Here is a 42,857-nt window from a genome sequence, read left to right on the forward strand (position 1 = left end):
ATGAATCCTTTACTGCTAATCGCCGTGATATGCGGGGGAGCAAGTGGCGTGTTTACTTTCAATGTATTAGGAGCAGGACTCGTGGCAACGCCTTCTCCGGGAAGTATTATTGCCGTATTAGCGATGACCCCCAAGGGTGGATATGCAGCCGTTCTGTCTGGAATACTCGTATCAACAGCGGTTTCATTTCTCATTGCTGCCGTGTTTGTAAAACAAGCTAGTACCAAACAGGATGATTCCAAGCTGGAAGAATCTAGGATAAAAGTTAAGAATCTTAAGGGAACTCAGGTTAAAAGGGCAGTTACGAAAGTCATTTTTGCCTGTGATGCAGGGATGGGATCGAGTGCAATGGGAGCCACTATGTTGCGCAATAAATTTCAGAAGGCCGGACTCAATATCGAAGTAGTAAATTGTGCAATCGACGCGATTCCCGCCGATGCACAGATTGTTATTACCCATGAAAAACTGGCTGCTCGTGCTAAAGCTAAATCACCTCATGCCGAGCATATATTGGTCCCGGATTTTATTGAAAATCATGTTTTTGAACTGTTAAGCGAACGACTGACTGCGATCAAGACATCCGTTATTGAGGAAGTAAGTGCTGATGTGGCAGATAATGTCGTTCTCAGAAAAAGCAATATCCTCTTGGGTCTGGAAAGTATGGAACGGGATGAAGCCATTAGAATGGCGGGGCGTTTACTGTATCAAGGTGGATATGTAAATGAAGAGTATATTGAAGCCATGATTGAGAGAGAAAACGATCTTACGACCTATATTGGCAAAGGAATTGCTATTCCGCATGGAGTTGGGAAAGCGAAAGATAATATTAGAAATTCAGGAATGGTGGTTTTGCAATTTCCAGAGGGGGTTTCCTTTGGTGAGGGAAAGGCCTATCTGGTAATTGGGATAGCAGGCGTAGGAAATGAGCATCTAAGCATTCTTTCAAATATTGCCACAGCAGTCAATGCGGAAGACGATAGTATGGTAGAAGTGTTAAGAACTACGACAGATAGCGAATATTTATATCAGCTTTTTTATAGTCAAAATTAGCATGAAAATTTCAAATCTCTGGGGGATAAATAATGATCATTACCGTTACGTTAAATCCGGCAGTTGATAAAACGGTGGAAATCAATGATGTTCATATCAATAGGGTCAATAGAGTATCATCTGTAAGATTAGATGCGGGTGGTAAAGGTATCAATGTTTCTAAAATCATACTGAGCTTAGGGGGTAAGAGCAGAGCTATAGGATTTCTTGGTGGAAAAGCCGGGGCGTTTATCAAAGAATATTTAGACGAAATGGGTATTGCAAATGAGTTTGTTTTCATTGAGGGAGAATCAAGAACGAATCTCAAGATTGTGGATCCTTTACAGCAGACAAATACCGATATAAATGAAAGTGGACCCGAAATTACGGAGGCAGATATCAAGCAGATTGATAACTATCTTTCACAATCCGTCAGTGAAAAATCAGTTATGATATTCTCGGGCAGTGTTCCTCCTAATATGGAAAATGACATCTATCAAAAATGGATTTATGGCGCTAAAAAAAAGGGCGCAAGAACTTTATTGGATGCAGACGGAGAACTTTTACGGTTAGGAATTGAGGCTGGGCCATATTTGATAAAACCCAACATTCATGAACTGGAAAGATTACTTGATAGAAAGATCGTAAGCGTTGAAGAAGCGGTCGAGCATTCTCGAACGCTTATGGAGAAGTATGGGATAGAAATAGTGGTTGTTTCCCTGGGAGAGAAAGGGGCCTTGTTTTTAAATAAGGAGGTCGCCCTATTGGCAGAGGGGATTACAGTAGCTGTAAAGAGCACTGTAGGAGCAGGGGATTCTATGGTGGCCGCGCTTGCTTATGCCATAGATGAGGGATACGCTTTTGAAAAAGCTGCTACATTAGCGGTTGCTGCTGGTACAGCCAATGTGATGACTTGCGGTACAGAGCCTAGCTCTCTTAAGGTAATTGAAAAATTAGAAAAAGAAGTAAAATGGAAATATTTATAATATGAGTAGAGGGGATTATAATATGAAAACAAGAGCCGTTCGATTATATGGAAAAAAGGATTTGCGTTTAGACGAGTTTGAATTACCTCAAATCGAAGAAGATGAGATACTCGTTCAAGTAATTTCAGACAGTATATGTATGTCAAGTTATAAAGCAGCCCTATTAGCAACCGATCACAAAAGGGTTCCTGCGGACATAGCTGAGAACCCGATTATTATCGGACATGAAATGGCAGGAAATATCATTGAGGTTGGTTCTAAGTGGAAAGATCAGTTTAAAGCGGGAGAAAAATTTTCCATGCAACCAGCACTGAATTATAAAGGCAGTATGGATTCGCCTGGTTATTCCTATCGGTATTGTGGTGGGGCAGCAACCTATGTTATTATGCCCCAGGAAGTAATGGAATTAGGATGCTTGTTAAAATATGAAGGGGAATCTTATTACGAGGCTTCTTTAGCGGAACCCTTGTCTTGTATTATTGGAGCTTTTCATGCTAATTATCATACCATGATGGGAAGCTACGAGCATAGGATGGGAATTGCGGAAGGGGGGAAACTCGCTATCCTTGCCGGTGTAGGTCCGATGGGACTGGGTGCCATTGATTATGCAATGCATTGTGATCGAAGACCAAAAATGATTGTAGTGACGGATGTAGATGAAAAAAGATTAGCGAGAGCCGAGAGTATATTTTCTATTACAGAAGCGAAGGAAAACGGAATAGAGCTTATCTTTGCAAATACGAAAGGGTTGGAAGATCCATCTGAATATTTGAGAAATTTAACAGGCGGCACAGGTTTTGATGATGTATATGTATTTACTCCGGTAAAGCCTTTAGTTAAGCAGGGGGACAAAATATTGGGAAGAGATGGATGTCTGAACTTTTTCGCAGGACCAACAGATGTTAATTTTTCCGGTGAGTGCAATTTTTATAATGTTCATTATAATTCAACTCATATTATTGGGACCACTGGCGGTAATACGGATGACATGATTGAATCTTTGCGGATGACAGAAAAGAAGTTGATTAATCCATCTGTTATGGTAACTCATATTGGAGGACTAGATAGTGCTGCAGAAGCTACTTTAAGGTTACCGGAGGAACCGGCAGGGAAAAAGCTAATTTATACGGGCATAGATATGGAATTAACGGCAATTGCCGACTTTGAGGAAAAAGGTAAAGAAAATCCGCATTTCGCAAGACTTGCAGAAATAACCAGCGAAAATAACGGTTTATGGTGTACGGAGGCTGAGAAATATTTATTGGAAAATTGGAGATAATGTGTAAATGATCAAGCAATGTCTTATCAAATTTAGTCATTGTCATTGGAATTATTCCCACTTAGCCAGATGCGTCGTTATACTGAAATGGAGGAACGCAGGATGGAAGTGGATGTAAAGAGCTACAACTAAAAAACATTAGGGAAATATTAGAAAAATACTAGAAAAGCACTTAAGTATTATGATAAGTTCTACGATATAGTAAATAGTAGGGAAAAAAGACCTATTAATAAATCAAAATGTGACACAAGCTGTCAGTACAATGAATATGTAAAAATACCTAAACAAGGACGATCCACAGGGCCAAATCTTTTGCAGGATGCAAAGGGGGTTTGGAACGCTGGGTTATCTTTTTTTTTGCACAAGGAGGAATGGTCATACTCTATTAGAAAATCAAAATGTGACACAAGCTGTAAGCGAATGAATATATAAAGATATCTAAACAGGGACGATTCATGGGCCAAACTAAATTTTGCAGGATGCAAAAGGGTTTGGAGCATTGAGTTGTCCCTTTTTTTGTTCAAGGAGGAATGATTATGTTAGTATTAGGCAGAAAACCAGGCGAATTTGTGATGATTGGTGAGGACATTATGGTCAAGGTCGTTAGAAGTGCGGATGGGGATTTGAGATTGGCTATCAATGCCCCGAAAAGCATAAATATTACTCGTGGCGAAATCTATGAAACGCAAAACAAATACAGCAACTTAACCTGAATATATGAAAACTACATAAATCGTAAGGAAGATTACAATTGCAGTGAAAGTGGATTTACTATTCTTCCTGTCTATGAGTAACGAAAACTTTGAAGAATAAATGATGAAAAATAAAAAAAACACTTAAGTAAAATGATAAGTTCTACGATATAATAAATAATAGAGAAAAACTTTCTATTAGAAAATTAACATGTGACACAAGCTGTAAGCATAATGAATGTGTAAATTATCTAAACAAGGACGATCCGATGGACCAAACAGTCTTTTGCAGGATGCAAAGGAGTTTGGAACACTGGGTTGTCTTTTTTTTGTTCAAGGAGGAGTAACGCAAAACAAATATAGCGACTTAATCTGAATATATGAAAACCATACAAATCTCAAGGACGATTACATTTGTTGATACCAGTAGGACACTGATACAAAACAACAAGTGTAATCGTCCTTTTAATTTAGGAAACAATTCTTTCTAGGCAAGTATTTCTAATCTGGTAATAAGCCGAGTGGCCATGAGGCTTGTTATAAAAAGGTGAAAATGGAAGTTCACTAAAAAAAACACGGAGGTTTTATTATGATTATTAACCACAATCTTGCTTCATTAAACACTTTGAATTCCTTAAGTAAAAATGAGAAAGCCACCCAATCATCTTTGGCGAAATTATCTTCAGGTCTACGTATTAATAGTGCAGCCGATGATTCGGCAGGTTTGGCGATTTCAGAAAAAATGCGTGGACAGATTCGCGGCTTAGACCAGGCGAAAAGCAATTCCCAGAATGGTATTTCTTTGGTACAAACTGCAGAAGGGGCTCTCAATGAAACAACCAGTATTCTGCAGCGTATGCGGGAACTGGCGGTTCAGTCATCCAGTGATACTTCTACCAACAGTGACCGCGCGGCGTGCGAAAAGGAAGTTAAACAGTTAAAAAGTGAAATTGACCGGATTTCCACTACTACCCAGTTTAATACCAAAAATCTGCTTGACGGCAGTCTGTCAGCAGGCAGTAGCGTTGCTCTCGGTACAAAATTAGACTCCGTTGAGATGAAAACCGCGGCTACGCAGGGGACTTCAGTGGGCGGAAGTTCGGTAACTCTTCCTGTTACTCTTGCCGGTTCCAATAACCAGCTAAAACTAAATGTTGACGGTGGCGGCAGCCAGGAAATTACCATTGCGGCGGGTACCTATACCTCTGCGTCTGATTTGGCGTCTGCGGTAAACACTGCCATCGGCAATAACACTGCGTTAGCCGGTAAAGTGACTGCAGAAGTAGCTTCTAATGGAGAATTGTCCTTTGTTTCCGCCAGCACTGGCAAAAACAGTACAGTAGCTGTTATGGCAGGTACAAACGATGCAACAGCAACTTTAGGCATGACAACTAAAACTGAAGCTGTCGGCATTGACGCCAAGACAACGGTGTCAGGTGGTGATCACGGCACTGCAACCGGTACTGTGGATATTTCAGGCGGAGCGAATATTGCTACTGGCGTTAATGATCAACTTACCATCACATTGGATGGAGCTAGCAGCGGTACTCAAGTTACAATTGCGCAGAAGAACTATACTAGTGCAAATGATCTTGTCGGTGCCGTGAACGACGCTATTAATGCTTCTACTTTAAAAGGCAAAGTTACTGCTGAGGTAGATAGTACTGGTAAAAATCTTGTATTTAAATCGGCTGCAACTGGTACAGCTAGCAAGGTGAGTGTTACGGATGGTACAAACAGTGCCTTTACAACTCTAATAAGTGCTACTGCTACTCATGGCGCCACTGAAACAGGCACCACTGCTCTTGGCGCTTCGACAGCTATAACTAGTGCTAACAATACACTTAATATCGCAGTAGATGGCGGCGCGGGTGTTAATGTTACGATTGCAAATAGCACAGGATATTCACAAACGGATCTTGTGAAAGCTATAAACACCGCTATTGATGGTTCTACTTTAAAAGGAAAAGTCACTGCTTCCTTAGATAGAACTAATCATGTTGTGTTTACATCAGCTGCAACCGGTAAAAACAGCAATCTCGATATTACAGGTACTGCTGCGACTGCTGTGTTCGGTGGTACTCCACCAACGAAGGCTGACGGGGCAGCAATGGTTCACGGCACTTCCACCGGTGGCACTAATCTCGTAGCTTCGGCGCCAAACATAGCTACTGGTACTAATGATACAATTACTGTCTCGGTGGATGGCGGTGCCGGCGTTGATATTACACTTGCGAATGGCACAAATACAGGAGCTTCAGTTTTATCACAGGTACAAAGTGCTATTAGTGGTGGTAGTTTAAACGGTAAAGTCACTGCTGCCTTAGATAGTAATAATCAGCTGGTGTTTACAACAGTTGGTAGTGCTCGTAATGTGGCTGTTACAGGTAATGCTGTGACTGGTGCGAACGGGATCGGTGCTCAAACGGCAGTTACCGGGTCATTGGCAACGAGTGGTACTTTCACCGGTAGCGCTACTCCTACCAGTGCGACAGCTGGTGATAAACTGACTATCGGAGTAGATGGCGGCACTGCTAAAACTATTACGCTTGGGGCTGACGCAAATATTGCAGCAGTTATATCAGATATAACTGCTAAAATTGCTGCTGATTCAGATTTAGCCGGAAAAGTCACTGTTGCCAATGATGGTAGTGGTCATCTTAAGTTTACATCAACCTCAAACGGCGCTTCCAGTAGTGTATCTGTTAAGGGTACTGGTGCGTCTGCTCTGGTCGGTGGTCCCACACAGGGTGACGCGGTAGCAGCGAGCGGTACTTCTACCGGCAGCGTTGTTCTTGGCGGTTCGACAACTATAACTGCGGGTACTGACGATAAGGTTAATATTGCAGTAGACGGCGCTGCAGGTGTTGATGTTACTGTTGCGGCTGGCACATATACACAAGATCAACTTAAGGAGGCTGTGAATACTGCAATTAATGCTAATTCTGCTTTGAAAGGAAAAGTTACTGCTTCCTTAGATGGTGATAATCGACTTGTATTTACATCAGCTACGACCGGTTCTAAAAGCAGTGTGGTTGTAACGGCTACTACTGGTAATGCAGGGTTTACTAAGATGATTGCTGCTACAGGCACTAACAATACTGCAAATGAAGTTGCAGGGCAAGGGGCCAAAACAAATGGTGGTACCGGATCGACAGATACTTTGGTATCTTTGGCAGATGCCGATGGTAATAGTTACGGTGTAAAAGCTGGCAACCAGATTAATGTCAGCGTCTTAGTAGGCGGACAACAAAAAACCGCAACCCTTGCTGTTACCTCTACAACTACTCTGCAGGATCTTGCTGATAAGATTCAATCCGCTATTGGCGGTTCCTCTAGCGTAGCTATTAAAGATAATAAGATTCAGATTACCGGACAGGCTGGTATCGCGAATGCCGTTTCCGATCTTACTATGACGGTGCAGAATTCGGCTACCGATGCTACTAAGATAGCTGCTAATTTCGGCAGCGATTTAAGCGCTTACTCGGAAACCCAGGCAGCTACCGATATTCAGAGCGATGGTTCCTTGACCTTCCAAATCGGAGCTAATCAAAATCAGACTATGAATGTTGCCATTAACAAAATGAACGTTCAGTCCCTGGCTTTGTCTTCCGTGGATGTAAGTACTCAGGCAGGTGCTGAGTCAGCCATCACGATAATTGACAATGCAACTCAAGCGGTATCGGCTGAACGTGCCAAACTGGGTGCTTATGAAAACCGTTTGGATCACACTATCAATAATTTGACTACGACTTCAGAAAACATGACCTCCGCCGAATCTCGTATTCGTGACGTGGATATGGCTGCTGAAATGGCCAATTACCAGAAAAACACTGTTCTGCAACAGGCAGCTCAGGCTATGTTGGCTCAGGCTAACCAACAACCATCACAGGTTCTTTCACTGCTTAAATAATAGCAGTATAGCTGGATAATCAATACAGGTAAATAGAGTCAGGGTCTTTGTATTTTGACTCTATTTGCAGTATTGACAGATGAAAGTTAATCTGTCTAGATAAATTTTCAGGGACGATAACATTTGTTGAAATCCGGCAGGACGCTGGGATAAAGGAGGAATTGCAATGTCTACAGCTCCAGTGAGTGGCAGCTCAGATTGGTGGAAAACACCAACAGATACCGACCCAAAAAAAGATACGAAAGGAACGAATAATCTCAGTGACTTCAACACTTTCATGAAAATCTTGGCTTCCGAACTTCAAAATCAAGATCCTACTAACCCGGTAAGCAATACGGAATATGTAGCGCAGCTGGCTCAGGTGGAATCTTTGTCCCAACTGCAAGGCATGAAAAATATGCTAACGACGAACAGTGCTTATAATTTGATTGGTACATCAGTAACCTACCAGACGACAGATTCCGCTACCGGAGCTGCAACTACTGATACCGGTACTGCAAAAGCGGTGGTAGTGAAAAATGATGAACCTTATCTTGTGGTGAATGGCGGACTGGTTAAGGTCAGTGACGTAATCATAGTGGCTCCTGCTGCCAGCAAATGATTTGAAAATTTTTTATCAGCTGGACTCCGATGGGAGAGGCTGAATGCTATTTCAGATCGATCGATGAAATAGAATCTGGGAGGAAATCAATATGTCATCAGCTATGGATTCCGGTGTATCCGGTTTGAAAGCGCAGCAAACCAAATTGAATATCATTGGCAATAATATTGCCAATATCAGTACGCCCGGCTATAAAAGCCAGCGGGCGACTTTTAGCGATATTTTCAGCCAGACGATACGTGCAGCCACCGGCCCAAGTGCATCATCTGGCCGGGGCGGTACCAATCCCATGCAGATTGGTCTTGGCGTTAATGTGAGTTCAATCAATACCGATATGTCAACGGGTTCGACTCAGTCAACAGGCAATAACAGAGACGCGTCGATTGGCGGGGATGGTTTTTTCATTGTCAAGGACGGAAACGGTAGTGAATATAAATTTACCCGCGCGGGTAATTTCGGTGTGGACAAAGAAGGCAATTTGACAGTCAATGGGATGAAAGTATGCGGCTGGCAGCAATATACCACGGATGCCAATGGGAAAATCACCTATAATACTCAGACAGCCGTTCAACCGATTAATGTGTTTGCCGACGGCGTGAACGGCAATAAGAAGATTATTCCGCCCAAGGCCAGCACTATCGGGGTTCTTTCCGGCAATCTGGATCCGACCAAGACTGCCCGTGGAACTTCGATGCACAATATCGGTGTTGTTCCAAGCACGCCGGATTCATTGACTACCATGACGGTTTATGATGCACAGGGCAATAGTTATGATGTACAGGTGAAAATGAGTAAATGCTGTACCGATGCCAGCACCGGCGGGGCAGCAACAGGAAGCGTGGTACTGGCGAACGGTGGATATACGGTTACTAAGGACACCGGTGATCAGTTTAAACTTGCGGTGGATGGAGGAGCGGCAACCGAGATTACCATTCCTCCCGGTACTTATGCTTCGCCCAGTGCGTTTGTAGCTGCCGTGAATACGGCAATTAGCAGTGTACCGGATTTAGCCGGCAAAGTGACGGCTAAGTTGACCTCAGACGGCAAACTTTCTTTTGTATCTGCTTCGACAGGTGGTTCCAGCGCGATCGTTGTAACGGACGGGACGAATACCGGTGCTATGGCAGCCTATGTAGGAACAGCTACGGCCACTGTCGGTGTTACTCATACCGGAAATACCTCCTGGTTTTGGCAGGCGGCGTCCTCTTCTAAGGATATGACGGTGGGTGCCCCTTCTTTCGGGTATCTTGAGTTTGACAGCAATGGCAAACTGCTTACGACTGATGCAGCAAACTTTAACGCAATGCCTAACATTACGCTCAGGCCAACGGGTTCGGGTCCGATTACTGTAAAAATGGATATGTCGGGAATTTCCACCTACATGAACAGCGGTGAAACTAAGGTGACTGGCGGAACCGACGGATACGCGGCCGGTGATCTGGACGATTTTAGTATTGGCAGTGACGGAACGATTATTGGTTCTTATAATAATGGTCAAAAGCAGTCGCTAGGCATGATTGCTCTGGCCCAATTTACTAATTCGGCCGGGTTGGAAAAAGTGGGCGATAATTTATATACGACGACCACCAATTCCGGAAACTTTACTGGTGGTGTGGCAGCCGGTTCAGGGGGGACAGGAAGTCTAAGTGCCGGTACACTGGAAGGTTCCAATGTTGATTTGGCCGAGCAGTTTAGTGACATGATGATCACTTCGCGGGCTTATCAGGCCAACAGCAAAATTATTACCACCCAGGATACAATGCAGGAAACGCTTATTAATATGGTACGTTAATCATTAAAATAAGGAGTTTGGCTATGGGATCAACCTTTAACATATATAACATTGCGACGACGGGTATGTATGTCAATCAGGCCAGTTTATCGGTAGTGAGCAACAATCTTTCCAATATTACGACGCCTGGCTATTCCCGTCAGCAGATCGCGAGCGCGGAAAAAATTATTGGCGGGACGCCCTATGGCTGTGGTGCCGGTGTGAATGAGATTTGTCGGGCAAGAGACAGTTTTCTTGATCAGACTTACCGGCAGGTGAACGGAAAAACATCGTATTACAATAGGAAGTATGCACTGCTGGAAGACGGACAAAAATTACTGAACGAATATGGCAATTACGACAACTCCACTAGTTCGAGCAAAGGGTTGCAGCAAACGATAAAAAATTTCTTTGATAGCTGGGATCAATTGAGTAATGATGCCGGCAGTCAAAGTACGCGCAGTACAATCGTGGGATATGCCACCGCGCTGGTGAATACGTTTAATCAAATCAACACCCAGTTGACGGAAATGCAGCAGGATGCCGGCAACCGGGTAAACGATAGTGTGGACAGCCTGAATAATGGGGCCCAAGACCTGGTTGCGCTTAACAAAGAGATTATGCTGGCGGAAAATAATGGCGGTGAAAATGGTAATTTGCGTGATCAGCGCGATGCTCTGTTAGACAAGATGTCTTCCCTGGCCAATATTAGTGTTGCTGAACAGCCGAATGGCGCTTTAAATGTCAGTATTGGCGGTGTAACATTGGTACAGGGGGACATGACGCATACCCTGACAGTGGTGGAAACAGGCACGACACTACAGGTAAAGTGGGCGGAATTGGATATGGATGCCGGTATTTCCAGTGGCACAATCAGGGCTGATTTGGAAGAAGCCGATCAGAGCGCAGCCAAATTCCTTACAGGCGAAGCGACTTATAACTTTGTGCCACAAAGCAGCAGTACGCTCACCGATTTGCGGCAGGGACTGAACAATTTGATGACCACCATAGCCAATAAGGTTAATTCCCTGTTGCAGTCAGGCAAGGATCTTTACGGCAATTCCGGTGAGGCGCTGTTTGTTAAAATAAACAGCAACGCATCCTTGGGACTGGGCAATATCCAGCTAAATCCAGCGGTTGCGAGCGATATGAACAAAATAGCTGCTGGCACAAGCGGTGCAAAAAGTGATTATACGGTAGCTGCTAAAATCACCGGATTGCAGAATGAAAAGATGTTTAGTTCTGATGGCTTGTCCATGACGGGAACCGATTTTTATCAGTCCCTGCTTTCCTGGATTAGTACGATGGGCAATACGGCGGGCAGCAATTACGATACACAGGGTACTCTGCGGGTGCAGGTCGGAACCCAACGGGATTCCATATCCTCCGTTTCCCAGGATGAAGAAATGTCTAAAATGATTATCTATCAAACTGCCTATAACGCCAGTGCCCGGGTATTGAGCACTGCGGATACTTTGATTAGTGATTTGATTAAACAACTGGGGAGATAGAGAGTTTATAACAGGCGTTTGGGGGAATTAACATGAATGCAACTTTTACCGGCATTAACATAGCCAGCCGGGGTATTTATACAAGTCAGGCGGCTATGTCAGTGGTTACAAATAATACCGGCAATGCCAACACCAAAGGTTATTGTCGGCAGATAGTGAATCAAGAAGCGATTGGAGCAGCGGCTGTTTATGGCGGACGCTCCATACTTGGCAACGGCACGGAGGTGACCTCTGTAAGTCAACTCAGGGATTGCCGCCTGGACGGGCGATACTGGCAGGAAAATACCCGCTTAGGTGATTGGAATACGAAGGCCAATGCCCTGACAGAGCTGGAAGCAGTGCTGAATACTGCGACTTCCAGCAGTGGTTTCAATAAAATTTTCGAAAACTTTTACTCTGCCTTGGAAGATTTAGACAAAAACCCTGGCGACAATCCAAACAGGAATTCGCTCAAGGAGAAGGGACAGGGGATCTGCCAGTATTTAAATGAAAGTTCACAGAAGCTAAGTGAAATCAGGCAAGATAAGAATTGCGCCGTCAAGATGGCAGTGGATCAAATTAATTCTTTTGCTCAGCAGATTGCCGATTTGAACGGCAGAATCAGCCAGGCCTTGGCAAGCGGTGCGAATGCCAATGAACTCAAAGACCAGCGGGGCGTTTTGGTTGACAAATTATCCAAACTGACAGATATAAGCGTAACGGAAACAACCGTCAATCAGTCGTCGGATGAAACGGAAAATAAAAAACTTGCCATTCGGATCAATGGTATTACGCTTGTTGACGGCAGTGACGCCAAAAGGCTGGAAATTACGCAAGACGGCACAACCGATGGAATGTACAGTGTTAGCTGGGAGGAAACAGGCGAAGCATTTACGGCTACCGGTGGACAGCTAAAAGCGGAACTTGATTTGCGGGATGGCGACGGAACGAATTCGGCTTATAAAGGGGTGCCTTATTATATTAATCAATTGAACAAGTTTGCCCAAACTTTTGCCAAGGCTTTCAATGAGGGCATTCTGGCCGGGGAGACTCCTGCTGCGAAATCATACGCCGGTCATGCCGGCGGCTATTTGGCTGACGGCGTTACAAGCGGCATTCGCTTTTTCTCCTATAATAATGCCTCGTCGGCTGATCTGAAGACACAGATTGCTGCTGACGGTGTGAATGCGGTATATCAAAAAATTACGGCGGCCAACATATCCTTGTCAAAGGATATTGAGGATGATGTCAAAAATATTGCGACAGCGTCCAGCTCCGGCGGCAAGGATAATGCTGAAAATATGGATAAGTTGATTAAACTGGTGAAAGACAGCAATATGTTTAACAAAGGAACACCGGAGGATTTTTATAGTTCGATTATTTCCACATTGGGGACGGACAGCTCAACGGCACAGTGCTCATCTACCAATGCCACCAGTCTGGTAAAAACGATCAATGACCGCAGGCTTTCGGTGTCCGGGGTGGAGCCCAATGAAGAAACAGCCAGTATGACCCTATATCAGGCGGCATATCGAGCCAATTCCAAGATGGTGAGTATCTGGAGCGAGATTTATGCCAAAACGATTGATATGGTGAATATCTAATCGCAAAAAGTAAGTAAGGAGGGATTGTTGTGAGAGTAACAAGCAATATGATGATGTCAAACAGTCTCTATAATATTAGCAATAATATGCAACGCCTGGATAAGGCGCAGCAGCAGGAGTCTACCCAGTCCAAAATCCAATTGCCTTCCGATGATCCTGAAGTAGCTACCCAGGCGGTTAAGTACCGAAACTATGTGTCTACCGTAGGGCAGTATCAGAAAAATGTCGACGATGCCACTTCCTGGATGAAGGTCACCGAAGGCGCTTTAAGCGATTTGCACGATGTGGTACAGAAGATTCGTGACTTAACGGTGACTGCTTCTACTGGCAGTATGAATGATTCGAACCTAAATGATATTAAGCAGGAAGTAGCACAGCTGAAGAAGACGGGTATTCAGATTCTGAATACCTCTTATGCTGGACGGTATGTTTTCGCTGGTTACGAGACAGATACAGAGCCGTACACGGAAAAATCGCTTACGGTTGGCTCGGATACGGTGGCTAGAGTGACCTTTAAGGGGAAAATAGTGGATTTAAACGGGCCGGTATCCACCGATGTAAATTCTACGATTTATGCTGATGCTTATGCGGCTAATTCCGGTAATGTATACCAGAACAATGGAGTCAAACAGGCTATGAATTATAATATTGGTTTTGGTAATCAGATTACAGTTAATGTGGAAGGCCAGGATGTAGTCGGTACAGATTCGGGCAACAATTTATTTGCTACTTTGGATAAATTGTTCATTGGTTTGGATGGTAAAAAAAGCTATCAATCCATTTCCAGCGGTACGGCAACAGGTTCTGTCACTCTTTCCTCCGGCGGATGTACCGTTACGGCAGGTATCAATGACAAGCTTGCACTTGCTGTGGATGGAGGTGCGTCAAAGGAGCTTACCATTCCGCCCGGAGCTTATGCATCGTCGGCGGCTTTTGTTGCTGCAGTTAATAAAGGAATTAGCTCGACCTCATTAAGCGGAAAGGTTAGTGCTTCCCTTAACAGCAGCAATCAGCTTGTATTTACGTCAGCTTCGACCAGTACTTCCAGTGCAGTTGTCGTATCTGACGGAACGCCAGGCGGCGCTTTGACTGCCTATGTCGGGACAGCCACGACAGCTGCCGGAGGGACTGCCAAACCGACTGCCTTTACCCTTACCAGCATTCTCGGCGATTTGGATACCGATCTTGACCGGATTTCGTCTGTGACTTCAAGCTTAGGAGCAAGGGAGAATACGGCCTCTATTGCCACCAACCGGCTGGGGGATGACAATACCGTTTATACAAAATTAATGGCGACCAACGAATCGGTTGATGCAGCCGAAGTAATTACCAAAGTAGCTGCAGCTAAGGTGGTTTACGAAAGTTCTCTGGCTGCTGCCGCTAAAGCCACCAGCAAAAGCTTGTTGGATTATATCAGTTAGCAGAGAATATAGCAGAATAGACAAAGGAGGGAGAAAACATGTCGTCTAGTTCTTCAACCAGTCCAACTACGGTTAATGGTGTCACGCGATTCAGTGGTTTATCTTCTGGTGTGGATGTGGATTCTTTGGTTCAGAAACTTATAAGTGCGGATTCCGGAACACTGAATAAGTTGAAACAAACGAATCAAATTGATAAATGGAAACAGGAACAGTACCGGACAATAATTAGCGACATTACAGCTTTTTCCGATAAATACTTGAATTTGGCGTCGTCGGACAGTATATTGAGGCAAAGTAGTTTTCAGCAATTTAAGGTTACCAGTGATAACAGCGCCGTTTCGGCTATAGCGAACGGCGATGCAGTCAAAGGGACTCACACTCTGTCCGTTAGCCAGTTGGCTACTGCTGCTACGCAGGCAAGCAACAGCGGCGTTACTAAAGATGTGTCAGGTTCTGGCATGCCGGATTATGATTCTCTCAAGGGAAAAAGCTTTACTATTAAGGTGGATGGAACTGTCCGGACGGTAACCTTTGATTCTGCCTATGATTCTTCTGCACAAACTGGCGTGCAGTATGTGCAGGCCGCCATGAATAAGGCTATCGGCACAGCCAACGACAGCAGCGGCACGACCATTAATAAAATTACGGTTAGTGAAGACAGCGGTTGTTTGAAATTTGTCCCTACCGCTAATAGCGGTGTCGGTAGTATTACCGTCAATAACGCTTCTGCCAAAGGAGCTTTCAGCGCGCTCGGTTTTAATGCCGGTTCAAATCTGTCAAATCGGCTGAGTATGTCGGATACCCTGGCGACGGTTGCCGGGAAGCTGAAGTCGCCCTTTGCTTTTGATTCCTCATCAGGGGAAATAGAATTTACAATCAATGGTAAGAAGTTCTCTTTCGATAAAAGCGAAGCTCTCGGCGACATGATCGATACAATTAATAGAGATACAGATGCTAATGTGACGATGAAATATGATCAAAACTTCGATCAATTGGTGATAACCGCCAATAGTACCGGCGCCGGTAAGACACTTAGCATAGCGGATACTAGCGGTACCTTTGTGTCAAGAGTGCTGACTATCCCGACTGAAGGTAAGGACGCGCAGGTGGTATTGGATAGGCAAAGACTGACCCGCAGTTCCAATTCATTTACCCAGGACGGGGTCACCTATACTGCAAACAAGGTAACATCGGATGCTGCTTCGGTTAATATCGCACAGGATGTGGATGGTATCTATACTAAAATTAGTAATTTTATTACTGGTTATAACACGCTTATTAAGGAAGTAAATGATAAAATATCGGAAAGTTATGACAAGAATTATCTACCACTTACCGATGACCAACAAAAAGCTATGTCAGAAACGGAAAGAACCAATTGGGATAAAAAAGCCCAGACTGGCTTACTGGAACGGGACTCAGTATTAGATAGTATGGTTTATAATATGAGAAGTGCGCTGATGTCTTCCGTTTCCGGACAGTCGGAGAGCTTGATTAAACTTGGAATTACTACCGGTAAATATACGGAAAAGGGAAAACTCTATATTGATGAAGATAAGTTAAGAAAGGCGATAAGTAATGATCCTCAAGGTGTAATGAACTTTTTTATTCAGCAATCAACAACTTATCCGGGAACCATTACCGTACGGACGCTTAACAGCAGCGAAAGAAATACCAGGACACGTGAAGAGGGCTTGGCCTATAAGCTATATGATATTTTACAGGATAATATCGGAACGGTGCGTGATTCAAATGGCACCAAGGGGCTGCTGATTGAAAAGGCGGGGACGACGGGCGATGCTTCAGAAACAACGAATGGTCTGACAAAAGAAATGAATACCTTAGCCGATAAAATTACGGCAGAGCAAAAACGTATCAATAATGAAGAAAACCGTTATTACACCCAGTTTACCAATATGGAAACTGCTTTGGAAAAATTATCATCTCAGTCGTCTTTTCTTTCTTCATTTGCCAGCTCTTGAGTAAGGTAGGTGTATGATGATACAAGCAGGAACAAAGTCGTATGAACGGTTGAAAAAGAAACTGGATATTCTTCAAAAAATCAGTACGAATACTAAAATTCAAATCCGGTTCATTCATCAGCGAAAAATGAAGGGATTATTACGGCTTTTGCAGGAACGGGCTCAATATTTGCAAGCATTAGAGGTGTTCAATAAAGAGGTTGATAATACTGTAAGCAACGGAACAACTAATGAAGTGGAGAAGCTAGTCTTGCTGATTAACACAAAGCAACAAGAGATTATAAAGGATAATAATGAAGCGGTAGAAGCTGCCAAGGCTGAGCGGGATAATATTGTTGCTGATCTGCATCGGGTCAATTCTGAAAAAAATTTGCGTAAATCATATGATGACCAGTGGATAAGTTTTACTGGAAACCGGTTGAATCAAAAGAGTTAAGTCTGCTAAAGCAGGATGATATGAAAAAATACTAAGCCGTTTATAACGTTAAGTTTTAAACGGCTTAGTGTTTTTTTGTGTGTTCTTATTTTTATATTTTTTTTACCCAGTGCTGAATAAAAGGATATTCATAAAGCTGACCGTCCGCTGCTTTAATTGCGGCGATGATGGAAGTAATGAGCAGTAGCAGCCAAAGGATGCCGATAACGGGGAGTAGTAACAGACCAATTACTACAACACATAATATTCCGCTCACTATCGTAGCAGCTAAAATAGCTAAATGGGCAATTAAGGCTTGTTTTGCATGTTCATGTACAAAAGAGTCCTCATTTTTGATCAGAAAAATGACTAGCGGCGCAATAATGAATCCTAATCCTCCTAAGAGATAAGCAAGATGAGCTAAAATTGCCAGCATTTTTTGTTCTCCCGTAACATTCATATGCAACGCCTCCTTTATTTTAATCTGCTGCAACGCGATGAAACTGTTTTGTTCATTGTAAAGCGGTTTATCACTTATTTGCAATAGTAAATTTTAGGAATATAGAGTGCTAACACAAGTTTGAGCATGAATATTTAAGTAACATTTATATTAGATTGTACGTGGCTTTTTTTGTAGATAAAACCGAAAGGCAAGTGCTGTACAGTCGGTCATGCACCATAATAAGAAGGCCACATAACCACCGTACACGCCGTAGCCTAATTTTACAGCAAACAGATAGGCTAGCGGCAGGAATATTAGATAACTGGATACTAAGCCTTCATAAACGATAAAACGAGTATCTTTACAGCTTCGGAAAAAAGTTATCCTTTTGCCTCAACATCTTGCGGATTATCCGCCAATTCTTGATTTTTATTGATTACGAATCCTATATAGCTGATTAGGAAAATGCCCATAATGATAGCAGAGCACCAATAAATCGAAGCATAGCCGAGTTTTTCCGCGAGCATTCCTAAGGCAATGGAACCTATGCCGTTGCCAACGTCCACCATATTATAAAAGGTTGCGCTGGCCGCACTTCGTCTAGATGCTGGTACAAGATTAAACATCCAGGTTTGTATTGCAGGAAAAATTGTTCCATAACCAAATCCGTACAATGCAGACGCTGTTAGGAAAGAGGTCATGCTACTACTTTGTGCTAGAACGATAAAACCCAGTAAAAATAATATTGTTCCAGGTAAGATAACCCAGGCCGGGCCTTTTCTATCAAATATTTTTCCCGTTACTAGCCGTGATAAAAAGATACATAGGGTGCATACCAGGAAAAAATAGCCTGCGTTCGCAATATGAACTTCCTTGGCTAATAAAGCGATGAAATTTAAAACTCCACCGATACAAACACCGAAGAGTATCGTAAGAAATGCTTGAAATGGAAGCTGTTTATCAATTAGCTTCTCCATAAGAGAAGATTTTTCCAGAGTCTGTGAATGGACTGTTCGATCATCAGGAATAGAACAAAGGCTCATGCTCAAAAGTCCAATAATCTGACTAACCGTTGCTACAATAAACAGATTGTTAAAAGAGAGGTTATCCACAATCCATACTCCAAGGCCGGGGGCGACGGCCATTGCAAGAGTGGTACCCAGGCCAAAGTAACCGATTCCTTCACCGCGACGCGATTTTGGGAGTATGTCGGATACAATCGTAGCATACAGAGTAGTGGCGATACCGAAACCGATACCGTGGACTACCCGCAAGGAGAGCAAACGAGGTACAGTAGTCGCTAAGGTATAACTTATGGCAGCAACAAAGCATAATATACATCCAATATATAAATAATACTTTTTACCCCATTTACTTATTCCATAATCCGTAAAGAAACGAATGAGTATTGCACAAAAAACAAAAATTGCCGATAATAGTCCAACATCTGTACTTGTTCCGCCTTGTTTTAGAACATAAATAGGAAGGGTTGGCAGCAAAATATGAAAACCGCTAAATAAGAAAGTATTAGAAATGGTAAATAAAATAAAATCCTTTGTCCATAATTTTTCGTTATTAATTGTCATTTTTCCATCCTTTTTGAGTAAAATTGAGATGCATTTAGTCATATATTTAACTTACTTATTTGTATTCGTCGGTCACCTCTTATTTCTAAAAATAATATACTGGTGAAATATTAACTAGTATATTATTTCTTTTACGTTGCTGTCAAGTAATTACAAAATGTCAGAAAAAACGCTATATTTAAGAATCTTGTTGTATTTTCGATCATTACATGGCGTGTTAGAATAAGATTAATGAAAATTAAGCGATACGGGTGATCAAAGATGATTATAAGTGCTAGTCGGCGAACAGATATTCCGGCCTTTTATTCGGAGTGGTTTGTAAATCGTTTAAAAGCAGGGTTTGTTTATGTGAAAAATCCCCTAAACTCCAAGCAAATTAGTAATATTCTCTTAACTCCAGATAAGGTAGATTGTATTGTTTTTTGGACTAAAAATGCCCAGCCCATGCTGCCAAGTTTAGACACAATCGATGGGATGGGCTATTCTTATTATTTTCAGTTCACCTTGACCCCTTATGATCGCAGCCTTGAAAGGAACTTAGGTGATAAACAGGAAATCTTACAAGGCTTTAAAAGATTGAGCAAGAGAATCGGAAAGCAGCGAGTTATCTGGCGTTATGATCCTATTATTATTAATGAACGCTTCTCTGTTAAATATCATTTACAGTCTTTTGACAAGTTGTGTTATGAGCTTTGTGGTTATACAACGAAATGTGTCTTTAGTTATGTCGATATCTATGCCAAAATAGGGAAACTAGCGAAAAAAATTATTGGTAATGAAGTCGGCATTGACAATATGAATAAAATTGCCCAAGGCTTTGCTGATATTGCTAAAGAAAACCAGATTATTTTAGAAACGTGTTCTGAAGAAATCGACCTTAGTCAATATGGCATTCATCATACAGCTTGCATTGATCAAAAGACCATTGAATCTATTACCGGATATGCCATTAATTCAAAAAAAGATAAAAATCAACGGCAAGCATGTGGATGTATCGAGAGCGTTGATATAGGGGCGTACAACAGCTGTTTTCATGGTTGTATATATTGCTATGCTACATTGAATGACACGATGGTTCAAAACAATCGTTGCTGCCATGATGTTCATTCCCCTTTGTTGATTGGTCAGCCTGGGATAAATGATAAAATAACGGACAGACTAGTCAAATCTCTTAAAAGTACACAGATTCCTTTGTTTTAAAGAAGAATATTCTAGTTTATTACCGCATTGCCGCTTATTTTTTTATGTCCTGTGCATTGGAAAAAATGGTTTCGAAGGTTAGAAATAGGTCACTTAGTTTTTCATCGGAAATTCCTTGTAAAATTTGTTTTCGATGCTGTCTAACAATTTTTTCCCACTTAGGATAGAGGGCAAGGGCCTTTGAAGTTAAAGAAACCATTTTTGCACGTTTGTCGGAACCTTCTTCGCGTTTAATGAGTCCTTTTTTTTCTAATGCAACTAAACTTTTAGATATGGCGGAAGGCTCGATATTTAAATGTTCAGCGAGTATAATTTGCGATACAACGCCTTTTTCCCTTATGCTTGCAATGACTGTCCATTCAGAACTATGAAGTTCATATTGTCCTAATAGGCGATTTAATTCTTTGGTAATAATACGGGTGGTTTGGTAGAGTTGACGAACCAAGGCATCTGTTTTTTCCATGTAAGCTCCTAATTATTCAGGAAAGTCCATTGTTAACTGAGATTTCTAGTGTCTTTCCTAATATTTTTTGCACAAATACATCATAACGATATAGGCTTAAAAAAGCAAACAATCACCGCCCGTAGCAGGAGAAATGCCATCAATAATTAGTCGTTGTCGCGGATGATTAATGTTGGACATAGTGCATAGTGAAGTACATAATTGCTGACACTGCCGATTAAGAGTTTGGCAACATCACTCATACCGCGACGTCCCATAATGATTAATGAATAATTGTTTTCCTTACTGATTTCCGTAATTTTTATGCCGGGGTGGCCATATTCGATGCGACTTGTTACTCGACCATCAAAATCCTGAAAAATTTCTAATGCTTCTGCTAAAACTTGATTTCCTCTGTCATCCAAACTTTTGATTACGGAATTTGGTAATTGATGATTATCTGACACAAGGTAAGCAGAATGCTGAATGATATGGATCAAGGTTACGGCACTGCTAAATTTTTCGGCTATTTTTCGAGCATATCTTGTTGCTGCTAATGCTTCCACTGAGCCATCGATAGGAACTAAAATTTTTCCAAACATGCTATCACTCCTCAATGTTTTTATAAAAATCTGCTTACTATGGAAGTTATGAACAGACTAATAATACACTAGTAAATAGTTTACTAGTGTATTATTAGTCTATTCCTTTTATGCTTTTTTGTCAAATATGTAAGGGACATTTCGAAAAAAATTACAGGATAAAGCCATGCAAATTTCTGCCTGGCTTTTGAAGAAGCAATATACATAAAACTGTAACGTTTATTTGCTATTATATAAAACACAGTGATTTTATTTGGAGGTTGAGTTATGAACAGATATCAGCAATATTTTGCAGTGTTTATCCTTATGGTCGCATCCATGACGTTGCATCAAGTTGTACTAGCAGCACCGCTGGAATTATCTTTGGAAGACAGTATTTCTTTGGCGTTAAAAAACAATCATGACATTCAATATGCAAAGTCTGCCAGAGAAAAATCATATTGGGCTTTGCAACAGGCGAAAAACAATAAGGGCGTTTCTGTAACTTATACTCACAATGATGAGCGGTATAATACGCCTCCATCCAGCTACTCCCCAAACTATTCTTATACTACTGAATTTGATAATCAGGTGGCGCTGACACTTCCCGTTTATTCCGGCAAAAAACTTGAGAATCAGATTGCGCAGGCAAAAATAGATTTGGATGTAGCCGACCTTGATGTTGACGTAGCGAAACAGCAATTGAAGATGAATGTGATTTCGGATTATCTTACGGTGATGGAATATGATAAGGAGGTTCAGGTGGATCAAGAGACGGTTGCGAATTACGAGGATCATCTGAATTTGGTCCAGAAAAAGTTCGACTTGGGGCTGGTTGCTAAGACAGATATTTTGTCTAGTCAGGTTAATTTGGCGTCGGCTCAGGATACTTTAATCAAAGCACAAAATAATTATAATAACGCGGTAGCGACGCTTAATAATGCCATTGGCATGCCTCATGGTACGGAATTGAAATTAAACGAAAAGTTTGGTTATAAAAAATATGATTTAACGCTGGAACAATGTATCCAATACGCTGCGATTCACCGACCGGAAATTGCGCAGTATGACGCCAAAATAAAAAGTGCTCAATATGATGTGAAAATTGCTAAGAGCGGTTATTCACCTACAGTGAATTTGACTGCTGAAGAAGACTGGTATAATGACCACTTGCCGGGAATGAAGAATAATAACTGGTTAGTAAAATTAACAACATCTCTGAATGTTTTTGATTCGGGGTTAACGGACACAAAAGTTCGTCAAGCCGAACATAATGTGAACATGGTTACGGATAAAGCGGCGACAGAGCGTGATTCTATTTTATTGGCTGTACGGCAGTATTATCTTAGCATGAAGGAAGCAGAGAAACGGATTGAAACCAATAAGGTATCTGTGAATCAGGCCCAGGAGAATTTAACAATTGAGCAAGCAAAATATGACGTTGGAATGGGCACCAATCTGGATTTGCTTGATGATGTTTTATCGCTTAACACGGCGAAAAAGAATTATGTTCAGGCATTTTATGACTACAATACGAATCAGGCAGAATTAGAGCAGGCCATGGGGATGCCGGTAAAATAGCCCGGTATACATATATATTAGGTGATAATCAGGAGGTATTGCAAGTGCGAATAGAACGTTCAAAAAGACTATATCATTGGATTTTGGCTGTTGTTGTGGTAGTAGCCATTGCAGGATTGTTCGGTCATCGTCTCTTGGCGAAAAAACAAGTCGTAGCACTGCCTCAAACGGTAGAAGTAAAGGCGATGCAAGTCATTCAGAAGGATACGGCTCTACAATATGAATTTACCGGAAAGGTGCAATCGGAAAATGAGGTAAAAATCATGTCGAAAGTGTCGGGAAATATCGTGGCGAAAATGGTCAAGGGCGGGGATATTGTTTACAAGGGGCAACCCTTGTTTCGAGTGGACAATAAGCAGTATCGGTCCGCTATTCGTTCCGCTCAAGGTACGCTGAATCAATCGCGTGCTCAGCTAAATAATGCGCAAACTGATTTGGACAGATATCAGCACTTGGCTGCTATGAAAGGTGTTGCACAGCAAACGGTAGATACGCAGGCATCGCAAGTAGAGCAGTATCAGGCGGACATGGAAGCCAATGAGGCCAAACTGCAAGAAGCAGAGGAGAATGAACAAGATACGTTAATTGTTTCACCTGTAGATGGACGAATCGATGTAAATGATTTAAGTATTGGTGACTATGTAACGGCTGGATCGACAACAATGGCGACTGTGTCCTCCATGGACCCGGTATGGGTTCAATTTAGTATGAGTGAAAATGAGTATTTGAAGTTTGCATTGGCAGGCAATGGTACTTTGCCTGATAGTTTTAAAAATAACATCAAATTGACGTTAAGTAATGGAGCAGAATATCCCTTAGTTGGTTCTATTGAGCAGATTGACAAAGGAATTAGCGATACGACAGGGACGATTACGTTGAAGGCTTCGTTTAGTAATCCTCAGCGTCTATTGATTCCGGGAATGTTCGCTAAAGTTAGCGCGCAAGGGGAAATGCTGCAAGGAGCCTTATTGATTCCCCAGCGGGCAGTAAAAGAATTGCTGGGTAAGACATTTGTCACTGTTGTCACAGACGATAACAAAGCGGCGAGCCGGGCTGTAGAGTTGGGTGCGAAAATTGGCAATTTGTGGTTGATTGAAAAAGGGCTTACAGCAGGAGACCGTGTGGTTGTAGAAGGCATGGATAAGGCAAAAACAGGTATGATGCTAGAGGTAACGATGATGGGACCGGATGAACTAACTAATCCGGTCGAGCAGTAGGGGGGATTTATATGGCGCAGTTTTTTATTAATCGCCCTATTTTTGCGATTGTTTTATCGATTATTATTACTATAATTGGTGTTACGGCGGCTGTGAATCTACCTGTTGCGCAGTATCCGCAAATTTCACCGCCCACAGTATCTGTGAGTACGAGTTATCAAGGAGCCAATGCGGATGTTGTGGATCAGTCGGTGGCCCAGGTTGTGGAACAACAAGTTAACGGAGTTGAGGGAATGTCTTCCATGTCGTCGACAAGTACTGACGCGGGTTCCTATTCGTTAAGTGTTCAATTTGAGTCAGGCGAGAATCCTGATACAGCAGCTGTCCAAACACAGAATCGTGTGTCAGAATCGAATGCTTCGCTGCCAAGTACGGTTCAATCGACGGGGGTTACAACAAGAAAAGCATCTCAGGAAATGTCGTTAATGTTTACACTTTGGTCACCGAATAATACTTATGATGCCAATTTCCTCAAAAATTACGGCAGTATTTATCTTATGGATGACATTAAGCGAGTCAAAGGGGTTGGCGACGTATCGCAATTTGGTTCAGATTATAGTATGAGAATTTGGTTGCAGCCGGACAAGATGTCACGGTTAGGTGTTTCGACAAGTGAAGTCGTTACAGCGATTGAATCGCAAAATACTCAGGCTGCTGCCGGTGCCATCGGAAACATGCCTGTCACTTCCCAACAGGAATTTCAATATACTGTTAAGGTCAAGGGACGTTTGTCGACTCCAGAGGAGTTTGAAAATATTATTGTTCTTGCCAAGTCAGATGGTTCATTTATTCGCCTGAAAGATATTGCTCGCGTGGAATTCGGCAGTAAAGAATATACTTATAGCAGTTTAATGAATGGACATCAAAGTGCTGGCTTCGCCATTGAATTAACGAGCGATGCCAATGCTTTAGAGACTATTGGTAATGTAAAAAAGGTTTTGGCAAAAGCGGCACAGAATTTTCCAGATGATTTACAATATAAAATTGTTGTGGATAATACGGATTTTGTGCGTGAATCGATGATTGAAGTAGCCAAAAGTTTTGCGGAAGCCTTACTTTTGGTTGTAATTGTGGTGTTTCTATTTTTACAGAGTTGGCGTGCAACCTTGATTCCGTTGCTGGCCATACCCGTATCTCTATTAGGGACCTTTGGGATGTTTACGATATTAGGTTTTACCATCAATACATTGACTTTGTTTGCTATGGTTTTGGCCATCGGTTTGGTTGTTGATGATGCGATTGTTGTGATTGAGGCAGTCGAGCATAATATGCGTTATGATGATTTAACGCCGCTATTGGCGACTCGCAAGGCCATGAAGGAAGTATCTGGTCCGGTTATTGCTATTGCGTTTGTATTGGCAGCGGTATTTATTCCTGTGGCATTCTTTGGTGGGATGATGGGAATTCTATATAAACAGTTTGCGCTTACAATTTGCGTGTCGATGGTCTTATCCGCTATTGTGGCCTTATCGCTTACTCCAGCTCTTTGTGTATTGTTACTTAAGCCTTATCATGCTCATAAACCACAAGGGGCTTTGGAAAACTTTTTTGCAAGGTTTAACGGTTGGTTTGAAGAAAGTATCGAACGGTATGGAATAGGTTTAGCTAAATTGATAGCCAAATCTCGGCTCTGTATGATTTTATTAGTCGTGCTCTTGATCTTGACTGGTGGGCTCTATAAGTTAGTTCCATCGTCTTTTGTGCCTGATGAAGACCAAGGGTTTTATATTACTTCGCTTACCCTGCCTGAAGCTTCTAGTTTGAATCGTACAATGGAAGCGATGCAAGAATTGACGCAGAAGGTTACCGCCCAGACGGGCGTGTTGAATGTAATGTCCATTTCTGGCATGGACTTGCTCGGCGGCGGAACGAAATCAAGTGGCGGTGCGATGTTTGTTTGTCTTACACCCTGGACGGAACGCGAAAAACCGGAGCTAAAGGTAAACCAGGAAATGATGCAGACCATGTTAGGAGGAAGCCATTTGCCGGCAGGTAATGTTATTTCCTTTAATCCGCCGGCATTACCCGGACTTGGCATGGTGGGTGGTTTTACGCTCATGTTGGAAGACCGCAGTGGCGGTTCTTTGGATGACTTAGATAGTATGGCGCAAAAATTTATTGCTGCTGCAAAACAACGCCCTGAAATTGGTTCCATTGCCAGTAATTTTAAAGCTGATACACCAGGATACCAATTTGAGGTAGAACGGGAAAAGGCTGAAAAAATGGGTGTTGCGACGGATGATGTATTTACTGCTTTACAAATCTACCTTGGCGGTAGCCAAGTGAATGATTTTAATAAATTTGGTCGTACTTACAAGGTTATCGTACAGGCTGATACGTCCTTTCGCGGTGATGTTGATGCGCTAAGAGCGTTATGCGTGAAAAGTTCCAGTGGGACGATGGTTCCGCTAAATACACTGATTAAATCGACTACGATTAATTCGCCGTCAGTGATTACCCGCTATAATGGGCTGAAAGCCGTAAAAATTAGTGGTAGTCAAGCTTCGGGATATAGTTCAGGGCAGGCCATCAGCGCATTGGAGGAGGTAGCATCTCAGACATTATCCAGCGGTTATACTTATGAATGGTCTGGCCAGAGTCGGGAAGAAAAGCTTTCAAGCAATCGAGCACCCGTTGTATTTGGAATGGCACTTGTTTTCGTATTTTTGTGCTTGGCAGCCCTTTATGAAAGTTGGAGTATTCCTTTTGCAGTATTGTTAGCCGTTCCGCTAGGCATATTTGGTGCCTTCCTGTTTCAATATCTAAGAAATTTGGAGAATAGTATTTATATGCAAATTGGGTTGGTCATGCTCATTGGATTGGCTGCGAAAAATGCCATTCTTATTATTGAATTCGCAACAGTGCGAGTTCGTCAGGGAATGAGTATTCATCAAGCTGCTATTGAAGCGGCTAAAATAAGACTTCGACCCATTTTGATGACTTCATTGGCGTTTATTATTGGCTGTATTCCGCTGGCGATTGCCACAGGTGCAGGTGCCAGTGCTAGAAACTCGATGGGAAATGCAGTCGTAGGGGGCATGTTAACGGCTACATCGCTGGGAATCTTTCTCATTCCCGTATTATTTGTCGTTGTAGAAAGATTAACAGAAAAGTTCAATGTATTGCGTAAAAAAATGATAAAAACTGATCCTGTGTAGATTTTTTGAGGAACGTATTATTAAATCCTGTTAGCAATTAAAACTGCTCATATATTAGCGGCAAGTAGGTTTTCCTGAAATGTCCGATTTTCACCAAGCAGGAGTTTTAGCTGAAGAATATTATTCGGAAGCAACTCCTGCTTGTTTGCTATTTAAAAAATAAGTTGTTTTGCTAAACTGTTACCCAATAGCCCTAGTGACATAAGATAGTATAGAAAACCTGATTGGGATTCGATTGGAAAGGAGAAAAGGATCATGATTGTTTTTTATAATCCTGTCTGGAGCGATTATGTTCATTATTTTAAAAAGAATCCTTATATTTACTATTTGCCGAATACGCCTGTTCTCTTTTATGATTCTCACATTATTCCTGGCGTAAAAACAACGGGTGTTGCAAAAGAACTGCCTTCGGATTATACGGATCTTTTGTCCGTATTTCTTGCTAATAATTTGGGTAATTTAGCGGCACCTTCAACACTGCGTTATCCGCCTTATTCCGGTCGAAGATTTCAGCATTATTACGGCTAGGGCGAATAATGATTGATTTTTATTCGCAAATTTTAGATGGAGATTGTTTGTAGGACTATTGACAGGGGGAAGGGTGACTGTTAAAATCTAATTCATACGTAAATACGTAAGAGGCAAGCACACTCATTTGGCTAGAAGTGAAACTATACGGAGCATTCCACATAGTCACGATGAACATGTGGTAGAAGGGTATAACTTATTGCGCTACGCCAATAGAATAGCAGCCTTAGTGGGGGATTTCGCTTTCATGACTACAGCGGAATTTCTTGCTTGGGCTATTTTATTTTTTTGTGCAGGACAATCATGGGAGGCTATGATGAAATTATTACAGGAAAAAATCCGTTCTGAAGGATTAGTATTAAGTGATTCGGTACTGAAAGTGGATTCTTTTTTAAATCACCAAATTGATCCGGCCTTAATGATGAAAATCGGCGAAGAATTTGTGGAACGTTTTAAAGGCGAGAAGATTACGAAAATCCTGACGATCGAATCTTCCGGCATTGCTATTGCGATGGCTACAGCCGTGATTCTAAATGTCCCGATTGTATTTGCGCGTAAGCGAAAATCAGTTACATTTGATGAAGAATTGTATTGGGCGAAGGTTTATTCCTATACCAAGCAGGAATCAAATGATATTATCGTGTCCAAACGGTTTTTATCTGCGGAGGACCAGGTGCTTATTCTTGATGATTTTTTAGCAAATGGTGAAGCAGCTCTTGGATTGGCTAATATCATTCAGCAGGCACAAGCGAAGGTTGTGGGTATTGGCATTGTGATTGAAAAGTCCTTTCAGCCTGGCGCGCAAAAATTAATTGCAGCGGGCTATCGTGTGGAGTCGCTGGCTCGTATTCAGTCTTTAGAAAATGGTCAAGTTCATTTTTTATGACAAAAAAACGCTCTCTTTTTAGAGAACGTTTTTTTGATTTTTAAATTATTATTGTACATTACTGCCTAAATCAATTTTTGGTTCCGAAGAATCAGGGGGGGCAACAGTAATGTCTTGTGTTTGTCCATTGTTACGAACTTGAAAACTCATCGAGCCATATTTTGTATTGTGAGCATCGCACACAACAATTTGAAGATTGACGAGGGCGCCTCTGTTTGCTGTAATAGATAGCTGCCCAGATTTTTTTCCCTGACTTACAATGACCTCGGCTTTTTCTTGCCGATGAGATTCCCCTGTACCCCAGACCAGTTTTACTGTCTCTGGTTTGCTAAGATCGGCATCTTTTGTCAGAAAAGAATAATTCCAGAACAGGTCGGGCTGGTCAATAATGACATGGACCTTTAATGTTTCTTGTGGTACATTTGATGGAATGGCTTCTGCATGAACGGTTGGTAGAGAAAAGGCGGCAAAAACGAGGGGTAATAACAAGGTCAAGAAATATTTTGTAAGTTGTTTCATTTTCATACCTCCGAATTTTTTTTATTATCCTTATTGTACCATGAATAACAGGAATATAGAAAAAAGTTCCGTCTTGTAATTTGGATTGTTTTTTTTGAGCAGGATATTGAAGATAAAGAGCGAAAAACAACAAAAACGTGATACGCTTGAATCAAGCAGAGCAGGCTATGAAAAATGAGTGGACATTCAGTATTGATTGCACGAATGATCATGGAGGATGTTGTATGAGAAAGATAACAATTGCTGTAGTCGGGCCAGCTGATTCGGTTCAGCTAATTAGTGAAGTGGCGAAGGAATATAGCGAGAAGATCGATATTATGGCACTTACCTATAAGGTGGCTGAAGAAGTGCCGACAATTTTGGCTGCACATAATGGGTTGCCTGACGGTTGGCTCTTTTCAGGCAAAGTTCCTTATAGTCATGCTATTGCTGCGAATATTATTAAGCAGCCCATGCTTTCCATTCCTCATGCAGGTTCTAGTTTATATCGTGTTCTATTGGAGATTGCCAATCAGGAAAAACTGGATGTGAATCGAATTAGCTTCGATATGGTCAGTGAAAAAGATATTGCTGAGACGCTGTCTGATCTGGAAGTACCTCTTGATCCTATTCGTACGTTTGATTGTGAAGGCATTGTTTCTGCAGCAGATATGACGGAATATCACTATCAATTATGGAAAAGCGGCAAAACAAAACTGGCTGTTACTTCATTTTATTCAACCTATTATGCCCTCAAAGACAGGGGGATACCTGTTTTTCGTATTCGACCGCTGCGTTCCAATGTGCGTACCGCTTTGGACATGGCTTATCAAATGGTGGAAGCAGTTAAATTTAAAAGCAGTCAAATTTCTATCCAACAGATTGTCATTGATGATTATGCTGGTGTGATTCGTGATGCTTCTTCAACTTATGAAGTAAAACGGCTGGAGGCAAAACTCTATCCATTGCTTATTCAATATACGGAAATGGTGCAGGGTTCCATTGATATTCATGGTCCCGGTCATTATACGATTTATTCTACACGTGGGGCTGTTGAAGAGGTGACCCAGGGGTTTACAGTGGTTCCCATTCAAGAACAACTGACTCAGTTATTGTCGGTGCCAGTCAGTGGTGGCATTGGTTTTGGGCCAACGGCTCATGCTGCTGAAAAAAATGCTTATAAGGCATTGGGATTTGCCAGACATACCGGAAAAGGTCACTGGATGGTCGTCTTAGACGAGGGGACAGTGCTTGGTCCGTTGAGTTCAGATACTTACTTAAAATATTCTTTGCGTCCTGACGCTTCCTTATCGCAATGCTTAGCTAAGCAACTGCAGATTAGTGTAACAACTATGAATAGGCTTCTTGCCAGTCTGGATAAATTGGATACAGAAACAATCGGTGCCGATGAATTGGCGACCCCTTTGTCCATTACACCACGCAGTGCCAGGCGGTTGCTAGGTATTCTAGTTGAGCACGGTCTCGCTGAGGTTTCGCATGAAGAAGCCCTTTATAAAGGGCGGCCTCGTAAAATTTACAGACTGTTAGTTGATAAAATTGTGCAGAAACATGGCAGTTTATAAATAAAATCAAATCAAACTTTTGTTAGATAAGCGTATTTTTAAGAAAGACCTTTTAATTGTTTGTAAATTAACTTATAATAGTAACATATTATTTTTACTATTAAAGGACATATCCATTAATAGACCGGAATTGATTTATAATGTGTGTCTTATCTTTATGGGAGGTTTTGGTAATGAATGAAGAATTTGATCGTAAATTACTAGAAAGCATGATTCAATTGCGACGTGAGGTCCATCAATATCCGGAATTAAGCCGGCAGGAGAAAGAGACTTCAAAGCGAATTATTCGTGTTTTACAGTCTCTAGGTATTGATGTTCAAGTATTTAAAGACCATTATGGTGTATGTGGTACTGTTCAAGGACAAGGGCCCGGACCCGTGATTGCTCTTAGGGCGGACATGGATGCTTTGCCTATAACAGAACCTAAGAATAAATCCTATAGTTCCAAGGTTCCAGGTGTGATGCATGCTTGTGGTCATGACGGACATGTGGCGATTTTGTTAGGGGTCGCGGAACTTTTGGTGAAAAATAGACAGCATTTTCAGGGGAGTGTAAAACTGATATTTCAGCCGGCTGAAGAAGCTGCTCCAATTGGTGGTTCTAAGCTGATGATTGCTGACGGCGTCTTGGAACATCCGAAGGTAGATGCTATTTTTGGCCTTCATTTATGGCCTTCGCTGCCTTGTGGTTCTATTGGCATTAAGCCGGGTCCGCTTATGGCTGGATCTGATCGCTTTTCCATTAAACTATTAGGGAAAAGTGCCCATGTAGGCATGCCTCATAAAGGCTTGGACGCCATTATGATGGCGATGGAAGTGATACAGTCATTCAATAATATGATGACTCGGCAAATGAATCCTTTAGATATTGCGACTTTGTCTATTGGTAAAATTACGGGTGGTGAACGTTATAATATTATTGCCAAAGAAGCCTTTCTAGAAGGGACGATTCGCACGTTTTCCAGTAAGGTCCGCCAAATTATTCCTGAACATATGAAACGTATTATGGCAGGCGTTACTGAGGCTCATGGGGGAGAGTATGTTTTTGATTATCAGCCAGGCTATCCTATTTTGAATAACTGGGCTGGGCCCACATCACTTGTTGCTGAGTCTGCTTGTCAGGTGATCGATGAAAAATGTGTGCTAAAGGAGATTGAACCGAATTTGGGTGGTGAAGATTTCGCTCGCTATTTGGAAAAAGTTCCTGGTGCATTGTTCTGGCTGGGAGCAAGCAAACCGGGTGAAGAAGGAGCTCCGCTGCATAATCAGGATTTTGAGATTGATGAAAGTGCGTTGCTTATTGGTGCCAAAATTATGTTTCGAACGGTTTGTAATGCGTTGGATTTTTATAAGAGCAAATGATTTTTTGTCCAGAGCTATGAATGCCATCCGCCTTGTTCGGATGGCATTTTCGTTTATCAGGGAATTGCAAATTAGCCCTAATAAGAGGAAACCGCGACATTCTGTAGAATTAAAATAAGTGATTTTGGCCATTTGGAAGCACAGGCAGATCTTAAAAGCCGTGCACCATGAAAAAAGAAAATCATTTGTAGGAGAATGAGCATGATAAATAGCAACTTCACGGGTTCTGTGGCTTTGTCTACGTTACTTGTAGCTGAAAAAGTTCAACGCATAGCAGATGAATGTGGTGTTACAATAACCTTAGTTGATACGCATTTCCGTCCAAATTGCCAATGGGTCAATGATTTTGAAGTAGAAGGTTCACCAGGCAAGATCGATGCTTTTCTAGTGCGAATCAAGGATGTTGAGACAAGATGAAGGGGGTTTTATGATGGATAGTGAGTTATTAGAAAAATATGCTCGTCTTATTATTAAAACAGGCATTAATATTCAGCCTGGTCAGACACTAGTTATTTCTTCGCCCATTGAATGCGCCGAGTTTGCGCGGCTGACTGCGAAAATTGCTTATTTAGAAGGGGCACGTGATGTGGTGCTCAACTGGAAAGATGAGCTGTTTGCTAAGCTTCGCTTTTTACATGCTCCAGAAGAGGTTTTTTCGGAATATCCGGCCTGGCAGCAGGAATTTTTTGTGTCTTATGTCAGACAGGGGGCGGCGTTTTTAACGATTGCGGCCTCTGATCCGGAACTTTTAAAAGAAGTGAATCCTGATAGAGTTGCTAAGGTGCAGAAGGCAGGCAATACGGCGCTCAAAGAATATCGGGAAAGACTTATGAGTAATCGCAATACCTGGTGTATTGCTTCGATTCCTACGGCTTCATGGGCTAAAAAAGTTTTTCCAAACGTTTCGGAAGCTGAGGCTGTAGAAAAATTGTGGCAGGCGATTTTTCAGACCGTCCGTGTAGGAACGAACGATCCTGTTCAGGCTTGGGAAGAACATAAACAGGCTTTGCGCCATAGAATGAATCTATTAAATGAGCACCATTTTAAATTTCTCCATTACAAAAATTCGCTTGGCACTGATTTGACGATTGAACTTCCTGAAGATCATATTTGGCTGGGTGGTTCGGAATATACGCCGGAAGGAGTCGAATTTATTGCGAATATGCCGACAGAAGAGGTCTTTACCTTGCCTAAGCGGACAGGTGTCAATGGGAAGGTAGTCAGTTCGAAGCCTTTAAATTACAATGGTAATTTAATTGACCATTTTTCACTTACCTTTCAAGCTGGAAAGATTATTGATTTTCAGGCTGAACAGGGCTATGATATATTAAAACGGTTGATTGAGGTCGATGAAGGCTCGCGTTATTTAGGGGAAGTGGCGCTTGTTCCTTATGATTCGCCTATTTCCAACGCTAATTTGTTGTTCTTTAACACTCTTTTTGACGAGAATGCTTCTTGTCATCTAGCCATTGGCAAAGCCTATCCTGTATGTATCAAAGAGGGTGAAACGTTGGATAAGGAAACGCTATTAAAGCTGGGAGTCAATGATTCGCTGATTCACGAGGATTTTATGATTGGCACCAAGGATTTGACAATTACTGGTGTTACTGCTAATGGCGAGAAAGTGGCTATTTTTGAAGACGGCAATTTCGCTTTTTAATGCGGATAGAAAAGATCGGTTTCAGGGCTGCCACTAAGGTGGCCTTTTTTCTATAGCAAAGAGGGCTAATCTATCTTGCAATGGACTATTACCTAAAAATGAACAATGCCGCAAAATTTGCGGCATTGTTGGTAGATATTTGTGAATTTGTAAAGCACTTTCTTTAAAGAGGGTCATTTTCGTTATTTTTTCGATAGTCTTTTATAACTTCAAATCTTTTCGAAAGTTCTTGTTCTTGTATCCATGTTTCCTGGACTAAATAGGAATTTTTAAAGCTTGTGCTCCATAAAAAGGATCCTGCTTGAGTGTAGCAGGCAAAGATAACAGGTTCGCGCAGCGTTTCTGGGATGTTCCCGTTATCATTTGTAATGAGGCCATAGTTTTCTTCTGGGCTAATTTCGAAGCACAGTGCTGTTAGGCCCTCTTCGATTTGTGTTTCTTCAAATCCAAGTTCGGCATAAAAGTCTATAACGGTCTGATTTATTTCTTTTTCCATAGGATCATCTCCGTGTTCATTACTTACTGCTGTTATTGTAGCCTAAATTCAGGAGATTCACAAGCCGTGCTGATACATGATAAAAAATCAGGTATCTGTAAATTTACAGATACCTGATTGCAAGAAGTTTTCTTATTGCTGTTAAATATTAGCGGTTTTTGCTGAAGCAGTCGCGACAGAAAACTGGACGGTCGCCAGTAGGACGGAAAGGAACCTGCGTTTCAACGCCACAAGCTGCACAAACAGCAGTATGCATTTCGCGTTGCGGACGATCGCCGCCACGACGGAATCCGCCACCATTGTTTTGTTTGCGAGCCGCACGGCAAGCAGGGCAACGGCCAGGTTCATTGGTGAACCCTTTTTCCGCATAGAAATCTTGTTCAGCAGCAGTGAAAACGAATTCTGCGCCGCAATCACGGCAAGTTAATGTTTTGTCTTCGTTCATTTATAAAACCTCCTCAAATCTGTTGCCCAATAGCTAAGGGAAAATCATGTACTTCCCACTCGAAACTTAAGTTTGAGAAGGGTAGCGAATAACTTCACTATGTCTTTCAACTAAGGACCTCTACACTATACCTTGTATGATAGAAAAAGTAAAGGATTTTATTTGTAAAATTGTAATTTATTTTATTTATTTGTAAAATAAATCGGTTGGAGGTGAATTTTTATGAAATTGATCATTGATGCTGATGCTTGTCCACGAGAAGTGTTGGCTTATTGTGTGGCTCTTTGCGAAACAGAAGGGATCGATTTGATTACGATAGCCAGTTTTAATCATCATGTCCAATCGCCGCATCATATTGTTGTTGGCAATGCTTCACAGGAAGCAGATATTAAGATTGTTAATCTGACTGAGAGCGGCAATATTGTTGTTACTCAGGACTGGGGGCTTGCTGCCATGGTCCTTGGCAAGGGAGCATTCGCTTTAAGTCCGTCTGGCCGGGAATATCGTCAGGAGACAATGGATTTTTTACTGGAAGAACGAGAGATGAAAGCAAAATTTCGTCGCGCAGGTCACCATACTAAGGGACCGAAAAAGCGCCAGAAGCAGGATAATGTTCAGTTTAAAGAATCGTTAGAACAGATGATTCTGCATATCAAACAGCAGGAATGAAGCAGATATTTCGTGTAAAAAAATAACTGGACAGAACGATAAAGTCGCTTTATAATCAGAATTAAACAAGTGTTTAAAACACGTGTTTAAAACGATCGTTTAAAGGGGCGAGTTCATGAAGAAAAATAAAATTAATGAAGACGAACAGGAAAATATTGCAACAGATGTTATAGAAGAGAGGCAGGAAGACCTGGATAAGGAACCATCAGATAAGCTAATTGAGGCCGCATTGCCGCTCTTTGCTATGAAAGGGTATGCTGCTGTGACAGTCCGGGAACTGGCTGATGCCGCTCACGTGAACAGCGCGTTAGTTTCCTATTATTTTGGCGGAAAAGAAAAATTGTATGCAGCCGTACTGGAATCACAGGTGTCGCTTGTTGGACGCATTGTTGAGAAGATAGGAAAAGAAAATCTTTCTACTGTAGATAGTTTGATGCGCTACGTACAAGAAATCATTGTTGTATTTCATCAATGTCCCTATTTATTTCGGCTGATGTCAGGAGAGTTGATAAGTCCTACGGCCTGTTTTGAAACTGTTGTAAAAAAAGAAATTACGAAGCTCTTTACATTTTTACGCCAGATTCTCCGTAAGGGTGTGGAATGTGGCGAACTTCGTCCTGAACTGGATATTGAATATGCCGTCATTTCTTTTGTAGGTATTATTAATTTTTACTTGATTATACGTCCATTGGCTAGTAAAATTCTGCATCCTGATGAGCAACAGGATGCGCACTATATTTTGCAGGCTGTAAACATCTATCTAAATGGAGTGATGGAGAATGGTCAATAAGCGTTTGATTGTAGGTATTCTTATTTTTGCCGGACTGGCTGGCGCGGCTGGGTTTAAATTATTTCGTCCCATGCCGCAGGGCATTACAGCAACAGGCACTATTGAAGTGACAAAGGCTGACGTTACCCCAAAGGTGGGTGGTTATCTTCGCGATCTCAAGATACAAGTGGGTGACAGCTTGACGACAGGTCAAGTTGTTGTGCAAGTTGTTCGACCGGATCTTGCTGCCCAGGTTCTGCGTGATGAGGCGGGGGTGGCAAAAGCCCAGGCGCAGCTTGCTGATACAATAAAAGGCCCGCGCAGTCAGGAACGGCAGGAAGCCGCAGCCAATTTAGCTGGAGCGCAAGCTGTTTATACTAAGGCAAAATCAGATTATGAGCGTTTGTCTTCACTTCATGATTCAGGGGCTATTGCGACACAGCAGCTTGATGCGGCTAAATCTGCTTATGATGTAGCGTACAATTCCCTTGTTGCGGCCCAGTCCCGTCAAAGTTTGATTGAAGAAGGCAATCGTCCCGATGTGATTGCTGCCCAGACACTAGAGGTTCAGCAGGCAGAGGCTATTTTAGCCAGTAGTCAGTCTCTGGCAGCTGATATGATTGTAGTGAGTCCTTTAAATGGGCTAGTACTCGCGAAAAACTATGAAGAAGGCGAATATGTTAATCCAGGTGCAGCTATTGCCACCATCGGGGATATGAATGACTGCTGGGTAAAAATCTATGTCGATTCTGCTCAGCTTGGACTTATTAAAGTGGGTCAGCAAACGTCTGTTAAAGTCGATGCTTTTCCTGACCGGACTTTTTCCGCTGTTATCAAAGAAATTAGTCAAAATGCTGAGTTTACGCCGCGACAAAGTATTACGCAACGGGAGCGAGCCAATTTGGTTTTTGCTGTCAAGGTAAAAATTGATAATGCCGAAGGTATTTTAAAACCAGGCATGCCGGCGGATGTGGTTCTGCAATGATTGAACTACATCATGTATCAAAACAGTTTGGTATGAATGAGGCTGTCAAGGATGTCTCACTTACCGTGAGACAAGGTGAAATCTTTGGCCTCGTAGGCCCCGATGGCGCAGGCAAGACTACGATAATTCGTATGATTGCCGGTATTCTTGATCCTTCGCAAGGCGATGTGATCTTGCTTGGCTCTACAAATCCTGAACAGGTAAAAGTCCATTTGGGTTACGTTCCTCAAAAGTTTAGTCTTTATGGCGATTTGACTGTCATGGAAAACATTCAGCTCATGGGGGCTCTCTACGGAGTGCAGCGGAGTCAAGTTGATTCTTTGGCGAAGCAAACCTTAGCTTTTACTAATTTGTTACCTTTTAAAGATCGATTAGCCGATCATTTATCAGGTGGCATGAAACAAAAACTGGCACTTGCCGCCGGATTAATGCACCGGCCCAAGGTCTTTTTCCTTGATGAGCCTACAACAGGCGTTGATCCCGTATCGCGGCGCGAGTTCTGGCAAATGCTGTACGGTCTTAATAAAGAAGGCATGACCGTTTTCGTTTCTACGCCTTACATGGATGAAGCCGAACTATGTACAAGGATTGCTTTTATGCATAAGGGGAAAATTGTCACCTGCAACACGCCGCAAGAATTAAAGTCAGCCTATCCTTATCAGGTCCTGGAGCTTGTTGTCAACCAAAAAGGCATTCAATCGGTTTTAGCGTCTTGCCCGATTGTTGACATTAACGCTTTTGGTGAAAAATATCATCTGATTGTTCATGAGGCGACGGCTGCTGAACAAGCCGTGCGTCAGGCTTTGGTTCAAGCCGGTGTGACTATTTTATCGCTGTCGGAAATTTCGCCAACTCTTGAAGATGTCTTTGTCGCATTGGCTGGGGAGGTGTAGTTCATGGTTGTCGTCGAAACAAAAAATCTAACTTGCACTTTTGGTAGCTTTACTGCTGTAAATCGCTTGTCGATTCGTATTGAACAAGGCAGTATTTATGGGTTTTTGGGTCCGAATGGTTCAGGAAAATCCACAACCATTCGAATGCTGTGCGGTCTGATTACACCTACTTCAGGCAGTGGCATAATTCTTGGTTATGATGTGACGAAAGAGGCGGAACAGATTAAAGCTAAAATCGGTTATATGTCACAAAAATTCAGCTTGTATGATGATCTTACGGTGCGTGAAAATCTGAATTTTTATGCCGGAATGTATGATCTTACAGGTAATGATCGAAAAGAGCGAATTAACGAAATGATGGCTATGGCGGGTTTGACAGAGCGCGCTCATGAACTTGCGGCCAATTTGTCAGGTGGTTGGAAGCAGCGGCTGGCCCTTGGTTGTGCTGTGATTCATCATCCGGCGATCTTGTTTCTTGACGAGCCCACAGGTGGCGTTGATCCAAAGTCGCGCCGCATGTTTTGGGATATTATTTATCAACTGGCAACAGACGGAACGACTGTTATGGTTACAACACATTTTATGGATGAAGCGGAGCATTGTGATCATATTGGTTTTATTTACGAAGGGAATTTGATTGCCAATGATGGCCCGGAAGCGTTAAAAAGGCAACTGCCTGGTGTATTGCTTGAAATCGATGCTGCCGATCCGATTGGTCTGATGGAGAAAATTAAGCATCAAGATCAGACTTATTTAGATGTCTATCCTTATGGCAACCATGTTCATGTTTTAGTGGGAAAAGAGCAGACTCACGCGTTTGATAGCCTTCAGCCCCGCTGTATTTCACCTTCTCTTGAGGATGTATTTGTTTATTATGTCAAAGACCAACGAAGGAAGGTCTGTTTATGAGAAGACTATTCGCATTGCTCACGAAAGAATTTATTCAAATGCGGCGCGATAGAGTCACGTTTGTCATGATGGCTATTATTCCTGTTGTTCAGCTATTGTTATTTGGTTATGCTATTAATACAGATGTAAAACATCTGCCAACCATTGTTTTTGACCAGTCCGGTCAGCAGGAGGGGCGGGATTTGTTGGCGGCTTTTGAATCAAGTGGCTATTTTGATGTGACAACCATTGCTCATAACTATCAGGAGGTTGCCCAGGCCATTGATGAGGGGAAAACGAAAGTCGGTATCGTGATTCCACCCGACTTAACGGACAACTTGAAACACGGACGCAGTGCAACTGTACAGGTTATTGTTGATGCCTCTGATTCGCTTGCAGCCAATTCGGCCATGAGTACGGCCCAGATTATTGGTCAGCTCAAATCACAAGAAATGTTGATTGAAAAATTTCAAAATACGCTAGGCAAGACCGTTGTTCAGCCTTATGATATTCGAATTCGGCCATGGTATAATCCGGATTTTGTATCTGCTTTTTATATGGTGCCAGGTATTTTGGGCGTTGTGTTGACCATGACGATGGTGATGATTACATCTATGGCCATTGTACGGGAACGGGAGCGGGGTACTATGGAGCAGCTGATTGTGACGCCCATGAAAACGTATGAGTTAATGCTTGGCAAAATTATTCCGTATATTTTCGTCGGCTATGTCCAAGTCACATTGGCCTTAATTGTGGGCATTTTGCTGTTTGATTTGCCTATGCGGGGGAGTTTGGGACTATTATATCTACTGACTTCGTTATTTATTGTGGCCTCCCTTGCTGTGGGCGTCTTAATTTCTACTTTGGCTAAAACACAGATGCAGGCCATGCAGATGTCTTTTTTCTTTTTGTTGCCTTGCATTTTGCTATCTGGTTTTATGTTTCCCCGGGAAGCCATGCCGATCTTTTTTTATGAACTGGGCAAGATCATTCCGCTCACTTTTTACCTGGAAATCATGCGCGGCATTGTGTTAAAAGGTATTGGCATTCAGTATTTATGGACACAAGTCTGCGCCTTGTTGACTATTATTGTCGTCGCGTTGGCGCTGAGTATCTATAAATTTCAGAAAAAACTGGTGTGAGACGGGCGGACAAGCCGCGGTTTTTCTTATCGCAGGGATTTGTGATATGATATAGCTAGAACGTTATTTGCAAGGTGAGAGGAATGGAAGATGAGTAAAACAGTTGTATTAGCGGAAAAACCCTCTGTTGGTCGCGATTTAGCACGTGTGCTGCATTGCGCCAAGAAGGGCAATGGCTTTTTAGAAGGTGATAAGTATATTGTAACGTGGGCCTTGGGACATCTCGTCACATTGGCGGACCCTGAGGCTTATGATGATAAATACAAGGCATGGCGGCTGGAAGATCTCCCCATGATGCCGCGTGAAATGAAGCTTGTTGTGATTAAACAGAGCGGCAAACAATTTCAGACTGTGAAACAGCAACTGACGCGCAGTGATGTGGGCGACGTTGTTATTGCCACCGACGCGGGGCGCGAGGGGGAGCTTGTGGCGCGCTGGATTATTGAAAAATCTCACGTACATAAGCCTTTGCGGAGACTATGGATCTCTTCTGTGACAGATAAGGCTATTCAGGAAGGATTTCATAAGCTTAAAGCAGGCAAGGATTATGAAAATCTTTACGCCTCAGCGGTTGCTCGTGCCGAGGCCGATTGGATTGTCGGGATGAATGCTACACGGGCTCTGACCTGTAAGTATAATGCTCAACTTTCCTGCGGACGTGTGCAAACGCCTACACTGGCGATGATTGCTCAGCGTGAGGAAGAAATACAGCATTTTCAGCCGAAACCTTTTTACGGCATCACAGCCCTAGCTGATCATTTAAAACTGGTGTGGCAGGACAGCAAGACGAAAGAGATTCGCAGCTTTGATAAAGAACGCTGTGATAAGCTGCTTCAAGTACTAGATCATAAATCCGGTGAAATTGTTGAAGTCAACAAGGTTCATAAAAAAAGTTTTGCACCCCAGCTATATGACTTGACGGAACTTCAGCGCGACGGCAATAAAATTTTCGGCTTTTCAGCCAAAGAAACGCTGGGAATTATGCAAAAACTTTATGAGACACATAAACTTTTGACTTATCCGCGTACAGATTCCCGGTATATTACAGCGGATATTGTCGGAACGATTAAAGACAGGCTCAGTGCCTGTGGCGTTGGCACTTTTTCGAAAGCGGCTTTTAAAATTTCGCGCAGTCCCATTAAGGCCAGCAAGCATTTTGTTGATGACAGCAAGGTCTCTGATCATCACGCCATTATTCCCACCGAGCAGTATGTTAATTTAAGTGCTTTAACAGATAAGGAACGGAAAATCTATGAACTCGTTGTTAAACGATTTTTGGCTGTCCTTTATCCGCCTTTTGAATATGAACAGACGACAATTAAGGCGAAAATTGGCAGTGAGTTTTTTATTGCCAAGGGCAAGGTTGTCCTTGCGGCTGGCTGGAAAGAAATTTATGACAATCATACCGAAGAGGAAGAAGGAAATGATGAACTCTCTGATCAACTCTTGCCGCGCGTCAATAAGGGGGATACACTGCCAATTCAACGCTTAACGTTGACGATGGGAAAAACTAAGCCACCTGCTCCGTTTAATGAGGCCACCTTACTGTCGGCCATGGAAAATCCCGTGAAGTATATGGGGCATGAGAGTGAAACACTCAAGAAAACCATTGGTGAAACAGGCGGACTAGGCACCGTGGCTACACGTGCCGACATTATTGAAAAGTTATTTAACAGCTTTTTAACGGAGAAGAAGGGTAAAGATGTTCTCATTACAGCTAAAGGACGGCAACTATTGGAATTGGTGCCAGCTGACCTAAAATCGCCGACACTGACAGCGAAATGGGAACAAAAACTCAGCTTAATTGCCAAGGGAGCGCTGCCCAAGCAATCCTTTGTTGATGAGATGCGGGGATTCGCCAAGTCTGTTGTGCAGGACATTAAGAATAGCCAGGAACAATTTAAACATGATAATCTTACGCGTACAAAGTGTCCGGAATGCGGCAAATATTTACTTGCAGTCAATGGCAAGAAAGGAAAAATGCTTGTTTGCCAAGATCGCGAATGCGGCTACCGCAAAGGTATCGCCCGAGTCACGAATGCCAGATGTCCCAATTGCCATAAAAAAATGGAACTGCGTGGCGAGGGTGACGGACAGCTCTTTGTTTGTGCTTGCTGCGGCTATCATGAAAAGCTGTCCGTTTTCCAGCAAAGGCGCAAACAAACGGGTGATATGGCTTCCAAGACCGATGTATCACGATACTTAAAGGATCAGAAAAAAGAACAGCGAGAGCCAATCAATACGGCATTGGCTGACGCTTTAGCCAAGCTAAAACTAAAGTAAATTCTGATGTTTTATAATAATAGGAAACTGCTATTTGCCTTCTTAAGGAGCAAATAGCAGTTTTTGTTGTAAAAAATATTAATTGTAACTAAGTAGCTAAGTAACTAAGTTACTACCAATGGTGCAAAAAAACTTGCTCAAGTGTAATGAAACATATGAACTATTTGTTCATGCGGATCGTATAAAAAATGAGAGCGACTGGGAGCGTGAAAGTACTCAGGGATTCTACTGATTTCTTAAAGCATCAGTAGTTTCAAGGGTTGTCGATTCGTTCAGTACTCATTAGTTAGAAATGGATATGTTTTCAATAACTTTTGAAAATGTCACCTAAAAAGGGTTCTAATTATCGGATGAAAATGTCACTTTAGAATTTAAGCATAA

36 protein-coding genes are annotated in these 42,857 nt (G+C 42.3%); 29 read left to right on the forward strand and 7 right to left on the reverse strand.

Annotated features, from left to right (window positions below):
- The 12 genes from Ga0466249_RS22770 to Ga0466249_RS22825 all read left to right on the forward strand — a co-directional run.
- The coding region (locus Ga0466249_RS22770; RefSeq protein ID WP_215831797.1) for a PTS sugar transporter subunit IIA at positions 1-1,050 on the forward strand (1,050 nt) is incomplete at its 5' end.
- A gap of 32 nt (positions 1,051-1,082) precedes the next feature.
- Positions 1,083-2,015 carry a 1-phosphofructokinase gene (gene pfkB / locus Ga0466249_RS22775; protein WP_215831798.1) on the forward strand — a complete coding sequence of 311 codons (933 nt, stop codon included), beginning with the start codon at positions 1,083-1,085 and terminating at the stop codon, positions 2,013-2,015.
- A 22-nt stretch (positions 2,016-2,037) separates the two neighbouring features.
- A complete protein-coding gene (locus Ga0466249_RS22780) occupies positions 2,038-3,294 on the forward strand; it encodes a zinc-binding dehydrogenase (RefSeq protein WP_215831799.1) in 1,257 nt (418 codons plus the stop codon).
- A gap of 536 nt (positions 3,295-3,830) precedes the next feature.
- A complete protein-coding gene (locus Ga0466249_RS22785) occupies positions 3,831-4,007 on the forward strand; it encodes a carbon storage regulator (protein WP_215831800.1) in 177 nt (58 codons plus the stop codon).
- 568 nt (positions 4,008-4,575) lie between these two features.
- Complete coding sequence (locus Ga0466249_RS27335) at positions 4,576-7,899, forward strand: flagellin N-terminal helical domain-containing protein (protein WP_215831801.1); 3,324 nt, start codon at positions 4,576-4,578, stop codon at positions 7,897-7,899.
- A 166-nt stretch (positions 7,900-8,065) separates the two neighbouring features.
- Entirely contained in the window at positions 8,066-8,500 is a 435-nt protein-coding gene (locus Ga0466249_RS22795; protein ID WP_215831802.1) for a flagellar hook assembly protein FlgD, read from the forward strand.
- 91 nt (positions 8,501-8,591) lie between these two features.
- Positions 8,592-10,292: a flagellar hook protein FlgE gene (locus Ga0466249_RS22800; RefSeq protein ID WP_215831803.1), complete on the forward strand. Its 1,701-nt coding sequence runs from the start codon at positions 8,592-8,594 to the stop codon at positions 10,290-10,292.
- A gap of 23 nt (positions 10,293-10,315) precedes the next feature.
- The gene (gene flgK, locus Ga0466249_RS22805) at positions 10,316-11,782 is read left to right on the forward strand and encodes a flagellar hook-associated protein FlgK (protein ID WP_215831804.1); all 1,467 of its coding nucleotides are present in this window, start codon (positions 10,316-10,318) and stop codon (positions 11,780-11,782) included.
- A 32-nt stretch (positions 11,783-11,814) separates the two neighbouring features.
- Positions 11,815-13,365 (forward strand): flagellar hook-associated protein FlgK, encoded by a 1,551-nt coding sequence (flgK, locus tag Ga0466249_RS22810; protein ID WP_215831805.1) that lies wholly within the window; start codon positions 11,815-11,817, stop codon positions 13,363-13,365.
- A 29-nt stretch (positions 13,366-13,394) separates the two neighbouring features.
- Positions 13,395-14,786, forward strand: coding sequence for a flagellar hook-associated protein FlgL (gene flgL, locus Ga0466249_RS22815; protein ID WP_215831806.1), 1,392 nt, complete (start codon positions 13,395-13,397; stop codon positions 14,784-14,786).
- 38 nt (positions 14,787-14,824) lie between these two features.
- Positions 14,825-16,768, forward strand: a complete 1,944-nt coding sequence (gene fliD, locus Ga0466249_RS22820) for a flagellar filament capping protein FliD (protein ID WP_215831807.1) — start codon at positions 14,825-14,827, stop codon at positions 16,766-16,768.
- A 13-nt stretch (positions 16,769-16,781) separates the two neighbouring features.
- On the forward strand, positions 16,782-17,204 hold the full coding sequence (locus Ga0466249_RS22825) for a hypothetical protein (RefSeq protein WP_215831808.1): 423 nt from the start codon (positions 16,782-16,784) through the stop codon (positions 17,202-17,204).
- Positions 17,205-17,295: 91 nt separating this feature from the next.
- Here Ga0466249_RS22825 and Ga0466249_RS22830 read toward each other — a convergent pair whose 3' ends face one another.
- Both Ga0466249_RS22830 and Ga0466249_RS22835 read right to left on the reverse strand, forming a co-directional pair.
- Positions 17,296-17,643, reverse strand: coding sequence for a DUF4870 domain-containing protein (locus Ga0466249_RS22830; RefSeq protein ID WP_215831809.1), 348 nt, complete (start codon positions 17,641-17,643; stop codon positions 17,296-17,298).
- Positions 17,644-18,005: 362 nt separating this feature from the next.
- Entirely contained in the window at positions 18,006-19,211 is a 1,206-nt protein-coding gene (locus Ga0466249_RS22835; protein ID WP_215831810.1) for an MFS transporter, read from the reverse strand.
- Between the two features lie 261 nt (positions 19,212-19,472).
- Here Ga0466249_RS22835 and Ga0466249_RS22840 point away from each other — a divergent pair, with 261 nt between their 5' ends.
- Positions 19,473-20,411: a DUF1848 domain-containing protein gene (locus Ga0466249_RS22840; RefSeq protein WP_215831811.1), complete on the forward strand. Its 939-nt coding sequence runs from the start codon at positions 19,473-19,475 to the stop codon at positions 20,409-20,411.
- A 34-nt stretch (positions 20,412-20,445) separates the two neighbouring features.
- On the opposite strand, the gene Ga0466249_RS22845 is transcribed toward Ga0466249_RS22840, so the two are convergent.
- Positions 20,446-20,874 carry a MarR family winged helix-turn-helix transcriptional regulator gene (locus tag Ga0466249_RS22845; RefSeq protein ID WP_215831812.1) on the reverse strand — a complete coding sequence of 143 codons (429 nt, stop codon included), beginning with the start codon at positions 20,872-20,874 and terminating at the stop codon, positions 20,446-20,448.
- A gap of 146 nt (positions 20,875-21,020) precedes the next feature.
- Positions 21,021-21,455, reverse strand: a complete 435-nt coding sequence (locus Ga0466249_RS22850; RefSeq protein WP_215831813.1) for a universal stress protein — start codon at positions 21,453-21,455, stop codon at positions 21,021-21,023.
- Between the two features lie 267 nt (positions 21,456-21,722).
- Between Ga0466249_RS22850 and Ga0466249_RS22855 the strand changes: the two genes are divergently transcribed.
- The 5 genes from Ga0466249_RS22855 (at position 21,723) to Ga0466249_RS22875 (ending at position 28,804) form a co-directional block, all read left to right on the forward strand.
- Positions 21,723-23,015, forward strand: a complete 1,293-nt coding sequence (locus tag Ga0466249_RS22855; RefSeq protein ID WP_215831814.1) for a TolC family protein — start codon at positions 21,723-21,725, stop codon at positions 23,013-23,015.
- A gap of 44 nt (positions 23,016-23,059) precedes the next feature.
- Positions 23,060-24,232, forward strand: a complete 1,173-nt coding sequence (locus Ga0466249_RS22860) for an efflux RND transporter periplasmic adaptor subunit (RefSeq protein ID WP_215831815.1) — start codon at positions 23,060-23,062, stop codon at positions 24,230-24,232.
- An 11-nt stretch (positions 24,233-24,243) separates the two neighbouring features.
- Positions 24,244-27,390, forward strand: coding sequence for an efflux RND transporter permease subunit (locus Ga0466249_RS22865; RefSeq protein ID WP_215831816.1), 3,147 nt, complete (start codon positions 24,244-24,246; stop codon positions 27,388-27,390).
- Between the two features lie 255 nt (positions 27,391-27,645).
- Positions 27,646-27,918, forward strand: coding sequence for a hypothetical protein (locus Ga0466249_RS22870; RefSeq protein WP_215831817.1), 273 nt, complete (start codon positions 27,646-27,648; stop codon positions 27,916-27,918).
- Between the two features lie 316 nt (positions 27,919-28,234).
- A complete protein-coding gene (locus Ga0466249_RS22875; RefSeq protein WP_215831832.1) occupies positions 28,235-28,804 on the forward strand; it encodes a xanthine phosphoribosyltransferase in 570 nt (189 codons plus the stop codon).
- A gap of 48 nt (positions 28,805-28,852) precedes the next feature.
- Here the strand turns inward: Ga0466249_RS22875 and Ga0466249_RS22880 are convergent, their stop codons facing one another.
- Positions 28,853-29,323 (reverse strand): hypothetical protein, encoded by a 471-nt coding sequence (locus Ga0466249_RS22880; protein WP_215831818.1) that lies wholly within the window; start codon positions 29,321-29,323, stop codon positions 28,853-28,855.
- A gap of 224 nt (positions 29,324-29,547) precedes the next feature.
- On the opposite strand from Ga0466249_RS22880, the gene Ga0466249_RS22885 reads away from it, so the two are divergent.
- From Ga0466249_RS22885 to Ga0466249_RS22900, 4 genes are all read left to right on the forward strand, one after another.
- Complete coding sequence (locus tag Ga0466249_RS22885) at positions 29,548-30,885, forward strand: helix-turn-helix domain-containing protein (RefSeq protein ID WP_215831819.1); 1,338 nt, start codon at positions 29,548-29,550, stop codon at positions 30,883-30,885.
- A 173-nt stretch (positions 30,886-31,058) separates the two neighbouring features.
- Positions 31,059-32,246 (forward strand): M20 metallopeptidase family protein, encoded by a 1,188-nt coding sequence (locus tag Ga0466249_RS22890; RefSeq protein ID WP_215831820.1) that lies wholly within the window; start codon positions 31,059-31,061, stop codon positions 32,244-32,246.
- Positions 32,247-32,447: 201 nt separating this feature from the next.
- Positions 32,448-32,663 carry a hypothetical protein gene (locus tag Ga0466249_RS22895; protein ID WP_215831821.1) on the forward strand — a complete coding sequence of 72 codons (216 nt, stop codon included), beginning with the start codon at positions 32,448-32,450 and terminating at the stop codon, positions 32,661-32,663.
- A 10-nt stretch (positions 32,664-32,673) separates the two neighbouring features.
- Positions 32,674-33,906 (forward strand): aminopeptidase, encoded by a 1,233-nt coding sequence (locus tag Ga0466249_RS22900; RefSeq protein WP_215831822.1) that lies wholly within the window; start codon positions 32,674-32,676, stop codon positions 33,904-33,906.
- Positions 33,907-34,069: 163 nt separating this feature from the next.
- Here Ga0466249_RS22900 and Ga0466249_RS22905 read toward each other — a convergent pair whose 3' ends face one another.
- The gene (locus Ga0466249_RS22905) at positions 34,070-34,402 is read right to left on the reverse strand and encodes a hypothetical protein (protein ID WP_215831823.1); all 333 of its coding nucleotides are present in this window, start codon (positions 34,400-34,402) and stop codon (positions 34,070-34,072) included.
- Between the two features lie 148 nt (positions 34,403-34,550).
- Complete coding sequence (locus tag Ga0466249_RS22910; protein WP_215831824.1) at positions 34,551-34,847, reverse strand: zinc-ribbon domain containing protein; 297 nt, start codon at positions 34,845-34,847, stop codon at positions 34,551-34,553.
- Positions 34,848-35,069: 222 nt separating this feature from the next.
- Between Ga0466249_RS22910 and Ga0466249_RS22915 the strand changes: the two genes are divergently transcribed.
- From Ga0466249_RS22915 to Ga0466249_RS22945, 7 genes are all read left to right on the forward strand, one after another.
- Complete coding sequence (locus Ga0466249_RS22915) at positions 35,070-35,516, forward strand: YaiI/YqxD family protein (RefSeq protein ID WP_215831825.1); 447 nt, start codon at positions 35,070-35,072, stop codon at positions 35,514-35,516.
- Between the two features lie 115 nt (positions 35,517-35,631).
- Positions 35,632-36,306, forward strand: coding sequence for a CerR family C-terminal domain-containing protein (locus Ga0466249_RS22920; protein ID WP_215831826.1), 675 nt, complete (start codon positions 35,632-35,634; stop codon positions 36,304-36,306).
- Positions 36,296-37,270, forward strand: coding sequence for an HlyD family secretion protein (locus Ga0466249_RS22925; RefSeq protein ID WP_215831827.1), 975 nt, complete (start codon positions 36,296-36,298; stop codon positions 37,268-37,270). Before Ga0466249_RS22920 ends, Ga0466249_RS22925 begins: the two co-directional genes overlap by 11 nt.
- Positions 37,267-38,163, forward strand: a complete 897-nt coding sequence (locus tag Ga0466249_RS22930) for an ABC transporter ATP-binding protein (protein WP_215831828.1) — start codon at positions 37,267-37,269, stop codon at positions 38,161-38,163. The genes Ga0466249_RS22925 and Ga0466249_RS22930 overlap by 4 nt, the downstream gene beginning before the upstream one ends.
- A gap of 3 nt (positions 38,164-38,166) precedes the next feature.
- The gene (locus tag Ga0466249_RS22935) at positions 38,167-39,072 is read left to right on the forward strand and encodes an ABC transporter ATP-binding protein (RefSeq protein ID WP_215831829.1); all 906 of its coding nucleotides are present in this window, start codon (positions 38,167-38,169) and stop codon (positions 39,070-39,072) included.
- A complete protein-coding gene (locus Ga0466249_RS22940) occupies positions 39,069-40,193 on the forward strand; it encodes an ABC transporter permease (protein ID WP_215831830.1) in 1,125 nt (374 codons plus the stop codon). The genes Ga0466249_RS22935 and Ga0466249_RS22940 overlap by 4 nt, the downstream gene beginning before the upstream one ends.
- 90 nt (positions 40,194-40,283) lie before the next feature.
- Positions 40,284-42,476 carry a DNA topoisomerase III gene (locus tag Ga0466249_RS22945; RefSeq protein ID WP_215831831.1) on the forward strand — a complete coding sequence of 731 codons (2,193 nt, stop codon included), beginning with the start codon at positions 40,284-40,286 and terminating at the stop codon, positions 42,474-42,476.
- The last annotated feature ends 381 nt before the right edge of the window (positions 42,477-42,857 follow it).

This window comes from Pelorhabdus rhamnosifermentans, assembly GCF_018835585.1.
GTDB classification, from domain to species: domain Bacteria; phylum Bacillota; class Negativicutes; order UMGS1260; family UMGS1260; genus Pelorhabdus; species Pelorhabdus rhamnosifermentans.

What these genes read in the sequence shown, in the direction of transcription:
- Ga0466249_RS22840 (WP_215831811.1), top strand. Translation starts at nt 19,473, where the DNA reads ATGATTATAAGTGCTAGTCGGCGAACAGATATTCCGGCCTTTTATTCG.
- Ga0466249_RS22935 (WP_215831829.1), top strand. Translation starts at nt 38,167, where the DNA reads ATGGTTGTCGTCGAAACAAAAAATCTAACTTGCACTTTTGGTAGCTTT.
- Ga0466249_RS22900 (WP_215831822.1), top strand. Translation starts at nt 32,674, where the DNA reads ATGATGGATAGTGAGTTATTAGAAAAATATGCTCGTCTTATTATTAAA.
- pfkB (WP_215831798.1), top strand. Translation starts at nt 1,083, where the DNA reads ATGATCATTACCGTTACGTTAAATCCGGCAGTTGATAAAACGGTGGAA.
- Ga0466249_RS22875 (WP_215831832.1), top strand. Translation starts at nt 28,235, where the DNA reads ATGAAATTATTACAGGAAAAAATCCGTTCTGAAGGATTAGTATTAAGT.
- Ga0466249_RS22920 (WP_215831826.1), top strand. Translation starts at nt 35,632, where the DNA reads ATGAAGAAAAATAAAATTAATGAAGACGAACAGGAAAATATTGCAACA.
- Ga0466249_RS22830 (WP_215831809.1), bottom strand. Translation starts at nt 17,643, where the DNA reads ATGAATGTTACGGGAGAACAAAAAATGCTGGCAATTTTAGCTCATCTT.
- Ga0466249_RS22895 (WP_215831821.1), top strand. Translation starts at nt 32,448, where the DNA reads ATGATAAATAGCAACTTCACGGGTTCTGTGGCTTTGTCTACGTTACTT.
- Ga0466249_RS22870 (WP_215831817.1), top strand. Translation starts at nt 27,646, where the DNA reads ATGATTGTTTTTTATAATCCTGTCTGGAGCGATTATGTTCATTATTTT.
- Ga0466249_RS22785 (WP_215831800.1), top strand. Translation starts at nt 3,831, where the DNA reads ATGTTAGTATTAGGCAGAAAACCAGGCGAATTTGTGATGATTGGTGAG.
- flgK (WP_215831804.1), top strand. Translation starts at nt 10,316, where the DNA reads ATGGGATCAACCTTTAACATATATAACATTGCGACGACGGGTATGTAT.
- Ga0466249_RS22795 (WP_215831802.1), top strand. Translation starts at nt 8,066, where the DNA reads ATGTCTACAGCTCCAGTGAGTGGCAGCTCAGATTGGTGGAAAACACCA.
- flgK (WP_215831805.1), top strand. Translation starts at nt 11,815, where the DNA reads ATGAATGCAACTTTTACCGGCATTAACATAGCCAGCCGGGGTATTTAT.
- Ga0466249_RS22845 (WP_215831812.1), bottom strand. Translation starts at nt 20,874, where the DNA reads ATGGAAAAAACAGATGCCTTGGTTCGTCAACTCTACCAAACCACCCGT.
- Ga0466249_RS22915 (WP_215831825.1), top strand. Translation starts at nt 35,070, where the DNA reads ATGAAATTGATCATTGATGCTGATGCTTGTCCACGAGAAGTGTTGGCT.
- Ga0466249_RS22835 (WP_215831810.1), bottom strand. Translation starts at nt 19,211, where the DNA reads ATGACAATTAATAACGAAAAATTATGGACAAAGGATTTTATTTTATTT.
- Ga0466249_RS27335 (WP_215831801.1), top strand. Translation starts at nt 4,576, where the DNA reads ATGATTATTAACCACAATCTTGCTTCATTAAACACTTTGAATTCCTTA.
- fliD (WP_215831807.1), top strand. Translation starts at nt 14,825, where the DNA reads ATGTCGTCTAGTTCTTCAACCAGTCCAACTACGGTTAATGGTGTCACG.
- Ga0466249_RS22940 (WP_215831830.1), top strand. Translation starts at nt 39,069, where the DNA reads ATGAGAAGACTATTCGCATTGCTCACGAAAGAATTTATTCAAATGCGG.
- Ga0466249_RS22930 (WP_215831828.1), top strand. Translation starts at nt 37,267, where the DNA reads ATGATTGAACTACATCATGTATCAAAACAGTTTGGTATGAATGAGGCT.
- Ga0466249_RS22910 (WP_215831824.1), bottom strand. Translation starts at nt 34,847, where the DNA reads ATGAACGAAGACAAAACATTAACTTGCCGTGATTGCGGCGCAGAATTC.
- Ga0466249_RS22780 (WP_215831799.1), top strand. Translation starts at nt 2,038, where the DNA reads ATGAAAACAAGAGCCGTTCGATTATATGGAAAAAAGGATTTGCGTTTA.
- Ga0466249_RS22945 (WP_215831831.1), top strand. Translation starts at nt 40,284, where the DNA reads ATGAGTAAAACAGTTGTATTAGCGGAAAAACCCTCTGTTGGTCGCGAT.
- Ga0466249_RS22850 (WP_215831813.1), bottom strand. Translation starts at nt 21,455, where the DNA reads ATGTTTGGAAAAATTTTAGTTCCTATCGATGGCTCAGTGGAAGCATTA.
- Ga0466249_RS22880 (WP_215831818.1), bottom strand. Translation starts at nt 29,323, where the DNA reads ATGAAACAACTTACAAAATATTTCTTGACCTTGTTATTACCCCTCGTT.
- Ga0466249_RS22865 (WP_215831816.1), top strand. Translation starts at nt 24,244, where the DNA reads ATGGCGCAGTTTTTTATTAATCGCCCTATTTTTGCGATTGTTTTATCG.
- Ga0466249_RS22825 (WP_215831808.1), top strand. Translation starts at nt 16,782, where the DNA reads ATGATGATACAAGCAGGAACAAAGTCGTATGAACGGTTGAAAAAGAAA.
- Ga0466249_RS22885 (WP_215831819.1), top strand. Translation starts at nt 29,548, where the DNA reads ATGAGAAAGATAACAATTGCTGTAGTCGGGCCAGCTGATTCGGTTCAG.
- Ga0466249_RS22800 (WP_215831803.1), top strand. Translation starts at nt 8,592, where the DNA reads ATGTCATCAGCTATGGATTCCGGTGTATCCGGTTTGAAAGCGCAGCAA.
- Ga0466249_RS22890 (WP_215831820.1), top strand. Translation starts at nt 31,059, where the DNA reads ATGAATGAAGAATTTGATCGTAAATTACTAGAAAGCATGATTCAATTG.
- Ga0466249_RS22855 (WP_215831814.1), top strand. Translation starts at nt 21,723, where the DNA reads ATGAACAGATATCAGCAATATTTTGCAGTGTTTATCCTTATGGTCGCA.
- Ga0466249_RS22905 (WP_215831823.1), bottom strand. Translation starts at nt 34,402, where the DNA reads ATGGAAAAAGAAATAAATCAGACCGTTATAGACTTTTATGCCGAACTT.
- Ga0466249_RS22925 (WP_215831827.1), top strand. Translation starts at nt 36,296, where the DNA reads ATGGTCAATAAGCGTTTGATTGTAGGTATTCTTATTTTTGCCGGACTG.